At 56.8% G+C, this 41,552-nt stretch carries 26 protein-coding genes and 1 pseudogene; 15 read left to right on the forward strand and 12 right to left on the reverse strand.

Translation table 11 applies throughout. The features are described 5' to 3' along the window. Window positions 1-156: 156 nt before the first annotated feature. From V9K67_RS24890 to V9K67_RS24900, 3 genes are all read right to left on the reverse strand, one after another. Window positions 157-1,023: a transglutaminase family protein gene (locus tag V9K67_RS24890; RefSeq protein ID WP_336727466.1), complete on the reverse strand. Its 867-nt coding sequence runs from the start codon at window positions 1,021-1,023 to the stop codon at window positions 157-159. Window positions 1,024-1,212: 189 nt separating this feature from the next. After that, the gene (rbp, locus tag V9K67_RS24895; RefSeq protein ID WP_336727468.1) at window positions 1,213-1,500 is read right to left on the reverse strand and encodes an RNA-binding regulator; all 288 of its coding nucleotides are present in this window, start codon (window positions 1,498-1,500) and stop codon (window positions 1,213-1,215) included. 150 nt (window positions 1,501-1,650) lie between these two features. Further along, window positions 1,651-1,908, reverse strand: coding sequence for a hypothetical protein (locus tag V9K67_RS24900; protein ID WP_336727470.1), 258 nt, complete (start codon window positions 1,906-1,908; stop codon window positions 1,651-1,653). A gap of 423 nt (window positions 1,909-2,331) precedes the next feature. Between V9K67_RS24900 and V9K67_RS24905 the strand changes: the two genes are divergently transcribed. Next, the gene (locus V9K67_RS24905; protein WP_336727472.1) at window positions 2,332-2,616 is read left to right on the forward strand and encodes a hypothetical protein; all 285 of its coding nucleotides are present in this window, start codon (window positions 2,332-2,334) and stop codon (window positions 2,614-2,616) included. A 238-nt stretch (window positions 2,617-2,854) separates the two neighbouring features. On the opposite strand, the pseudogene V9K67_RS27230 reads toward V9K67_RS24905, so the two are convergent. Beyond that, window positions 2,855-2,914 (reverse strand): annotated as a pseudogene (locus V9K67_RS27230) (hypothetical protein); the annotation flags it as partial. Between the two features lie 274 nt (window positions 2,915-3,188). On the opposite strand from V9K67_RS27230, the gene rbp (V9K67_RS24910) reads away from it, so the two are divergent. The 5 genes from rbp (V9K67_RS24910) (at window position 3,189) to V9K67_RS24930 (ending at window position 8,806) form a co-directional block, all read left to right on the forward strand. Beyond that, window positions 3,189-3,503 (forward strand): RNA-binding regulator, encoded by a 315-nt coding sequence (gene rbp / locus V9K67_RS24910; RefSeq protein ID WP_336727474.1) that lies wholly within the window; start codon window positions 3,189-3,191, stop codon window positions 3,501-3,503. A gap of 143 nt (window positions 3,504-3,646) precedes the next feature. Beyond that, window positions 3,647-4,105, forward strand: coding sequence for a cold-shock protein (locus tag V9K67_RS24915; RefSeq protein ID WP_336727476.1), 459 nt, complete (start codon window positions 3,647-3,649; stop codon window positions 4,103-4,105). Between the two features lie 110 nt (window positions 4,106-4,215). Next, entirely contained in the window at window positions 4,216-5,289 is a 1,074-nt protein-coding gene (locus V9K67_RS24920; RefSeq protein ID WP_336727478.1) for a fatty acid desaturase family protein, read from the forward strand. A gap of 45 nt (window positions 5,290-5,334) precedes the next feature. Next, window positions 5,335-5,907 (forward strand): chemotaxis protein CheB, encoded by a 573-nt coding sequence (locus V9K67_RS24925; RefSeq protein ID WP_336727481.1) that lies wholly within the window; start codon window positions 5,335-5,337, stop codon window positions 5,905-5,907. A gap of 1,273 nt (window positions 5,908-7,180) precedes the next feature. Further along, window positions 7,181-8,806 carry a pectate lyase family protein gene (locus tag V9K67_RS24930; RefSeq protein ID WP_336727483.1) on the forward strand — a complete coding sequence of 542 codons (1,626 nt, stop codon included), beginning with the start codon at window positions 7,181-7,183 and terminating at the stop codon, window positions 8,804-8,806. 119 nt (window positions 8,807-8,925) lie between these two features. On the opposite strand, the gene V9K67_RS24935 is transcribed toward V9K67_RS24930, so the two are convergent. The 4 genes from V9K67_RS24935 to V9K67_RS24950 form a co-directional block, all read right to left on the reverse strand. Further along, complete coding sequence (locus V9K67_RS24935) at window positions 8,926-10,722, reverse strand: rhamnogalacturonan lyase (protein WP_336727485.1); 1,797 nt, start codon at window positions 10,720-10,722, stop codon at window positions 8,926-8,928. Between the two features lie 316 nt (window positions 10,723-11,038). After that, entirely contained in the window at window positions 11,039-11,287 is a 249-nt protein-coding gene (locus V9K67_RS24940; protein WP_336727487.1) for a hypothetical protein, read from the reverse strand. A 297-nt stretch (window positions 11,288-11,584) separates the two neighbouring features. Next, on the reverse strand, window positions 11,585-11,920 hold the full coding sequence (locus V9K67_RS24945; protein ID WP_336727490.1) for a hypothetical protein: 336 nt from the start codon (window positions 11,918-11,920) through the stop codon (window positions 11,585-11,587). Window positions 11,921-11,940: 20 nt separating this feature from the next. Beyond that, window positions 11,941-12,282 (reverse strand): HNH endonuclease, encoded by a 342-nt coding sequence (locus tag V9K67_RS24950; protein WP_336727492.1) that lies wholly within the window; start codon window positions 12,280-12,282, stop codon window positions 11,941-11,943. A gap of 342 nt (window positions 12,283-12,624) precedes the next feature. Here V9K67_RS24950 and V9K67_RS24955 point away from each other — a divergent pair, with 342 nt between their 5' ends. The 5 genes from V9K67_RS24955 to V9K67_RS24975 all read left to right on the forward strand — a co-directional run bounded on the left by V9K67_RS24955 (window position 12,625) and on the right by V9K67_RS24975 (window position 20,651). Beyond that, window positions 12,625-13,215 (forward strand): RNA polymerase sigma-70 factor, encoded by a 591-nt coding sequence (locus V9K67_RS24955; RefSeq protein WP_336727494.1) that lies wholly within the window; start codon window positions 12,625-12,627, stop codon window positions 13,213-13,215. A 76-nt stretch (window positions 13,216-13,291) separates the two neighbouring features. Further along, window positions 13,292-14,416, forward strand: a complete 1,125-nt coding sequence (locus V9K67_RS24960; protein WP_336727497.1) for a FecR family protein — start codon at window positions 13,292-13,294, stop codon at window positions 14,414-14,416. A gap of 92 nt (window positions 14,417-14,508) precedes the next feature. Then, complete coding sequence (locus tag V9K67_RS24965) at window positions 14,509-17,556, forward strand: SusC/RagA family TonB-linked outer membrane protein (protein WP_336727500.1); 3,048 nt, start codon at window positions 14,509-14,511, stop codon at window positions 17,554-17,556. Between the two features lie 17 nt (window positions 17,557-17,573). Beyond that, window positions 17,574-19,151: a RagB/SusD family nutrient uptake outer membrane protein gene (locus V9K67_RS24970; protein ID WP_336727501.1), complete on the forward strand. Its 1,578-nt coding sequence runs from the start codon at window positions 17,574-17,576 to the stop codon at window positions 19,149-19,151. A 132-nt stretch (window positions 19,152-19,283) separates the two neighbouring features. Further along, entirely contained in the window at window positions 19,284-20,651 is a 1,368-nt protein-coding gene (locus V9K67_RS24975; RefSeq protein WP_336727503.1) for an alpha-L-fucosidase, read from the forward strand. A 118-nt stretch (window positions 20,652-20,769) separates the two neighbouring features. Here V9K67_RS24975 and V9K67_RS24980 read toward each other — a convergent pair whose 3' ends face one another. From V9K67_RS24980 to V9K67_RS24995, 4 genes are all read right to left on the reverse strand, one after another. Further along, window positions 20,770-27,714, reverse strand: coding sequence for a right-handed parallel beta-helix repeat-containing protein (locus V9K67_RS24980; RefSeq protein ID WP_336727506.1), 6,945 nt, complete (start codon window positions 27,712-27,714; stop codon window positions 20,770-20,772). A gap of 91 nt (window positions 27,715-27,805) precedes the next feature. Beyond that, on the reverse strand, window positions 27,806-29,209 hold the full coding sequence (locus V9K67_RS24985; protein ID WP_336727508.1) for an MFS transporter: 1,404 nt from the start codon (window positions 29,207-29,209) through the stop codon (window positions 27,806-27,808). 13 nt (window positions 29,210-29,222) lie between these two features. Then, a complete protein-coding gene (locus V9K67_RS24990; protein ID WP_336727510.1) occupies window positions 29,223-29,954 on the reverse strand; it encodes an SDR family oxidoreductase in 732 nt (243 codons plus the stop codon). A gap of 147 nt (window positions 29,955-30,101) precedes the next feature. Then, the gene (locus tag V9K67_RS24995; RefSeq protein WP_336727512.1) at window positions 30,102-30,680 is read right to left on the reverse strand and encodes a TetR/AcrR family transcriptional regulator; all 579 of its coding nucleotides are present in this window, start codon (window positions 30,678-30,680) and stop codon (window positions 30,102-30,104) included. Window positions 30,681-30,903: 223 nt separating this feature from the next. Between V9K67_RS24995 and V9K67_RS25000 the strand changes: the two genes are divergently transcribed. From V9K67_RS25000 to V9K67_RS25015, 4 genes are all read left to right on the forward strand, one after another. Continuing rightward, window positions 30,904-31,281, forward strand: a complete 378-nt coding sequence (locus V9K67_RS25000; protein WP_336727513.1) for a hypothetical protein — start codon at window positions 30,904-30,906, stop codon at window positions 31,279-31,281. A 93-nt stretch (window positions 31,282-31,374) separates the two neighbouring features. Continuing rightward, on the forward strand, window positions 31,375-35,739 hold the full coding sequence (locus V9K67_RS25005) for a CusA/CzcA family heavy metal efflux RND transporter (RefSeq protein ID WP_336727515.1): 4,365 nt from the start codon (window positions 31,375-31,377) through the stop codon (window positions 35,737-35,739). Between the two features lie 15 nt (window positions 35,740-35,754). Then, window positions 35,755-36,903, forward strand: coding sequence for an efflux RND transporter periplasmic adaptor subunit (locus V9K67_RS25010; RefSeq protein WP_336727516.1), 1,149 nt, complete (start codon window positions 35,755-35,757; stop codon window positions 36,901-36,903). Between the two features lie 128 nt (window positions 36,904-37,031). After that, entirely contained in the window at window positions 37,032-41,426 is a 4,395-nt protein-coding gene (locus V9K67_RS25015; RefSeq protein WP_336727518.1) for a hybrid sensor histidine kinase/response regulator transcription factor, read from the forward strand. Window positions 41,427-41,552 lie beyond the last annotated feature (126 nt).

Consider the following 41,552-nt stretch of genomic DNA (forward strand, 5'->3'; position numbering starts at 1 on the left):
AAGCTTTGCCGTTGGCATCCCTTCCGGTGACTTTTATTACCCAATTCCCCACACGCACATCTTTCGGATCTAACATAGCTTTCCTTTTAATTTTTTTGTAAGCCCATTATTATGCACCGCCCCTTCCGTCCCTGCCGCTTCTGCGGGCAGTGGCTGTTAAAGCCGCAGGACCGTATGCTCAAAAGTAAAACTGGTCCGGCACTGCTCGCTGGTGCCGGTGATGGGAGCCGCTCCTTCCGGGGTAGGTGTACAGGCAAGTGGCAGGTGTCCTTCACCCGCCAGCAGGCCGGAGGTGGGGTCCAGACCGATCCAGCCGCCACCGGGAAGGAAGACCTCTGCCCAGGCATGCAACGCTGCCGAATCCGATTGCACGCTTCCGGGCTCTTCTCCAGCGCCGGCCAGTTGCACCAGGTAGCCGGAAACGAAACGGGCGGCAAGGCCCAGGTGCCTCAGTACCTGCACCAGCAGCCAGGCGCTGTCCCTGCAGGAGCCCGAGCCTTTTTCTAGCGTCTCTTCGCAGTTTTGAACCCCTTCCTCCAAACGGACCGTATAAGAAACAGCGCGGTGAACCCGGGTATTGATCAGTAACAGGAAATCAATGATTCCCTGAACCGGACGGTCTGTTTCCTGGAGCCATTGTTCCAAAAGGGGGCCCTTGTCGACGATTTCAAGGTAGGGACCCAGGTCTTTTTTCAGTGAGGCCTCGTAGGCAAAGGGGAAACTTCCGGCATATTCCTCCAGGAAAAAATCGAACGGATTCACCGGCGCCAGGTCGCCAACGATCTTTACGTCAACAGCTAATTCTGTTGTTGGTCCGGTAAAATCCACGCGGGCCAGGAAGTTGCCAAAAGGATCCTGCTGCCAGTGCAGGCGGTGGTTCGCTGGCCTTACCGCCAGCGAATAAATCGCAACGGGCATGCGGCAGTGGGCAACCGGCTTCAGCCGGAAGTAATGGGTGGTAAGATATACGGGACGCTCGTATTGGTAATGGGTCTGGTGCCGGATCAGTATTCTGTTGGCCATATTTTTTATTTCGGCTTGCCTTGTTTTGCGGAAGGCTGCCCCCGAAGCTAATCAAACTTCCGGCCCCACTTCCCGTGCACCGGTTTTTCTCCCTGGTATTTAGGGAACCGATCGTTTAAACCGGCACCATACCCGGAACAAAAAAGCCCTGGCATACCAGGGCTTTGTATTCAATTGGAAGAAGTTGTTTTACCACCTGCTTTTGCTGAAACCGCCGCTGCGTGCAGGCTGATTCTCTTTGGGTTTGGCTTCCACGACTTTTATGGTTCGGCCATCCACGCTGCCGCCATCCAGTTCTGCTATGGCCTTTTGAGCGGCTGCTTTATCGGACATTTCTACAAACCCGAAGCCACGGCTGCGGCCGGTTTCCCGGTCCGTAATTACTTTGGCAGAAGTTACTTCGCCATAATCGGCAAAAAATTCTCTTAAATCTTCATCCTGAATGTTAAAGCTTAAATTGGAAACGTAAATGTTCATTTGTTTTCTTTTGAAAAAATGGAATAATGTGAGACGAGGCAAAAGTGTAAAGAAAACTAACGAGGAAGAAAATTTACCAGATTAATTACTTACTAAATGCGAGGCTCAGATTGACCCCTCAAAGATGGGACAAAAATTGCTGCCTTACTGTTAAGGGTTTAATAATCCTATAATTCCGGAAATATTGATGCCTGCCAGGTAGGGATCCAGCAGGTCGGTGGAGGTAAACGACCGGATGCGGGTGATGTCGTACTGTTCCTTATCACGGTACACCTCGACGTAAAACCCATCGATCTGGAATAATAATACCAGCTCACGATCATCCTCCCGGTGGGCTAGCCGCACGGCTTCGGCAAGTAAGCGGGCCTTTTCCTCCTCGCGCAACGCGTTAAACTCAAACAGGGTCATGCTTTCCTCCGGGATTTAGTGAATAGCGAAAGGTCTTTTGGTCCTTACCTCGCTGTAGGGCGACTGGCCGGGAGCCGGGCCCGGCATCCTTTCTCCCGAAAGACTGTGCCAATATGCTTTTTGCCGGGTGCCGGAAGCCCGATTGGAACCTGGTTTACGACATTATCGTCCGGCTATTGAAAAAAAGCCTACATTACAGCCCTCCAAAAGCCTTTTGTAATCATTCCTTTAGTTAGTTACCTGTCCCTATAACGCCTGAAGTGCTGGCAGGATACGGTTTTGCTTTTCATGATTACTTCAGGATCTGCCAGAAAAATAAACCGGTGCGGAACCTGTATTTCCTATTGAAAGGAAGGTACTGAAGATCATAGAATAAAAGATTTCTTGTTTTGGTGCGGCATGGGCTGCAATTAAATTTCATTTATGGCAAAAATTTTTACGGTTGAATTCCTTTATCAAGGTACTCCTACCTCTGCATTGGTAAGCGTAGGGGAGAAAGGGCAGGACCCCTGGTTTCATATAAGATTCCATGACGAGGCGTTGGACAGGCTGCTGCAAACAGGTCATCTCAGGTATGCAGGCATTAACGGCTACAGGAACACCGGGGCTTATAACAGAGCAGGCGCAAAAGAGTTGTTGGAATCCTTGGGAATGGAGATAGAAAGCTATCTGATCCGGGAAAAAACCATTGATGCTTCTACCAGATGACGCAACCATCCGAAGGACTTTCCTTGTTGTTGGTGACGAGAAACGCACGGGTACACCCGGTCGCAAGCGGCCGGTACCAGCGACAGGAAATAGCCATAATCCTGTACGATGGTGGTGCCGTCCGAGTGCTTTACCGTCCATAGCCCGGCGGTACCGTCATCTGGGCACCGGGCAGCACAATGCCGGTGATCCGGTTGAGCACCTGCGGCAACAGGCCGCGGACTACCGGCGACATATGCCACACAATAAAGATGGGCGTGCTGCAATCAGCCGGCAGTCCGGCTATTATTTTCCGCAACGCTTCAAAACCACCGGCCGATCGGGATGCGTAGCTGCAGGGGGGCGGTTCGTGGCGGCCTGCAGCGCATACGTACTTCTGTTCCGGTGTTCCTCAGCACCTGCGATAAAACACTTTATCTATTCGTTGGCAAATATCCGCTGGTTATTGCCTACCTTCATTGCATCAATTTGAGCCTCGCATCAGTAACTCGTTAATTATTCTGCTCCCTGCACCTTAGTTAGTCTCTTACTCTTTGCCTTCCTCAGACCTATTTACTTCTTAAACAGAAAGCATGAACATTTATGTATCGAACTTAAGCTTCAACGTACAGGATGAAGACTTAAGAAAACTCTTTACTTCCTTTGGTGAAGTTGCCTCCGCGAAGGTCATTACGGACAAGCTCAGCGGGCAATCCAGGGGATTCGGGTTTGTGGAAATGGCAGAGGCCACCGCCGGCCAGGAAGCCATTGCCGAACTGAATAACGGCCTCATGGACGGCCGCAACATTAAAGTGGCCGAGGCCCGCCCGAAAGAAGACAGGCCTGCCCGCACCAACAGCCCTTTCCGCAGCGATTCCGGTGGCGACTACAAGAAAAGCAGGTGGTAGTATCCTTTTGAGCAAAGTCCTCCGGCAACGGGGGGCTTTTTATTTGCAGCTACAGGTACCGCCCCGGGCCCTGCAGTGGGTATCCAAAGAAAATTCTGCCCCCAATTTTTATGGGCAGAACTATCCATAATTAAAAAGAAAGAATGGCCAAATCAAAAGCAACCTATTCCAAGAAGGAAAAAGAGAGAAAACGCCAAAAGCAGCGCGAAGATAAAAAAGAGAAGATGCTGCAGCGCAAAGCGAATGCGTCAAAGGGAAAGTCGCTGGACGACATGCTGGCTTACATTGATGAGAACGGAAACCTCAGCGCTACACCTCCCGATGGCACCAAAAAAAGAATCTTTAATGCGGAAGATATCCAGATCAGCGTTCCCAAATACGAAGCGCCCGAAGAGGCGGACCTGACACGCAAAGGCGTGGTCAGCTATTTTAATGAAAGCAAGGGCTTTGGATTTATCAGCGACGTGCAATCCGGGGACCGCATATTCGTACACGTCAACCAGCTCCAGGAACGGATCTCGGAAAACGACAGGGTCACTTTCGAAACAGAAAAGGGCCCCCGTGGCCTGAATGCCGTCAATGTGAAGAAACGGGCGGCATAGCCACCGGAGGCATAAAGCCGGGCAAACATCAATTTCTTCACCATCCTTCACGCCCTGTACGGCATCATCGATACCGGTCAGTAAATATGGCCGGCTGCAACAAATTTAATATGGCAAAAGTCACCTTTAATAATTCCAACAGCCAGTTCTTCCTGTCGCTGAAGCAATCCGTTGAACGCTATTTTAAGGCCAACGGCTTAAAAAAGACCGGGAACTGGCGCCTGTATGCCAAGACCCTTATTTTAATACCCCTGGCCATGGGCCTTTATATCACTTTATTGGCAGCGTCCCTCCCTGCGGCAGTCAGCCTTCCGCTCTGCGCTTTGCTGGGCTTCGTCCTGGCCTGCATCGGGTTCAATGTCATGCATGATGCCTGCCATGGGAGCTATTCGGGCCGCAAATGGATGAACCAATTACTGGGTCTCAGCCTGAACGCCATTGGCGGCAATGCCTTTTTCTGGAAACAGAAACACAATATCCTGCACCACACCTATACCAATATCGAAGGCGCAGATGATGATATTGCCCAAAGCAAGCTGTTGCGCCAGAGCCCTACCCAGCCCTGGAGGCCGGTACACCGTTACCAGCACCTGTACCTTCCCCTGGCGTATTCATTCACCCTTTTTATGTGGGTGAGCGTGCGGGACTTTAAAAAATATTTTACCCGCAGGATCCACAATACGCCGCTGCAGCCCATGGATCGGAACGAACATATAACCTTCTGGGCCAGCAAGGTGCTGTACGTGGTTTTTTACATCCTCCTCCCCGTGCTTTGCGTGGGCCCCCTGGCCTGGCTTAACGGCTACCTGATCATGGGCATTACAACGGGCATTGTCACCTCGTATGTTTTCCAGTTGGCACATGCGGTGGAAGGGCCGGAGTTTGACTCGGTAGGAATGGATGACAAAACGATCCAGACCGAATGGGCCATACACCAGATAAAGACCACGGCCAACTTTGCACCCAAAAATAAACTCATTACCTGGCTGGCCGGGGGATTGAACTTCCAGGTGGAACACCACTTGTTTCCCCGCATCAGCCATATACATTACCCGGCTTTAAGTACCATCGTACAGGAACACTGCCGGAAGTTCCACCTGCCTTACCATTGTTTTCCCGACCTCGCAACGGCCCTTGCCTCCCATGTTCGTACCATGAAGCTACTGGGTCGAAATAGCGGGTAGCGGCACGGTTCCTTGTTCCTCTTTTTCATCCCTCATCCTTATAAAATGAACCACTACATCATCGCTATAGGCGGATCGGCGGGCTGCCTGGAAGCCTTAACGGCTTTTTTTGAGCAAAGCGTTTCCGGCCCTGCATCCTACGTGATCTTGCGGCATCTGCCCCAAAACTACCAGAGCCAGCTCAAGTCGATCCTGGAACGGTATACAGGGCTGCCCATCGTGGAGGTGGACCGGGCCATGCCGTTGCAGGCGGGCACCATATACATCGGTCCCTGCCATAAGGACCTGGTCATCTTTGAAGGGGCGCTGCAACTGGTAGCGAAAGAGGGCACAGACCGGGGCTTCCCGTCCTCCATTGACCTTTTCTTCCAGTCGCTGGCCGCTATGGACATCGACAAAAGGGCCATTGCCATTGTGCTTTCCGGGGCGGGGTGGGATGGCACCAAGGGAACCGGGTGGATTAAACAAGCCGGCGGATTGGTGATCGCCCAGGCGCCCTCCTCCTGTATCCACCGCTCCATGCCGGAGCATGCCATAGAAGGCGGCCATGTGGACCATATAGAAGTTCCCGGCGAAATACCTTGGGTTATCCGGGATTATATGCGGCGAACGGGGTAGATAGAGAATTTTGCCACCCCAAGGCCGGGGTTCCCTTCACCACCTGAGCGTGCATTACGGATCAAAGGCGGGAAAAACGGCATTCCGTACCTCAAGCCGCCACTTGTGTAATTCCGGCTACCTGGATCAGGTTGCGACGGGGCACTTTGCCTGTTGAAAGAAGGACCTTGGAAAGCCCCCCTTTAAAGGGTAAATTGAACCTTTTAATGAAAAAAGCATGGAGTTACTCATGTATTTAGAGGGAAGGCAGGTGGATTCGGTTTCCTTTCCGATGAAGAAAGGCTGCAGTATCAGTGGTGCTATATCCGTGCTGGAGGGCCGCAACAGGGGGATAGGGGAAGCTGTAGGCTTCCCGCAATTTAGGTCCACTTTCGGGCACCGATTCTTGGTTGGTTTCCAGGGATATCCTCATCCCTTTATCCGCTGCTGCAGCTTTTGTGAGCCGCACACCTGCCCTGTAGGGGCCTGCCGGCCGGGGTGTTTGGCTTCCTATCCTTCTTGTTTTTTTATCGGCTTATTATTTGGTTGATAATCAGTTGTTTATTTGTTGATGAATTTTGAACCTAAAATAGGTCAAATAAAGAACCTGTTTTTTTGTGACTTCGGTAGGTTTGTTCCGCTGACTATAAGAAAATAGTACAGGAATCTAATGAAATATTACATTTTTCCGCAACCTCAGGCTTTATAATTTTATTGACTCAATCAGGGGGGAATAATCGGCGCATCAATAGCTGTAAGGGATTCTCTCCGGCTGTTTCCTCTTCCGGTACCCTGTTTTCAACTGCCGGATACCAGAACCCACTTCAAGCAAAGATCGCTTGCCGCGCTCCCATGCTGACATCCCGGAAGGTTTTCCGCAGTAAGTGGAAAAGCCCTGAAGGGAGTTTATAATTGTTTCTGCGGAAAGCTCTGCTATTATACCGAAGAAGGGGAAATGTCCTGGTTGCCGTGATGGAATTGAACGCTTTAGTTGCTTTTTGCTTAGCGATTACTTTTAGGCTTATGCGAACACGCCATACTGATAAAAAACCTGCCGCAAAGATCCTGGATCCGGCCCGCCGCCCCCTCACCCCTGAGGCGGTGGAAAGGCCGTCCGTCCATCTGTGGCATGTATACTTCCAGCCCGGAGGCAACCGGCATCCCCGTTATCATACATCTTTTTCGACCGCCTGCCCGCCGAAGCGGTCGGCCTGTACCTTGTATTCCGGAATGAATGAGGCACACACTTATCCGACGCTACCTACAGCAGTTATAAACCCACTACATTAGATAAATGAAAAAAAAAGAACGTGTAACACTGGCTACCGCACCAGTAGATGGCGATAGCCTCGTTATGATGAAAATGACGGCTCCGCCTGAATCTCAAAAAATACGAACGAAAATGAAAAGACCTTTTCAGAATGCCACAGCAAGCTTGCTGCTGCTTGCTTTTTTAAGCCCCGGTATAGGTGCCAAAGCACAAAGTGCCGCGCAACCGGAACCCGGGCAAATACCGCCGCACCCACCCCGGCTGCCGGAAGCCGTTATTCCTGCGTTTCCCGGTGCATGGGGAGGCGGAATGTTTACCACCGGAGGACGTGGAGGCAAAGTCATTGCGGTAACAAATCTCAACGATAGTGGTCCCGGAAGTCTTCGTGCTGCTTTGGAAGCAAAAGGTCCCCGTATTGTCGTATTTCGTGTGGCAGGCACCCTAAAGGTGAGTGAGGATCTTAATATCAGCAATCCCGACATTACCATTGCAGGTCAATCCGCACCCGGCGATGGTATTTGTATTGCCGGCACACTTAATATCAACACGTATAATGTAATCATCCGCCACTTACGTGTGCGCCGTGGCGTTCCTTCCGGGGGACAAGGCGATGATAACATAGGCGGATATCCGCAACATCACGTCATCATCGACCATTGTTCTACCAGCTGGGGTATGGATGAAAATATGTCGATTTACCGGACCATGCGCCCCTCACTGGATGGGAAAACACAGATAAAAGATCCCGTAGAGCATGTAACCGTTCAATGGTCTATTTCCAGCGAAGCTCTGGATGCCAAAGGGCATGCTTTCGGTGGCACCTGGGGCGGAAACCCTTCAACCTTCCATCACAACCTTTTCGCCAGCAATACGGCCAGGAATCCTTCCATAGGCATGTCGGGCCCCTTTGATTTCCGCAACAATGTGGTTTTCAACTGGCGGCACCGTTCTGTAGATGGCGGCGATGAAACTTCTGAAATCAATTTCATCAACAATTATTTCAAACCCGGGCCCGCAACCAATGAAAACATGCGGTACGTTTTTGCCCGCATTGAAGAGCGCAGCATGTACTCACCCGGCAGTGCCTGGAAGGAAGGCGAGTGGTACCCTAAAGCCGCCAATCGTCCCGGCAAATGGTATGTTGCCGGAAACATCCTGCATGGCAATGAAGAGGTGACCAAGAACAACTGGGCGGGTATGCGCGGACCGGAGAACCTTGCCCGTGTGAATACTGCATTCGTAGGATGGCCGGTGTCGCCCCACCAAACTGCCAGCGCCGCTTACGAGTCGGTACTGGCAAAGGCCGGTGCTACCTTACCCAAGCGTGATGCGGTGGACAGCCGGGTGACAGAAATGGTACGCACCGGGAAACCTATGACGGCTACTGGTATCATTAAAGACATAACGGAAGTGGGCGGTTATCCCAACCTTACCTTCAATCCTGCCCAGGTACCTGTCGATAGCGACGGGGATGGCATGCCGGACCAATGGGAGACCAAGCATAAACTGAATCCTAAAGATGCCTCAGATGGCGCCAAGGATACCGACGGCGACGGCTATACAAACATTGAAGAATTCCTGAATGGCACCAATCCCCAGGAAAATGTCAATTACCGTAACCTCGGCAACAACATCGATTCGATCAGTTGAGCAGGTTGTAGGGAAAAATACAGGTCAAATAACAAGCTTTGAGGCACCCGCTTCATTCTGATAAAAAGCCAGAGTCTGAAAGACTCTGGCTTTTTACGATAGATGCAACAAGGTTTTCCCTACTTCACTAACCGGATATTTGGGCGTGGCGCTTTCTTCATATCCTCGCCGAGATAAAAGCTTAAATGGGGCGGCTGGTTATAAGCAACATTCTGCCAGGCAATGCTCAATCGGTATTGCGGGTCGTGCATCAGCGTATACAAACGGCGAGTAGTAGGAATAACGGTCGTATAAACGCGGAGTTCGTTCGGGCCGGCGCTCAGAACGATCTCTTCCCGCCAGTCGCCGAAAAGATCGGCCGTCAGGTTCGGATTGCCCCTGCCGTTGCCCCTTTCTCCGCCGGGCGGGCTCCAGATAGTGCCGCTTTTGTATTTATGGACCCGGTTGCCGCCCATCAGCTCCCGGGTCAAATCACCATCCCACCAAATTAACCAGGAACCGCCTGTCGGCGCAGGACCGATTTTTTCTCCTTTCATCGAATATAATCCCCCGGAGCCCGACCACCACATCTCGGCGCCCGGATTTTTCGGGTCTATATTTTCCGCCGTTCCCCCTCCCACATCGGTGTCTATCGAACCCTTAAAATAGACTTCTCCTGTGCGGGCACTGTAAACCGTCACCCCGGGGCCGGCACCGGCAACATAGCCGGAGTCGCTTTTGGAATGGTCTTCTATTTCATGGGGACCAAATACTTCGAGCCCGGGTTTCGCCGGATCGAGGTCGCTTACATGCAACGCATCCCCATGCCGGAAGCCGGTGGAAAACAATCCCTTGCCATTGTCATCGACGACCATCGAGCCGTATACAATTTCGTCTTTCCCGTCGTTGTCCACGTCGGTAACCGTCAGGTTGTGGTTGCCCTGGCCCGAGAAGGGGTTTTTGCCGTCTTTCGTATCAAACACCCAACGGGAGGTGAGCTTGCCCCCCCGGTAGTCCCAGGCGGCCAGGACGGTTCTGCCGTAATAGCCCCGGCACATGACGACACTGGGTAATTTGCCGTCGAGGAACGCCGCACAGGCAAGAAAGCGGTCTACCCGGTTCCCAGTGTTATCGTTGCCCCCGTTGCCCCCGGGGCCGCCCCAGCCATCGGTAGGATAGCGGGAAGGAATATAATTCGTAGTGGCCATGGCCGCACCGGTCTCGCCGTTGAAGATGGTAAAATACTCCGGTCCGTCCAGCACCTTGCCCAGTGTCCGGGCTTCCTTGCTTCGGTAGTCTTTGGTCGAATCGCCCATCACTTTTCCTTTACCGTCTATGGTGCCGTCTGCAGTTTTCATGGCTACTTCGGCCTTGCCGTCGCCATCCAGGTCCATCACAATGAACTGGGTATAGTGTTCGCCCTCCCGGATGTTCCGGCCCAGGTTAATGGTCCACAGCAGGGTTCCATCCATCTTATAGGCCTGGACCACCGGTTGGTCCGTGACGCCGTTAAAGGAGTTGTCCAGGCCTTTACCTACCTGGTGCAGCACCAGCTCGTACGCGCCGTCGCCATCCAGGTCTCCCGCAGAAGCATCATGAGGCCGGTAACCGGTTGGTGTCTGCAGTGGAATGGAAAGGTATTGGCGAACGGGTGCATTCGCCGGAAGCATAAACGGCTTGGTACCGCCGGTTTCCCGGCCCTTCTCGATAGGGGTTACGGTATACGCGGTCGTTTGGGTCAGGTCTGCCTTGGTGTCGATGAAGTTCGTTCCTGCCGTTAGGGGCTGCGCATTTAATTTGACCGGCTTCCCACCACCGCTTGTCCGGTATATATTGAAGCCCAGGTTTTCGGGCTCGGTACCCAACAAGCGCCAACTGACAAAAACGGAATCCGCGGCCTGGCGAACCGCTACCACCCCGCGGTCGAGGTTTTCCATAAGGCGCTGGGCCTGCACCGATGTGGTTAGTAAAGGGAAGAGTAAAGAAAGGAATAGTAACCTTGAGTGATTGAAAGCGGCAAGCATCATTTGAAGCGTATTATAGGGAAAGATAAATGGGTCCGTTAGCGTTTCCATCCTGTAGTGTCCTGATAATCAGACGCTACCAAACTGGTGTAGGTTACGTGCATTCAGATGGTTTGAATTCGTAACGTTTCTTCTTTTGGAATATGTGGTTCCGCGTATGTCTGCATACGTGAAGCATCCTAAACGTTACTTTTTCCCGTCCGGGAGCGACACTGCGGAAAGGGAAAAATCAAAGGCCCGCCATGCCGGAAATATTGATGCCTTCCAGGTAGGGTTCCAGCAGGTCTGTCGAGGAAAAAGGATGGATGCGGGTAATTTCGTACTGTTCTTTTTCGCGGTACGCCTCCACATAGAAAGCCTCCACCTGGAACAATAAGATCAAATGCCGGTCGTCCTCACGATGGGCCAGCTTTACGGACCCTGCAAGAATATCGGCCTTTTCCTCCTCGCTGAATGCACTGAATTCATATAGGGTCATGCTTACCTCCGTGTTTTCGTCTCCAGGCGGCTGCCGCTGCGGGTAATGCCCTGCCGGGGTATGGCAGCCGGCGGGCGCTTCCCCGAACAGGCAATTGCCAGCTCATCAGGCGCTTCAGGTGCAGCCACCTGGTTTCTTTGCCAAAAAAGACCATGCCATTTTACTTTACCAAAGGCAAATGATAAGAGGCATTTTTGTATCGGAAGGTATTCCTTTCCCTGTCTCCGGGAGCTGGATAGAGGAACGGGGGAAATTGCTGCCTGCTGTCCCGGAAGGCAGGAGCAGCATCAGCGGGTATTACAGCACGGTGATTTTGGTGGGGTGGCTCAGCTTGTAGTCCGTCGTTTTCTGGTCTATGCCGATGCGCCTGTTGACATAGCCCTTGGTGTAGGCTTTCACCCGGGCTTCAAATTCCACTACCACGCCAGCTGTCAGCGTGCAGGCCTGAAACCCCTGGGTGTAGGCAAACCATACGTGGTCGGTCACCAGCTTCCCGGTATCGGCCTCTGCAACTTTGGTGAGCAAGAGCGTGGGCTCCGAATGGCCTTTGTAGTTGACCTTTGATCCAAAGCGGCTGAACACCGCCCGGAACCGCCTGCGTTCCCCCTCACTATTGGAAAGCTCCTTTCTCATGCCCTAAATAAACGGTTTTTTCAGGTGTGGCCCTGACTTGGTTTTCCCCATTTGTCATAAATTGTTTCCGGAAGTAAATATGGAGGAAGAATGATCGTCATTATTCCTGCTGCCAGACGGATCTGCTCCACGGTCAGAATACATTTTTCAGCGTCCCAGTGGTGCCGGGAGCATAGCGTGGCGCCATTGTCCAGGTAGTAACCGCCATCCGCAAACAGCTTCCGGTCTAAAATATGGTGAGCGTCCACGCCGGGTTCCCCGCAGATCACGCATTTATGGTGGTCCCGTTGAAAGACTGCCTCCCGGAACTGATCCCTTGTCAGCAATACCGGCTGTTTATTTTTTTTCCACCTGGCGTTCATGTACCAAAGTTCCTGATTCCCGGCTTACTTCCTGGCAGGAGGTATATCTTTAAGCCCCGTTTTATACTATCAGTTTCATTGCTGTTATTATGAAAGAAAAGCGTTTCCTTTTAACGGCCGGCTTACCGGCAAAGCTGCCCTGTGTTTTATTTGCTTCCTGCTGCCCGGGCGCAGCGAAGTGTTCCGGATTTTGACAAAGGCTGGCGGTTTTCCCGGGCGATGCTTCCGTAGCTATAGCGGCGGTTCCGGCCGGAGCCCGGGTGCAATAAATAAACCCCGGAACGAAATAAAACCCCGGAACGGGGTTTCTGGCTATTTTTGTCCCTTATGACGCAATAAGACATGGATTACGCTGCTCTGGACGATAAACGGTTACTTGAATTGCTGCAGGAAGAAAACGAACGGGCCTATGGGGAACTGTACCGGCGGTACTGGGAAAAAATCTATTCCCAGGCCCTGGCCTGGCTGAAATCGCCGGAGGCGGCACAGGATATCGTCCAGGATGTTTTTTTGAAAATATGGACCCATAAAGAAACCCTGCTCCAGGTCCGCGAGTTCCGCCCCTACCTGCTGGTGTCCGCCCGGAACCTTATTATCAGCAGCCTGCGCACAAACGTTTTTCATGCCTATCTGGACCCCGAAGCGCCCCTGGAAGAAGAGGTGCTGCTGCCCGAAAAACAGCTTTCCTTCAAGGAATCGGTACAACTGCTGCACCAGGCTATCGAACAGCTGCCTCCCCAGCAGCAACGGGCTTACCAGCTCAGCCGCCAGCAGGGCATGCGCTATGAAGACATTGCCCGGGAAATGCAGATTTCCAAGCTGACCGTCCGGGTGCACATATCGAAAGCCATAAACTTTATACGTAAATACCTGGAAAAAAATTATGTTTCCCTTTTGGCAATAGAACTTCTGCTGCTTTCAAAAAAATCTTGAAAATATTTTTTCCCCGACTAGTACTCTTGATGAGCTGCTGCGTCCTTAATAAAGACGCCCTTCTTAACCGGAATGTATGGACCCCAAATTTAAAGAACTCGTTGCCCGGCACCTGAATGCTACGCTCCTGGAAGAGGAGCAGCAGGAGTTCGCCCAGCTGTTGCGGGATCCTGAAAACCTGTTGTACCTGGCTGCTGAACTGGATGCACGGTTTCAGGAGGAAGGAGGGCTGGACCGGGCAGAAGCGGAGACCGGGGCGTTGATCTATCAAAAGATACAGCAACAGTTGCAGGCCGGCCGGCAGCCGGCACCGGAAACCGAAGCGCCCCTGGCAGTGCCCCTGGAAGGAGGGCACCGAAGCCGGTTCCTGTGGGTGGCGGTTGCTGCCGCTGTGCTCCTGCTGGTGGCTGCGGCCCTGCTGTGGCAGCGCAACGAACCGGTACAGCCGCCAATGGCCGTACAAAAGGAACAAAAGGCTTCCGGCGGCGCCCTGGCGGTTATCCGGCACGAGCGGAATACCTCGGGAGCAGCAAAAAAGATCCAACTGCCGGATGGCTCGGTGGTGGTGCTGGAAGATAAAGGCGAACTGACGTATGGGGATCCCTGGGGCGCTACCCGGGATATCACCTTAAGCGGGAAAGCCCGCTTTACCGTGACGAAAGATCCCGGCCGGCCGTTTACGGTCACCAGCGGCGCGGTTGCGACCACCGCCCTGGGTACTGAATTTTCCGTAACGGCATTCAAACACGTCCCCGGGACCGTAGTGGTGCGGTTGTACGAAGGCCGTGTAGTGGTGAGAGCGGTGAACCGGGCCAACAAAAAGATGAGAAAGGAGGTGTACCTGCTGCCGGGCCAGGAGTTTGTTTACGGAGCGGTCCTACAGGTAAAGGCATTCGAGGAGCGCCGGGAGGCGGCGGAAGAGAGTACCAGCGAAGCGCTTTCCCCGGAAAGTCCTTCCCTGCCGCAAAATGCGGAAGGTTCCTGGTACATGTTCAACAATCAGTCGCTGGAAGATGTTTTCCATCAACTGGCCGCCCTGTACAATGCAAAGATCATTTTTACCAAAAAGGATGTAACGAATATTTATTTCACGGGCAGGTACAGCAAGTCGGATTCCCTGGAAACGATCCTGAAACGAATAGGTATCCTGCACGATCTGAAGATTACCAAACAAGATACTGCATTCCTTATCAGTAAGTAAGAGCTGATAGATGCCTGCGCCTCCTCCGGGGGTGACTCATCAGATATACTGATAGGGACTGCCGATGATTTGTCAACACAATTGTAAGCCATATGAAATGTACGCAATCCCAAACCAGGGCGGCCTTTCTTGCCCTGTTCTCACTTGCGCTGGTCCATCAGCCCTTTACTTCCCGGGCCCAGCAAAACCTCAGTGTCGTAAAAGGCATTGTGCACGGCGACAGCCGGCAAAACCTGCCCGGCGTGTCGGTCATCATCCGCAACAGCCAAAACAATTTTACCACCGGAACAAAAACGGATAGCGCCGGTGTGTTTACGGTGCAGGTTCCGGCGGGAGGCCCCTACAGGTTTTCCTTTTCCAGCGTGGGCTATGAGGCGCAGACCTTATCGGGTTATAACCTCAAAGGCGGCACCACCTTTTCCCTGGATGTAGGGCTGAAGACCCTTGCCGGTTCCCTGGACCAGGTGGTCGTGGTGGGTTATGGCACGCAACGCAAAAGCGACCTGACCGGCTCCGTTACCCAGCTGAAAAGCAAGGAGATCAATTCGGTGGCTACTTCCAACGTTGCCGATGCCCTGCAGGGACGGGCGGCCGGTGTTTCCATTATGACCAATAACGCCCCGGGCAGCCGGCCTAAAATACGGGTCCGGGGTACGGGTTCCATTAATGCCTCCAACGATCCGCTGATCGTGGTGGATGGATTCCCGCTGGAGAACGCCTCCCTGAATGATTTCAATTCCGGTGATATCGCCTCCATTGAAGTATTGAAGGATGCTTCTTCCACGGCCATTTATGGTTCCAGGGGCGCCAATGGCGTCATCATGATCACGACGAAGTCCGGGGCCGCCAATCGCAATAACGTTTCCGTTTCCTCTTATTACGGGGTGCAAACGCCTTCCCGCCTGGTGAAACTGCCCAACCGGGAGGCGTTCATCGACTTCATCAATGCGGCCTATACCAATACGGTGAACAAGCCGGTGTATACCACCGCCAACCCGGCCCCGGCGTACAACGAAGACTGGCAGGAGGCTCTGATCAAAGACAAGGCTCCCATTCAAAACCATACGGTCAGCTTCAGCGGCGGTACATCGAAAACAAAGTACCTGTTATCCGGCGGTATCTTTTCGCAGGATGGATTATTGCTGGAATCGGGCTTTAAACGATACACGGTACGAACAAACCTCGAACACAGTGCCGCTTCGTGGCTGACGATCGGCACCCACCTGCAGGTAAACCGGTCGGTCCAGGAGACCTTTGATCCCGGTATCGAAAATATCTTCCGGTACGGATGGCCCACCATGCCCGTACGGAAGGCGGATGGTTCGTTTTATTATGCGGCCGATGATGCGGTACACCGTCCGTATGTGGAAGGCCGGTGGAACCCGGTGGCGGATGCCGGCCAGATCAGCAATGAGACCGGCACCAACCGGGTGATCGGGGACGTGTACGCCAACTTCAAACTGGGAAAGCACCTGAGCTTTAAAACCAATTTCGGGACGGATTTCAGTGATGCCAAGCAATATTATTTTGCCACTTCCAAATCCACCACCGGCTGGAACAATAAAGGCAGCGGCCGGCAAACCTATGCCCAACAGCGGCAGATCCTGAACGAGAATATTTTCACTTATGACAATCGCTGGAAGCAACACAAGCTCACCGCAACGGCCGTATACTCTTTTCAAAAGTACCTGTATGAGTCCCTGTCCGTAAGCGGAACCGGCTTTCCTTCGGATATTACCGGCTATAATGATGTGTCGCTGGCCAGCGTCTCCAATAAGCCGGTTTCGGATAAATACTCCAACAAGCTGGTTTCCGGTACCGGTCGGGCCGCTTACGTTTATGATGATCGTTACCTGTTAACCGTTACGGGCCGTTACGATGGCTCTTCGAGGTTTGGCGCCAACAGCAAATGGGGCTTTTTCCCTTCCGTGGGCCTGGGCTGGAACCTGGGCAACGAAGCGTTTATGCAGCCGTTTAAGGCCGTCGTTTCGGATGTGAAGGTCCGGGGAAGCTATGGCTTTATCGGCAACCAGGAGATCGGCAATTACCGGTCCTTGTCCCTGCTTTCCCCCACCAACTATGTTACGGGCAGCACGCAGTTGCTGTTAGGCCTGAATGAAGGAATCGGCAACCCCGACTTAAAATGGGAAAGCACGAGGCAGATGGACCTGGGCGTTGATGCCGCCCTGTTGAAAAACCGGGTGAACCTTACGGTGGATTACTACCACCGGAAAAGCAATGACCTGATTTACCTCGTTCCGATCCCGACCACCTCCGGCTTCAGCAGCGCCTATAAGAATATCGGCGATGTGGAAAACAAGGGGATCGAAGCCAGTCTGAACGTGAAGGTAGTGAACACGAACGCCGTGAAATGGAGCGTCGGCGGAAATGTGACGCGGAATAAAAACAAAATCCTGTCCCTGTATGATGATGTACGATCCGTCATGCTGAGTGACGACCAGGGTGTGGCCCGGATGCTGAAAGTAGGCCAGCCGATCAATGCCGTCTATACCCGTGAGTCGGCCGGCATCATCCGCACCCAGGAAGAACTGGACGCTGCCAGAAAATTACAGCCGGCGAATAACTTCCTGGAGCTGGGAGCGGAATGGTATGTGGACCAGGACGGGGATGGAAAAGTAACTTCTGCCGATTATGTGAATATCGGAACCACCGAACCCAACTTCTATTACGGTATCAACACCAGCCTGTCGTATAAGAACCTGACACTGGACGTATTTGGCCAGGGTGCCACCAATATTGCCACCACGTATACGGGCTATGCGCTGATTGGTGACTACCAGATCCAGGGCCGCAACTATACGCCCTCCCAATATGTGCTGGACCGGATGTGGTCGCCTTCCAATCCCGGGGGTACCTTCTCCAAGGCAGGGACCAGGCAGGGGCAGTTCTCCGACAGGTCCAATGGCGGCCGGAACTTTTTCATCCTGCGCAACGTGCGGCTGGGGTATGACCTCAACCCGGGCCTTTTCAAAAAGATCCCGGTGCAAAGCGCAACGGTCTATGTAAACGCGCAAAACTTCTTTACAAAGACCAACTTCCGCGGGTACAACCCGGAAAACGGCGACATTGCCAACCCCTTTGCAAAGATGATCCTGTTCGGCTTCAACCTTAATTTCTAATCTACAAGTCTGCTCAAATGAAAAAGCTCATATATTCCTTACTGGCATTGACGGTGGTTTCTTCCTGTACCAAGCTGGATGAGGAAGTGTATAAAAACATTGCATCCAAGGATTTTTACCAATCGGAAGAAGACCTGAAAACTGCTATGGTGTCCGGCTATAAATACTTCCAGACCGCCTTTGGCGGCGGTGATGTGTACAACTACTTCATGATCATCGAGGCCGCTTCCGAAACCGGCGCCCCCACCCGTACCAAATCGAACCCTCACATTTACAATAGCTGGGGCTATGCCAACGATCCCGATAACACTATCAACAAATGGGGGGATGCGTATAAGATCATCAACCAGGTGAATGCGGTCCTCGGGCGGGGCGCAGGAGTAGAGATGGATGCCGTACGCAAGGAGCAGATCCTGGGCGAAGCGCATTTTATGCGGGGGCTTACCTACTTCCACCTGCTGCGGTTATACGGCGGGGTGCCCATTCCGGAAAGCTATACATCCGACCTGAATAACCTGGAAATCCCGCGTAAAACTCCGGACGAAGTATATGATTACATCATTGCCGATTTGAAGTATGCCGCAGAAAAGCTGCCGAAGAAAGCCGAACGGGCTGCCGGTGAAAAATGGCGGGCCACCCGGGGTGCTGCCCTGGCTTTGCTGGGGAAAGTATTCCTGTACCGGGGCAGCATGACGGAAAGCGCCCATAAGTCTGCTTATTTCCAGGAAAGCAAAAAATATTCCCTGGAAGTGATCAACTCCGGCGAATACCAGTTGGAAGAGGACTTTAAAAACCTGTGGATGTGGTACAATACCGCCAACAAACATGGCAAAGAGTCCATTTTTGAAGTCGAATTCGGTTACGTGGGTGTTCCCGGCGACGTTCCCAATGCCTCCCGTTTTCATATTGATGGAGGGCTGAATATCCAGGATAAGAACTTCGGTTCGTACATGTATTACCGGTATGGGCCTTCCTTGCGCACCTATAATTCCTTCAGCGACCAGGATGCACGAAAACAGGCGACTTTTTTAACGTCCATCACCTTGTCTACCGGGCAAGGCATCAGCTGGGTAGCCGCCGATAAGGGCAACCACCCGGGTACGCAGGGCTGGCCCAGCGCTACTCCCGGTAACCTCAAATATTACGACCGCAGCGAACAATCGTATACCACCGGGAGCCCGGCTACGAACTACTATGTTACCCGTTTTTCGGAAGTGCTGTTGAACTATGCCGAGGCCGAAAACGAACTGAACGGGCCAGGCTCGGAGGCATACAATAAGATCAACCAGGTACGCAAAAGGGCGAAGCTGCCCGAGCTTAAAGACGGGCTCAGCAAAGAGCAGTTTGCGGATTCCCTGTATACGGAACGGGTGCATGAGTTGATAGGGGAAGGCCAGTTGTATTACGATGCCCTGCGTACCGGCAGGCTGGGCAAAGAGGTAAAGGCGGAAGTGGAGTACGGCGTGGGGAACGGCCTGTGGTTGTATTCGCCCCTGACCTTCCGGCCCAAAAAGACTTTTTTGTGGAAGATCCCCACCTATGACCTGAACTCCAGCAAGGCGCTGGTTCAGAACCCGGATAACCAGTCGGAATAAGACGGGCCGGGGCCGATCAAAAGATATCAGTAGCAAGCAAGCATCAGGCGCGCTGTTTCCACAGCGTGCATTTTCTTTAAATAGTATCTTGTAACCTGTTTTATAACCCAAACTAAAAATCAACAAACGACCATGAGACGGCGGGCTCCCTTCAAAGCAACGGCATTCCTTCTTTCTTTATTAGGACTTTCCCTGGCTGCCAGCAGCCAGGAGATGGGCGAGGCCGAAAAAAAATCCATGCAAAAAGGCCAGATCATGTACCCGGGCCTGAAGAACCAGGGCGCTGGTGTTTCCGGCCCCGGCTCCAACCTTCCCCCGGAGAAGATGAAATGGTGGGAAGACCAGAAGTTCGGGATGTTTGTGCACTGGGGACTTTATTCCATCCCGGCAACCGGGGAATGGACGATGTTCAACCAAAAAATCCCGGCAGAAGCGTATGCAAAACTGGCCGGCCAGTTCCGTCCCCGGCATTTTGACGCGGATGCCTGGGCCAAAGTGGCCAAAGAGGCCGGGATGAAGTACATGGTGATGGTCAGCCGGCACCATGATGGTTTTGCTTTATGGAACAGCCCCGGAAGCTATAATAAGTTCAATAGTTGGGAAACCGCCGCGCACCGCGACTTTGTAAAGGAATATACGGAAGCCTGCCGCCGGGCCGGCCTGCGTGTGGGCCTGTACTACTCGCCCCTGGACTGGCGGTTCCCCGGGTATTTTGATCCGAAAGGACTTCCCCAGAACGCTGCGTTATTGAAAAAGCAAACCTATGACCAGGTGGAAGAGCTGGTGAAAAACTATGGGAAGATCGATATTATGTGGTATGATGGTTCCTGGCTGGCACACAAAGGCCACGACGCGGATGCCGCCTGGTTTTGGGAACCCCTGAAGCTGAATGGGATGGTCAGGCGCTATAATCCCGACATCGTCATCAACCCCCGGTCGGGTATGGCTGGAGATTTTCAGACAAACGAGGGGAGCGCCCCGGTCAAAGGGCCGATCATTCCTTTTCCCTGGGAAAAATGCCTGAACCTGACCGGCCATTTCAGCTGGGGCTACTTTAAGACGGACCAGCTGATGTCGCTGAAAGAAGTCGTGGACATGCTGGTCAACACGGTGGACCGGGGCGGCAATATGCTGCTGAACGTGGGGCCGGACCCCGACGGCGTTATCCCTGCCCGCCATGTGGAACGCCTGAAAGAGGTGGGCCGCTGGCTGGCCGTCAACGGCGAAAGCATTTACGGCACCCGCCCGGGCCCGTTTGCACCCATCGATGATTATTACGGGTCCACCCATAAAGGAAACAAGGTCTTCGTGCACCTGGTGAAGCTGCCCCAAAACGCCACCGAGATCAAACTGCCGGCGCTGGATAAAAAAGTCGTTTCGTGCAAGATCCTCGGCGGTAAAAAAGTAAGGTTTACCCAGGGCCAGGAGGGGATTACGCTTTCCGTAACCCCCGAAATGGTGAACGCGGTGGTTCCCACCTTTTGCCTGGAAACAAAATAATCCGTTGAGCAATCGCTGAACCGGAAAAGACAGGAATAGCAGTGCCCCTCCTCAATAAAAACGTCCATCTTCCCCAACGGGAGATGGACGTTTTTATTGAGGAGGGGCCGGGCGCTTTCTATTTGATCAGCAAAATTTTCTCCACGAACAGGTTCCGCCCGATAGCCATTTTCAGGAAATAGAGTCCCCCGGGCTGGTCGCGCAGGTCAATGGTCTTCGTCGTCGTGCCCCGGGCGGCCGTCAGGGTGCTGGAATACACCACGTTGCCGGAGGCATTCACCACGGTGAAGGTGACCGTTTCGGCCTGCGGCAGGCGCAGCCGCACCGTCAGCAGACCGTCGGAGGGGTTGGGCCCGACGGAAAGCGCCGGAAGGGAATCGATAGGAGGCGCCGGCGGAGCGATGCAGTCGATCCGTACCGGGTTGGAAGTAGCCAGTTGCGGAGAGGCGCAGGCCAGGTCCGGGATCATCCGGGCGAAAACCGATACGCCGTTGGCGGCAGTTTTCAGGGTAAAGTCCGCTCCATTGGCGGCCTGCCGCACCTCGTCCACATACCACTGGTATTGCGGGTGGTTCCCGCCGTTCACCGGCCAGGCGGAAAACCGCAGCTCGCTGCCGGGGCAGCCGCTGTAGGAAACGCTGACCTGGGGTGTCGCCCAGGCAACCAGGCGGACGCTGGCCGTAGCGGTGGCGCTGCATCCGTTGGGCGAGGTGCCGGTAACCGTATATACGGCAGATGCCGGCGGCACGAAGCTGACGGTGGGCATGGTGGTGGCGATCAGGCCGGGACCTGCGGTCCAGCTGAACATCCCGGCGCCGCTGGCGTCCAGGGTGATCGGGGTGCCGGTGCAAAGGGAGGTATCGGCGGGCGATACAGTCACGCGGGGAAGCGGGTGAATGGTGATGCCGACCGTTTTGGTGGCGGTGCAGCCATTGCTGGTGCCGGTAACCGTGTAGGTATAGCTGCCGGCTGCCGGCGGCGTGGCGGAAACCGTGCTGCCCGTAGCGGCCTCCAGGCCGCTGCCGCTCCAGGAATAGCTGGCGGCGCCCGTGGCCGACAGGGTCACCGTTTTGCCCGCGCAAACCGCCGCGGCGGATGCGCTGACCGTAACGGCAGGGAGGGGGTGGAGGATGACCGCCTGGCTGCCGGTAGCCGTGCCGCAGGCATTGGTGACGGTGACGGTATACGTGCCGGAAGCCGTTGCCTGCAGGCTGGGGCCCGTGGCAAAGGTGTTCCACCGGTAGCTGCAATTGGTGCAGCCGGCGCTGGCGGCAGTAAGCGCCACCGGGGTGCCCGCGCAGGCGGTGGCCGCAGGCGTGGCGGTGATCACCGGTACGGCAGGCGCCGCGTTGCCGCTGATGGTCAGCGTTAGGGACGAGCGGTTGTTGTTTTCATCCGATTCGCTGACGGCATTGCCGCCATCGGCTACCAGGAACAGGGTATAGGTCCCCGCCGCGGTGGAACAGGGGATGACCAGCTGTTGGGTCAGCGCCACGGCGCCGGCAGCGGCATAAAGCGGGGGGCGGTCCAGGGTTCCCAGCAGTACGTCGCCATTCAGGCCGGGGGTCAGCACCGGGTCGGCCGACAGGTAGAACTGTACCTGGTGGCCGGCTGCGGGGGCCGCTCCCCGGTTGGTTTCCGTAAAGGAAATCGTGAGCGTGGCGCCGGCCTCGGGGGCTGCCGGCGTCGCCGAAGGGCTGCCGGTCACCAGGTCGGGAAGGCCCAGGGTGGCATGGGTGCCGCCACCGCTGCCGCCAAAGCTGCTGACATAGTATTCGGCCACGTGCAGGGTGTCCATCCGGGCATAGGTCCAGGTGCGCAGCGAAGGCGCGGCGCCCGGGGCGTACCAGGAAACGGCCGTTGCCGGCACCGCGGGGTGCAGCGGGTTGGCGGCGCCGGATGCGGTAAAAAATTCGAGGTCCGCCGGCCGGCCCAGCTGGGGATTGCTGCCTTGTACATCGCCCAGGTCGGCCGTGGTAAAGGGAAAGCGGACCAGCAGGCTGTCGGTCAGGACGGCCGTTGCTTTCAGGGTCCAGTACCGGTTCAGGGCGTACCACGCCCCGCCGCCGGTATTGTAGGCGGCGAAGGTCAGGTCGGTGCCGGAGCCGGTGCCGTATCGGGGGGTGGTGGCCACCTTCACCACCAGGGAGCCGTCGTTGACGGAGCCGATGTTTTTGCCCTTCTTTTTCACGGACAGCAGGTAGGTGCAGTTGCTGTAGTAGTGGGTCCAGCCGGCGGTGTCGGTGAGCTCCCGGTTGGCGGCCAGGGAATCGGCGGCCCGGGTCAGCAGCTGGTTGGAGGCCCAGGGGCTGCTGCCGGATTGTTCGTAGGCGCCCAGGTCCGCCGCCGTCCCGGCGATGCGGTTGTTGCCGGCCAGGTCTTTGGGCGTGGTTACCACGCTGTTCTCGCCTTTGTCGATGCCGTCGGAGCAGGGGGCCAGCTGCAGGCCGTCGTCGGCGGTGAACCATTTGCCGTCGGGGCCTATGGGGTTGCCGCTGTTGCGATACGTGATCGCATGGGGCGGCAGCAGGCCGCCGCCATACCAGTACCGGGGCGGCGTGCTGACCGCACTGTTGCGGATGGGCCATTCCACCTCGTATTGGCCCGGTGGGTTGCCGCTTTTACGGTAATAGAGGTCGTCGAAGGGGTTTTGTACGCTTCCGGGCGTGGCACCGTTGCCGGTAAAGAGGCAGTTGGCAATCGAGGGCATAGCTCTTCCACTGGAATAAATGCCGCCGCCCCCAAGGCCGGGCGACAGGATGCGGTTGTTGGCAAAGGTGCAGTTGGTGAGGGCAACGCCCTCGTTATCAAGCAGGCACAGGCCGGCTCCCAGTACGGCCTCGTTGGCCGAGAACAGGCAGTTGGCGATCTGGCCGCCCGTTCCTTCCCACCAGATGGCGCCGCCGGAGCTGGCCTTGTTGCGTTCAAAGACGCAGCCGGTAAGGGAGCGCCGGGGACCGCACTGGCTCAAATAGAGGCCGGCGCCCGCGGAGGCCTGGTTGCCGGAAAATACCGATTGGCGCAGGTCCAGGTTTTTGATCCGCCGCAGCATGAGGGTGCCGTTGCCGAGGCTGTAGTTGTTCACAAACCGGCAGTTGTACAGGCGCAGGTGTTCGATATAGTCGGCATTCAGGGCAAAGGGGAGGCGGGCGGGGAAGGTGTCGTAGCGGGCCTCTTTCAGCACCAGTCCGTCGAGCTGCAGCGTGTCGATGTAAAAAGCGTTCAGGAGGCCGAAGCTGTTGTCGGTGGAATCCTGCGCCCGGCCGATGTCGCCGGACAGGATGGTGGGGTGGGCGTCCACGTCGCGCAGGCCGGTGGCAGGATCGTAGCTGCCCAGCACCACCAGCCGCCGGTCGATGGTGAAGGAGCTGTCGCGGTCGGCGACGGCCGGGCGGTAAACGCCGGCGGCCAGCTTCAGGGTATCGGCGCAGGGGTTTTGCAGCGCCTGGTGCAGGCTGCCGTAGGCCCGGGCCCAGCTGCTGCCGTCGGCGGCGCCGGAGGCGCCGGCCTGCACGTAAACGGTGGCCGGAACGGCAGGCAAAGGCATGGATTGCCGTTCGTAGGCGCCTCGGTCCACCTGGCCGCCATACATGCGGGGCTGCCCGCTGAGGTCGGTGGGGGTGGAGACGTAGGCATTGTCGCCGGTATTGACCGCCGGGCTGCAATCACAGAGCTGCAGGCCGTCGTCGGCCGTAAACCAGCGGCCGTCCTCGCCGGCCGGCCGGATATAGTTCGCCAGCCGCGGGTCCTTGCCCGTCGTGTTGGTGCTGCCGGCAGCCGTGTAAAACTCGAACATCGAATTCCGGATAAAGGGCTGCGCCTGGGTGGCGCTGGCGTTCACGATCTCGGTGCGGGCCTTGAGCGCCGCTGAATCGTAGACCCCGATCTGGAAGTTGCGCCAGAAAATGCTGTTGTAGATCCGCGGCGACGACTGGGCGTCATTGCGGATCAGGCCGGCTTCCGGGGTTTTACTGTTCACCACCACGCAGTTGCTGATCACGGGGTTGCTGCGGTAATTCTGCATGAAGGCCGGCGCATAGCCGGAGCCCTCGCTGCCCGTGGCGATGCAGTTGGTCAGCCGGATATGGCTGCTGTTGGTATTGTAAAAGGCATTGTTGCAATTGCTGAAGACGCAGTTGGTAAAAACCGGCAGGGAGCTGTCGCTGTAGGCCACGCCTCCATAGTAGTCTACCCGGCCGTTCTCAAACCGGCAGTCGGTAAAGGTAGGGTTGCTCTGGTAGTTGAAGCAAATGCCGCCCCGTTGGGAAAGGAAAACCGTCCCGGTGGAGTCCCGGAACCGGCAGTTGCGAAATACCGGGTTGGACTGGAAGTTACTGATGTCCGTAGGCTGGGCGCCGGCAATATTGCCCAGGAACAGGGAAGCGGTCACTACCGGGTTGCTGGCTTGGTTGGCCAGTACCTGGGCGTGGTTTTGTAAAAAGGAGCAGCTGTCGATCTGCGCCGATGCCTGCCGCAGCACCAGTATCCGGCCATATCCCATATCCGGGGTGGTCGCTCTTTGTACGGTGTTGTTGCGGAACACGCATTGCTGCAGGCTGGCCTTCGGGTGGTTGCGGAGAGCTACCAGTTCATCCAGATTATCCAGGGTAATGAGGGTATTGTGCTCAAAGCTGCAGCGGCGCAGCAGCAGGTCCTGGTTGTCCCGGGCCAACAGGAGGCGGCCGTTGTTGCCGGTAAACCGGCAGTTGCTGATCACGGGGTTCTGGCACTGGCTGTAGAGCAGCAGGCCTTCTTCGTAGTTGGATTTTCCATTCCCGCCCTGGGTTACCGTAAACCCGTCCAGCACCGAGCTGCTGTCCAGCCCGAGGCCGCGAACCAGGAGGTTTTCCTGGCCGCCGGCGTTCTGTCCATTGATATAGGTCGGGTAGCGGTCATAGTCACGGGCGGCATCGGCGGGGTTTCCCGTGGGCGGGTAGCAGCCCCAGATAATGCGTTTGTTCTCGAGCCAGTAGGGCGCTTTCGGCCCATTCTGGTAGGGGGCATAAGTACCGGCGGCCACCTTGATGGTATCGCTGCAGGCTTGCAGGGCCTGGTGCAGGTCGGTAAAGGCGTCGTCCCAGCTGCTGCCGTTGCCGGCGCCGGTAGCCGCGGCGTTCACATACAGCACCTTCGGAGGAGCAGTTGCCGCCTGCTGCGCTTCATAGGCACCGAGGTCGACGGTGCCGTCAAATACCCGGCGGTTGCCCAGGATATCCTGGAAAATGCCGTCGGCCAGGGCGTTGCCGCCGGCATTCAGGGCCGGGGAACACGGGTGTTGCAGCGCAAAGCCGTCGTCGGCGGTAAAATAGCGCCCGTCGGCTCCTTCGACGCTGGCGGTGTCGCGGAACCGGGGCCGCACGCCCCGCAGCAGGTGGGTACCCCATTGCTGCACCTGCAGCAGCGCGTAGTCGGAGGTGCAGGTGGAGGCCTCGAGCTGTACCTCGGGCAGGTCGAAGGCCTGGCTGTTCCAGTTTACCGCGGAAAGGGTATTAAAATAAGCGATGGTATTGGAAAGGCTCACGGTGCTGTGGCGCCGGGCCGCCACCAGGCTGCCCGAGCAGGCATTGACCGCCAGCGTGCTGTTCTTCAGGGTCACCTGCCCGCTGTCCACCAGCAGCAGTTCGGCGCCGGCGTTGCGGGCCGCCAGTAAGTTTACAAAAACCGGCGCGGCGTTGTGCTGAACGGTTATGGGGCTGCTGTAGTTGCCTGTCACGATGCAGTTGAAAAAAGAAGGGCGGGCATGATGTACGGCAATGGCCGAACCGCTCTCGTAGGAGGCGTTGTTGCGGAACACGCACCGGCGCACCGTTATGTTGGCGCCGTTTTCGATGCTGATGCCGCCGCCCCGGTTCTGGGCATCCGTGCCATTGCCCGACCCGCCGTTTTGCACGATAAAGCCGTCCACCAGGCAGGCATTCATGGGGCCGCTGGCATACAGCACGTGGTAGTCGGCACCGGCGCGGGCGGCGTTTTCGTAGCCGCTCAGGATGGTAGGGTAGTGGCCGGGATGGCGGTCGGCATCCAGGGGATTGCCGGTGGCGGGATAGCCGCCCAGCACCACGATCGAGTCGGTCAGTTCCAGGCCGTTGGTCCGGCTGGCGCCGGCGTAATAGGTGCCCGCCGCCACTTTGATGGTGTCGCCCGGCGCGGCGTTGCTGATCGCCGTCCGCACGCTGGTCAGGGCATCGGCCCAGCTGGCGCCGGAACCGTTGGAGCCGGGGGCGGAGGGTTTTACATGAAGGGCGAAGCCGGTGGCGGTGGAAGTGGCCGGCAGGATCTCCACGGCGTAGTCCTCCGTTTCGCCGGCATAGGAGGTAGCGCAGGCGGAGTGGGCGGCATCGGCATTATAGGCGATCCGCATGCGGGTAACGCCCAGCTTTGCACCAAAGGGTACCCGGATATAGCCGGTATACAGCCCGGCGGCGGTGGGGGCGGACAGCCGGGTGTATTCCCGGGCGCCGAAGTCGCCGTCCTGGTTGAAATCCACGTAGCAGTGCACATACCGGGCTGTGGCGCTGCCGGTAGCCACCGCCAGGGATTGAAACGTTCCCCGGGCAATGCGGGCCGGCGCCAGGGTGGCGGTGTAGTCGGAAAAATTCCCGCTGCCGCAGTCGCTGCTGTTGCGGAGGCCTCCGAACTGTACCTGCGTAATGGTATACGCGCCGGAGCACAAAGCGGAGAAAGGCTGGCAATAGCATTGGTGGAACGCCCGCAGCGGCACCAGCAGGCTGTCGGAATAAGCCGTAGCGCCCCCGCTGCAGGCCGTTTTGCGGCGGTACCAGGTGGTAGCCTTCTGCATAGTGCCCAGGCTGGCGTCGGAAGCCCCGGGCAGGTCGGTCCAGGTGGTGCCGTCGGGCGAGGACTGCCACAGGTAGGTCAGGCCCGTGCCGGTGGAACTGCCCGCCACGCTGATGGTGAAATAATAGGAAGCGCAAACAGTAGGGGCGTTGGCGGAAAGGGTGCCGCCGTTCAGGGCGGGGGGACACCCCTGCGCCTGGGAGCGTTGTGCCAGGAGCAGCAGGGAAAAGAGCAGCGCCAGGAAGGCGCCTGGAAGTTTTCTCATAGCATTGTTTTGGGTACGGGTAAACCGGGCATTAAAATTAGTTATAAAATGTAAGCTGTACAATTCTATTTAATTGCCCGGATGCTTCTGTTCAGGAAGGCTTTTCCGGTTGGGGTTTCAGGTCCTCCATAAAATACAGCAGGATAAACCCGGCCACGAGGCAAAGGATCTCCGCATATAAGCTATAGTGAAAGGCTTTTACAAAATCACCCGAGGTGCCCGCAACGCTGAAGAACAACCCGCCGATAAAACAGATGCCCAATGAAGAGGCGGTTTGCTGCACGGTGGAATACGTGCCCGAAGCGATGCCGGCAAACTGGGGCGGCACCTTCTTCAGTGCCAGGTTGATCAGCGAAGGCAGCACCAGCCCGCCGCTGAAGCCCAGCAACGGCAAATTGAACAACAGGGTCTGTTCGCTTAGCTGGTCATCGAAATAGAGCAACTGGTGCTGGAACACCAGGATCATCAGCGCTATCCCTGCCTGTACGGGCTTTTTGCCAAAGGCATTCACCAGGCGGATGGAAAGAAAAGACGAAAGGGTAAAACACGTGCCCCAGACCGTGAAGTACAGGCCCGTTTGAAACGGTGTGCAGTGCAACCCGTTTTGAAAATACAGGGTGGACACCAGCAGGTAAGCGGTATGCATGATGAAGTAAAAGATCAGCAGGAGCAACCCCAGGTTAAAATCCTTTATGCGGAACAGCCGGATATCCACCAGCGGGTGTTGCCTTTTCAGCAGTTTCGTCTTCTGGTTGCGGATAAAAATGTAAAACAATACCAGCGAGGAGGCAATCATCCCAAAGCTCCACAAAGGATAGCCTTTTTCCCTTCCTTCCGTCAGCGGGTAGATCAGGCTGCCCAGGGCCAGGGTGAACAGCACCACGCCGGAATAGTCAAACCTTTGTTTTGTATTCTGCCCTGTATTGATTAAAAACTTTTTAGCCAGCCAGAAGGCGGCCAGGCCGATGGGCAGGTTGATGAAAAAAATGAACCGCCAGCCTTCGGTGAAGGTATCCAGGCCGGCAAGGAAACCGCCCAGGAACTGGCCCAGCACGGAGGCGGCACCCAGGGTGATCCCTACATAGCCGATGGCCCTCGTCCGCTCTTTGGGTTCGGGAAAAAGCACCTGTACATAGGCCAGCGCCTGCGGCATCATAAAGGCACCGCTCACCCCCTGGAAAAATCGTGCGGCGATCAGCATCGCTGCACTGTTCGCCAGTCCGCACACGCAGGAGCTGAGCACAAAGAACAGCATGCCCCATAAAAAGACTTTTTTCCGTCCCCGGATGTCACCGGCCCTGCTGCCGGTGACCTGGAAGGAGGCATAGCCGAGGAGGTAGGAGGCAATGATCAGTTCAGCCGCACTGTCGGAGGCCCGGAGGCTTTCTTTGATCGAGGGGAGCGCAATATTGACAATAAAGACATCGATGACGGTCAGCAGCGGGGCCGTGAGCAGGATGCCATGCTGCAGCCATTTGTTGGCGCTATGATTCATAGAGAAAGAAATTTTACGATTGGAATTGAGCAAACGCTTCTTCGAGCACGGTGTGTACGGCCTTGGTTTTTCCTACCGGGATCTCGAAGCGGTTGTCTTCCAGGCCGGCCAGGAGTTCCTCCGCCACTTCTTCGGGGGGAATGCCATTCGTTGCACCGCCGATGCCTGCGGAAAACTCCGTATTCACCATAGGCGGTATCAGCTCGTATACGCCCACATTTGTTTCGGACAGGGATTTCCGCAGGGATAAGGTGTAGAAATGCAATGCGGCTTTACTGGCCGAATAGGTGGGAATAACGGCGGCCGGCCGCAGGGAAGCGATGGAGGTGACGTTCACCACCGCCGCCCGGCTTTTTTCTTTCAGCAGGGGCAGCAGCAGTTCGGTAAAATGGATGACGGCGAGGTAATTTGTCGTGATCTCTTTGGTAGCATGTGCATAGGCACTGTCTTCTCCATTACCGTCTAAAGAGTAAATATACGCTTCGGCGGCATTGTTGATGATCACATTGACCTGCGGGTGGTGTTGCTTCAATTCTTCGGCTACCCGTATGCGCTCGCTTTCTACGGACAGGTCGCCCTGGATGGCTACGGCATTCTTTAATTGCCGCAATGCTTTATCCAGGCGTTCCCGGTTCCTTCCGTTGATAATGACCTTATTGCCTTTTTCGGAAAACAGCTTTGCGATTTCCAGGCCGATGCCGGCGGAGCCGCCGGAAATGAAAATGGTGTTGCCTTTTGTGTTCATGTTTTTAGATTTATAATGTGGGGAATATGTAGGTGTAGGAAATAATGGGTGTAAGATGCCCGGAGCAAGCGGAACGCTTCCTCAGAGGGCTATGGGTAGGATAAGTGGAGGGGAATATGAAATTCAGTGGTCAGCCGGGGTGAGGTTTTACGCCATTGCCCCTTCTACCAGCTTTTCGGCGATGGCTTTGGCATTCGTCATGGCAGCCTTCGTTTTTTGAAAGCCGGCCGTTACCGTAGCCCCTTCGATCAATAAATACAGGGTGTCCGCCAGTTCTTCCTTCGTCAACGCGCCTTTTTTAAAAGCGGCCGGTTGCAGGAGCTCCAGGATCAGGTCGCGGAACTTCATCTTGTTCTGGTTAATGAGCTCAAAGGCCCGCTGGTCTTCGGGCGCCACCTCCGCGCTGGCCTTGATGAAGGGGCAACCCCCGTAATTGCTCACGACCTGCCGGTTCATGCGAAAGTCGAACAGGCCCAGGATCTTTTCCTTCGGGTCGTTCAGCGGATCAATATGGCTGTGGAGCTGGACAAACCAGCGGTCGCTGAACTCTTCCAGGTACGCATACAGCAGGTCCGACTTGGATTTGAAGTGGTGGTACAGGGATGCTTTGGCAATATTCGATTCGTCAATGATCTGGTTGATGCCGGTAGAATTGTACCCCTGCGTATAAAACAGGTGGGTGGCGGTCTCCAGTATTTTGGATCTTATAGCGGTCGTTGACTTCATAACCAATGTTTCTACTGCAAACTTAGGATATTTTTCGATAGGTAGACAAGTCTGTCTATTTATTTTTTTCCCCCGGCTGCTGGCCAGAAAACAGGACGGGGTACTTCCGGGCAGTTGCGGTAACCGCCTTTGCAGTCCGTTATGAATGAAGGTAACTGGTGGTGGGAGCGGTAATTTTAGACCGTCTTGTCCAGATTTTTTTATTCAACCTTATCTTTGACGCGTGAAAAAGGGCTGCTGCTCCATATTGTTTTTCATCCTGTTGTGCACGACCACCTCGTTCAACCAGGTGTTCCGGCTGCCGGCCCTGGTGTCGCACTACTGCGAGCACCACCAGCTGGATCCCAATGTCGGTTTTCTGGATTTCCTGTCCATGCACTACTGGGGCCAGGACCTGAATGACAACGACCAGGACCGCGATAACCAGCTGCCCTTTAAAAACCTGTACAGCCCCACGGTTTCCCTGCTGGCCCTGCCGGTAAGCAAGCCCGCCGTACCCGCCACCTGCGTGGTGCTGCTGCAGCGGCCCCAGCCCGGTTACCGCGCCCCCGACCTGTCGCCGCCGGCCCTGGCCGCCCTCTTCCGCCCGCCCCGGGTGTAGGATTCTTTTTCCCTATTACCGTTTATGTTCTGGCCTTCCCGGGAGGTCCGGGATGCCTTTTCGTGCTCATTTCTGAAAAGAATCCAACTCGTTATGCTCAATAAGATCATTGGCTTTTCCGTCCGGAACAAGCTGGTGGTGGGCCTGTTGATCCTGGCCCTCATCGGCTGGGGTTCCTACGAGGTCAGCCGCCTGCCCATCGACGCCGTACCGGACATTACCGACAACCAGGTACAGGTGCTCACCGTTTCGCCCTCCCTGGGGGCACCCGATATCGAACGCCTCATTACCTTTCCCATCGAGCAGGCCTGCAGCAATATCTCCGGCCTGAAGCAGATCCGGAGCTTTTCGCGCTTCGGCCTTTCGCTGGTGACCATCGTGTTTACCGACGAAACCGATGTGTACTGGGCCCGCCAGCAGATCAGCGAACGCCTGCAACAAGTGTCTAAAGACATCCCGGACGGGGTGGGGGCGCCGGAGATGGCGCCGGTCTCCACGGGCCTGGGCGAGATCTACCAGTACGTGGTGCGGCCCAAAAAAGGCTTTGAAGGCAAATACAGCCCCATGGACCTGCGCACCCTGCAGGACTGGATCGTGCGCCGCCAGCTGCTGGGGACTCCCGGCGTGGCGGAGGTCTCCTCCTTCGGGGGCCAGCTCAAACAATACGAGATCGCCGTGCGCCAGGAGCAGCTCAAGGCCCACGGCCTTACCATCGCCGACGTCTTCGACGCCCTGGAAAAAAACAACCAGAATACCGGTGGCGCCTATATCGAAAAAGGGCCCACGGTGCTGTACATCCGCAGCGAGGGCCTGACCGCCACCGTGGCCGACATCGAAAAGATCGTGGTCAAGAGCCTGGGCGACGGCACCCCCCTGCTGCTGCGCGACGTGGCCCGGGTGCAATATGGGTCGGCCATCCGCTACGGGGCCATGACCTTTAACGATAAAGGCGAGGTGGCCGGGGCCGTGGTGATGATGCTGAAGGGCGAGAACTCCTCCGAAGTGATCAAACGCGTAAAAGCCCGCATCGCCGACATCCAGAAGATGCTGCCGGAAGGCGTCATCATAGAACCCTTCCTGGACCGGACGAAGATGGTGAACAACGCCATCAAAACGGTGGAGACCAACCTGCTGGAGGGGGCCCTGATCGTCATCTTCGTGCTGGTGCTCTTTCTGGGCAACCTGCGGGCGGGCCTCATCGTGTCGTCGGTGATCCCGCTGTCCATGCTGTTTGCCATTATCCTGATGAACCATTTTGGCGTGGGCGGCAACCTGATGTCGCTGGGCGCCATCGATTTCGGCCTGATCGTGGACGGCTCGGTGATCGTGGTGGAGGCGATCCTGCACCGCTTTGCCCATTCGCGCCACTTCCGCGGCCTTTCCCGCATCAGCCAGCAACAGATGGACCAGGAGGTGGCCACCTCCACCGGCTCCATGATCCAATCCGCCGTCTTCAGCCAGGTGATCATCCTGATCGTGTACCTGCCCATCCTGTCGCTGGAAGGTATTGAAGGAAAGATGTTCAAGCCCATGGCGCTGACCATCGCCTTTGCCATTTTCGGGGCCTTTCTGCTGTCGGTGACCTATGTGCCGATGCTGTCGGCCCTGCTGCTCTCCAAAAAGCTGTCGCATACGCCCACCTTTACCGACCGGATGATGGCCTGGCTGGAGCGCCGCTACCAGCCCCTGCTGCAGCGGGTGCTGCGTTTTCCCAAAGCCGCCATCGGCGGCGCCCTGGGGCTGTTTGCCGTGGCGGTGGTGGTCCTGGGCGGCATGGGCGGCGAATTCATTCCCCAGCTCGAAGAAGGGGATTTTGCCGTGGAAACAAGGCTGCTGACCGGCAGCAACCTGAATAATACCATACGTTCCACCCAGCAGGCGTCCAAAATTTTGCTGGAACGCTTTCCCGAAGTGCAGAAGGTAGTAACGAAGATCGGCAGCGCCGAGATCCCTACCGACCCCATGCCCTTCGAGGCCGGCGACATGATGGTGATCCTGAAGGACAAGCAGGATTGGACCTCGGCCCGCAACTTTCCCGAGCTGAGTGCCAAGATGACCCGGGCGCTGGAAGAAGTGCCGGGGATCACCGTGGGCTTCCAGTTTCCGGTGCAGATGCGGTTCAATGAGCTCATGACCGGCGCCCGCCAGGACGTGGTGTGCAAGATCTATGGCGAAAGCCTGGATTCCCTTTCCGCCTATGCCCACCGCCTGACGGAGATCATCCAGACGGTGAAGGGCGCCGTGAACATTTATGAAGAACGTGTGACCGGCATGCCGCAGGTGGTGGTGCGCTACAACCGCGACGGCATGGCCAAATACGGCCTGCACGTGGCCGACATCAACCGGGTGGTCAATACCGCCTTTGCCGGCCAGGTGGCCGGGCAGGTGTATGAAGGCGAGAAGCGCTTCGATATGGTGGTGCGGCTGGCGGGCGAGCAACGGCAAACCCTGGCCGATGTGGAAAACTTGATGGTGCCCACCCGGCAGGGCACGCAGATCCCGCTGTCGCTGGTGGCCGGCGTGGAGGAAGTGGAAGGCGTGAACCAGATCCAGCGCGAGAACACCCGGCGCCGCATTATCGTAGGCTTCAACGTCAGCGGCCGCGACGTGCAGTCCATCGTCGAGGAGCTGCAGCAAAAGGTGGGGCAGCGGCTGGGCCTTTCCCGGGAGTATTCCATCGTGTATGGCGGCTCGTTTGAGAACATGACGGCGGCCAAGGAGCGTTTGAGCCTGGTGGTGCCGGTGGCCCTGGGGCTGATCTTTTTGCTGCTGTATTTTGCCTTCGGCTCGGTCAAGCAGGGCCTGCTCATTTACACCGCCATCCCGCTTTCCGCCACGGGCGGTATCCTGGCCCTCTGGGCCCGCGACCTGCCGTTCAGCATTTCGGCGGGGGTGGGCTTTATCGCCCTGTTCGGCGTGGCGGTGCTCAACGGGATATTGCTGGTCTCCGAGTTCAACCGCCTCCAAAAAGAAGGCTGGCACGACCTGCGGCGCATTGTGATCCATGCCACTAAATCCAAGCTGCGGGCGGTGCTGATGACCGCGCTGGTGCCTTCCCTGGGCTTTATTCCCATGGCCATCAGCACGGGGGCAGGAGGGGAGGTGCAAAAGCCCCTGGCCACCGTGGTGATCGGCGGCCTGCTGGTGTCCACCCTGCTGACGTTATTTGTATTACCGGTTTTGTATATCGTTTTTGAAAAAGGTTTTCAATATACCCGTCCCATGAAAAAAATAACGGCTGCCCTGGCCGTGCTGCTCCTTTTCGGCAGCGGCCTGCAGGCGCAGTCGCCCATTACCCTGTCCGCCGCCCTGGACAGCGCCGTAAAGAACAATGCCGCCCTGCAGGCTTCCCGCACGCAGGTGGCCTACTACCAGGCGCTGCGCAAAAGTTCGTTGGAGATTGAGCAGGCCGGCCTGCTGGTGGATTACGGCCAGTTGAACAGCCTGGCCCGCGACAACCGGTTTTCCCTGACCCAGGGCATCCAGTTTCCCACCGTGTACAAGCACCAGGGAACCATCAACCGCCTCCAGGCCGGCCTCAGTGAAACGGATTTTTTGCAAAGCGAGCTGGAGGTAAGAACGAGGGTAAAGCAATTGTTTTACCGCTTGCTGGTGCTGCGGGAGCAGCGCCGGCTGTTGACCGAAGCCGACAGCCTCTATGCCGGTTACCTGCAAAAAGTGGAGCAGCGCTTCAAGGCCGGGGACGTGGACGTTTTGGAGCGGGCTACGGCCGAAAACCAGCGGCAGCAGATCGCCCGGCAGCTGCAGGCCCTGGCCACGGACGAGGCCGTGCAGCGCCACCAGCTGCAGGTTTTATTGAACACTTCCCGGCTGCCCGAGCCGGCAGCGGATTCGGTGGTCTATGCCCTGGCGGAAGTACCGCAGTTGCCCGCCATCGACCGGCACCCTTTGATACAAGGGAAGCAGCAGCAGGTGCTCCTGGGCGAGGCCCAGCAAAAGCTGGAAAAAAGCAGGCTGCTGCCTGCGCTTTCCGCGGGCTACAGCAGCGCCACCTTCATCGGCTGGCAGACCGCCCCGGACAACACCGAAAAGTATTTCGGTTCCGGCAAGCGCTTTTCCGCCGTCACCCTGGGCATCGGGCTGCCCCTGTTTGCTTCGGCCCAGCGCTCCCGCATCCAGGCGGCGGGTCTCCAGGCCCGCCAGCGGCAGCAGGAGCTGGCGGCCACCCGCCAGCAGCTCCTGGCCGGTTTGGAGGATGCCCTCCAAATTCAACGCCGGCAGGCAACCCAGGTGCAGGCCTACCACCGGTCGCTGCTGCCCAATGCCGCCCTCATCCTGCGCAGCGCCACGGCGAAGCTGAATGCCGGCGAGATCAGCTACCTCGACTGGGTCGTGCTCGTCAACGGTGCCCTGCAAACCCGCAGTGACTACTTTGATGCCGTACAGCAGCTGAACGAAGCCGTTATTGAAATCGAACGACTCAGCGCCCTTCACTAACACAAAAAAACAAACATGAAAAAAACTATATGGTTCGCAGTGGTGTTGCCGGTCCTCTTCTCGGCCTGCAGCCTTTCTGGAAAAAACGCCCAGGCCGATACGCCCAAAGAAGAAGCGCGGATCGCCGTGGAAAACGACGTAGTGGAATTGTCCCCCGCTCAAATGAAAAATGCCGGCATTGTGACCGGCTTGCCCGAAGAAAAGGAGTTGCACAGCACCCTGAACGTTACGGGGGTGGTGGACGTGCCGCCGCAGCATATCGTTTCGGTGAGCATGCCCCTGGGCGGCTACCTGAAGCGCACGGCCCTTATCCCGGGGGCCAGGGTGAGCCGGGGCAGCGTGCTGGCCACGCTGGAAGACCCCGCCTACATCCAGCTGCAGCAGGAGTACCTGACCGCCAAAAGCCGGCTGCGCTACCTGGAAGCCGACCTCAGTCGCCAGAAAGGGCTGAACGAAACGAAAGTAGCCAGCGACAAAACGCTGCAGCAGGTGCAAAGCGAGTACGAAGGGCAGCGGATCCTTTTGCGCTCGTTGGCGGAGAAGCTGCGGCTGATCGGCCTGCGGCCCGAAGGGCTCACGGAAAACAGCATTTCCCGCAGCGTTCCGCTCTATGCCCCGATTAGCGGGTATGTCAGCAAGGTAAACGTCAATATCGGAAAATACGTGGCGCCCACCGACGTGCTGTTTGAATTGATCAATCCCGACGACCTGCACCTGGAGCTGACCGTCTTTGAAAACGATGCCGCCCGCCTGGCGCCTGGCCAGCCGGTGGTCTTTACCGCCAATAACCGCCCGGAAGCCAGCTACACCGCCCGGGTACAGCTGGTCACCCCCAGCATCGGCGAAGACCGCAGCACGCAGGTGCACTGCCACCTGGAACAGCAGGGACGGCAGTTGCTGCCCGGCACCTTCGTCAACGCCACCATCCGGCTGAGCGGCGCCCGGGTGACGGCGGTGCCCCGGGAGGCCGTGGTGAAATGGGAAAGTAAAAACTACCTGTTCCTGCAGCAAGGGGCCGCCGCCTTCCGCATGGTGCCGGTGGAGACGGGGACGTCGGAAGAAGGATTTACCGAAATCCGTTCCGCTTTACCTGCGGGCCGTATCGTTACGCAAAACGCCTATACGCTGCTGATGAAGATGAAAAATAGCGGTGAGGAAGAATAGAACAGGGCGCCCCTGCCCGGAATGAATGTTTTTCCGGGCGGGGCGCTCCGTTTTTATTACGTATCTACTATTTGTGTCCCACCAACTTTTTTGACTGCCGGCCTGTAAAAAGCATTATTTTTCCTTCCATGATGGCCGGGAGGGAAATATTACGAACGATCTTGTGGTGGGTGTTGCTGTTTGGGTGGGTTTCGCTTCAGGCACAGGTAAAAAGCAAAACAGAGCATTATTCCACCGAGGATGGCCTGTCGCACGACGGCGTCATGGCCATCACCAAATGCCGGGAAGGCTTTATGTGGTTCGGTACCTGGGACGGCCTGAACCGCTACGACGGGCATACGTTTACCACCTACAAGTCCCGCCCCGGCGACAGCTCGCACCTGAAAAGCAACCGCATCGAAAGCATCGTCGAAGACAAAGCAGGCTATTTATGGCTGCGGGCCTATGACAACCAGGTCTACCGCTTCGATAAAAAGACGGCCACCTTCTGGCCGCTGGCCAGCCTCCTTCCCAAAGGGCAGGAAAACAACACCTTCAACCGGGTCTTTCCCCAAAGCAACGGGCAGGTATGGTGCACCACGGCCGCTAACGGCATCTATTGTATCCGGGCGGCCCGGCCCGGAGTTCCGGTGGTCCTGCATTACGGCAAGGATGAAAAGGAACGCCCATTGCCGTCCAACCATGTCAATTTTTTGTTTGAGGACCAGCAGCACACGCTCTGGATCGGGACGGAGAAAGGACTTTGCCGGTTGCCGGAAGGGGTTGTTATCGCTAACCTGCTCCAGGGGCAGAACGTTACGGCTATTGCAGAAGACAAAAACAAAATATGGCTGGGCACGGCTTCGGGCTTGCTGGCGGTATTTGAAAAAGCATCCCGTCAGCTCACCACAAAACAACTATCCGCTTTCCGGCTGAACGCCCTTCACGTTTCAAAAAACGGAGCGGCCGTGTACGCCGCCACGGCGGGAGGGGAAGTGATCACCGTAGACGCTGCCTCCCTGACCTTCCGCCAACAGGCATTGCCACAGGCGGAGCCGCTCCATTCGATCTATGAAGACCGGTCCGGGCAGCTCTGGATCGAGCCCCAGCGCCAGGGCGTCATAAAATACCATCCGCAGCAAAACACCTTCCAGCGCTTCCTTCAAAAGACGGATGCGTTTATGAGCTATACCATCCGCGAATACAGTGTATTTGAAGACCGGGAGTCCCGCCTGTGGGTGGCTATGAAAGGGGGCGGGTTTGGCTGGTACGACCCTTCCACCAACGAAGTCAAACCGTTTACCCCTCCTCCCGGGGCCTCGCCCTTCTCCAACGCAGTGACCGTTAAGTATTACGACCCGGCGGGTGTATTGTGGCTCAGTACCGGCAGCCGGGGCGTGGAAAAGATCATTTTTCAAAGCAATGAATTTGCCACCCGGCCCGCCGATCCTTCGGCGGCCGCCAAAACCGATAACGATATCCGCGGCATCTTTTGCGATGACCACCACCGGCTATGGCTGGCCGCCAAGTCGGGGCGCCTGTACCTCCGCGAAGCGGATGGCCGGCCCCTCACCCACTTTTTCCTGAATGAACCGCCCGGCGGCCTCGGCCTGGTGTACACCCTGCTGCAGGACCGGTCGGGCACCATGTGGCTGGGCACGAAGGGCAACGGCCTGTTCCGGGCCGACCTCGTCAGCAGCCAGCCCCTGAAATACCGGCTGACCCATTACGCGGCCGACCCCAACGATCCCTACAGCCTGAGCAGCAACCTGGTCTACTCCCTGCTGGAAGACCGGCAGGGCCGCATCTGGATCGGCACCTTTGAAAAAGGCCTTAACCTGCTGGTCCGCCCCAACGGGAAAGAAACCTTCCTCCATGCCCGGAATGCTTTTGCAAATTATCCCCCCGGCCTGGCCCAAAAGATCCGGCACCTCCAGCTGGACGGACAGGGGCGGGTATGGGCCGCCACCACCGACGGACTGCTCCTGGCCGACGGACAGGCGGGGGCCGAAAAGCAGACCCGCTTTGTCCTGTATCAAAAGATCCCCGGCGACAAGGAAAGCCTGGGCACCAACGACCTGCAGTTTATCCACCGCGATGCCAAAAACCGGATGTGGATCGCCACCGCCGGGGGCGGGCTGAACGAGGCGATTGCCGAAAGGGGCAAACCGCTCCGGTTCCGGGTGTTTACCCGGGAGCAGGGGCTGCCCAGCGACTACCTCCTGAGCATAGCCGAAGACCGGGCAGGCAACCTGTGGCTGGCCACCGAAAACGGCTTGTCCCGTTTTACACCCCAAACCGGCCGTTTTCGCAACTACGATTCCTACGACGGTCTTCCCCGGAACGGCTTTTCGGAAGCCTCCGCCCTGGGGCTACCGGACGGAAACCTCCTGTTCGGCACCCTGAACGGCTACCTGCTGTTCCAGCCTTCGGCTCTTAAAGCGTCGAAGGCTCCTGCGCCCATCGCCTTTACCCGGTTCCAGGTAAACAATCAGGATATTGTGCCCGGCCGGGAGGATGCGCCCCTGTCCACCGACATCAACAGCGCCCCTTCCGTGCACCTGGCAGCGGATGAAAACACCGTCAGCATCGACTTCGCGGTGCTGGACTACCGCTCCGGCCAAAAGCAGGCCTGCGCCTTCCGCCTGGTGGGCTGGGACAAGCACTGGAACCCGGCGACCGGTCCGCACCGGGCAACTTATTCCAACCTGCCCCCGGGCCATTATGTCTTCGAGGTCAAAATCATGGGCGACCACCCGCAGGGAACGCCCCGGTCCTTCGCCCTGGTGATCGCGCCTCCGTGGTGGCGCACTACCTGGGCCTATCTTGTTTATTTTGCCCTGGCCATCGCCCTGCTGGAAGCTGCCCGCCGCATCGCCCTGACCCTGATCCGGCTGCGGAACCGCATCACCGTGGAAAAAAAACTGACCGACCTCAAAATCCGTTTTTTTACCAACATCTCCCATGAACTGCGTACCCCCTTAACCCTCATCCTCAACCCCCTGGAGCAGGTGCTTGATAAGGAAAATCTTTCACCCAAAAACCGGGAATACCTTTCGGTAGCCCGGAAGAATACCCTGAGGATGGTGCGGTTCATGAACCAGCTGCTGGATTTTCAGAAAATGCAAAGCGGGAAAATGCGCCTGCGGCCGGCCCTGACGGAAATGGTTTCCTTTGTGCACGGGATCACGGAATATTTTTCCGCAGCCGCCCGGGAAAAGGGGGTAACCCTCTCCGTCAGTACCAACGTCCGCGAGCTGCATGCCTGGATCGACGCGGAAAAGATCGACATCGTGTTGTATAACCTCCTGTCCAACGCCCTGAAGTTCGCCCCCAAAGGAACGGCGATCGACCTCCGCCTCCGCGAAGAGGCGGGCCGCCGCTTTACCATCAGTGTCAGCGACGAGGGCAGGGGTGTGCCTGCCGATCAACTCGCAGCTATTTTCGAATTGTACTACGAAGTGGACCAGCCGCAAGGCGCCCCCGTGGCCGGAACGGGCATCGGCCTGGCCCTTTCCAAAGAAATAATCCAGCTACACAAAGGTTCGATCAAAGCCCGCAATAACCCCCAGGCCGGTTTGACAGTCACGGTGGAACTGGGGCAGGGGCAGCCCCCGCCGGAAGGGCAGGAGGGACCGCTTTCGGTGCGGGGCCCACATGGAGCCGAATTTCCGGCCTCCCCGGCACCCTCGGTCCCTGCCCCTGCCGAAGCCCCGGTAGTGTTGCTGGTAGAAGATAATACGGAATTACGGCTGTTCCTGTCCGACCAGCTGCAGCCTTATTACCACGTGCTGGAAGCCCGGAACGGCCGGGAGGGATGGGAAAAAGCCAAGCAATTCCTGCCCGACCTGGTGATCAGCGATGTGATGATGCCCGAGATGGATGGCATTGCCCTGTTGGACCAACTGAAAAACGACCCGGCGACCAGCCACATCCCCGTCATCCTGCTCACGGCCAAATCGTCCGTGGAGAGCCAGGTGGAAGGCCTGGGCTACGGGGCCGACTACTACCTCACCAAACCCTTTCATGTGTCCATGGTGGTGGCGCTGGTCGGAAACCTAGTACGGCAGCGCAAGAAGCGGACGGCTGCGCTTTTGGGCTTTTCGGAAACAGTGCCCGTGGCACCACCGGCAACCGTGGCAGCGCCCGGACCGGCCGAACCCGAAACAACAGCGGAGCCGGTGGTGATTACCGCCAGGGACGAGGAGTTTTTAAAAGAAGTGTCCCGGATCGTGGAAGCCAACCTGGCCAACCCGCAGTTTACCATTGATATGGTGGCGGAAGCCCTGCTCCTAGGACGCACCACCTTTTACCGCAAGCTGAAAAGCCTCACGAACCTGGCGCCGGTGGAATTTGTCAAGGAAGTGCGGCTCCGGCGCAGCCGGGAGCTGCTGGACGAAGGGCAGGACGACCTTTCGGCCATTGCCTACGAAGTGGGCTTCAGCAGCCTCAAATATTTCAGTACCTGCTTTAAGGAAAAGTACAATATGTCCCCGAGTGACTACCTCAAGGCCCGGCAGGAGGGAAAACCGCCAGGGGCGTAAAACCTCTCCCCCGCCACGCCGGGGGCGCGGCACCCCCTCCCCACATAGGGCTACCGTTAGGACACATCTTTTGCTGAGGACGGTACCGGGAAGCCCGCAGGGCTTCAACAAAAGTAGCCCCGGGTG

The sequence above is a fragment of the Huijunlia imazamoxiresistens genome (assembly GCF_037132455.1).
GTDB lineage: Bacteria > Bacteroidota > Bacteroidia > Chitinophagales > Chitinophagaceae > Flavisolibacter > Flavisolibacter imazamoxiresistens.

Bases quoted from the DNA above. Each gene is read 5' to 3' on its own strand.
- V9K67_RS25010 (WP_336727516.1), top strand. From the start codon at position 35,755: ATGAAAAAAACTATATGGTTCGCAGTGGTGTTGCCGGTCCTCTTCTCG.
- V9K67_RS24930 (WP_336727483.1), top strand. From the start codon at position 7,181: ATGAAAAAAAAAGAACGTGTAACACTGGCTACCGCACCAGTAGATGGC.
- V9K67_RS24920 (WP_336727478.1), top strand. From the start codon at position 4,216: ATGGCAAAAGTCACCTTTAATAATTCCAACAGCCAGTTCTTCCTGTCG.
- V9K67_RS24985 (WP_336727508.1), bottom strand. From the start codon at position 29,209: ATGAATCATAGCGCCAACAAATGGCTGCAGCATGGCATCCTGCTCACG.
- V9K67_RS24970 (WP_336727501.1), top strand. From the start codon at position 17,574: ATGAAAAAGCTCATATATTCCTTACTGGCATTGACGGTGGTTTCTTCC.
- V9K67_RS24940 (WP_336727487.1), bottom strand. From the start codon at position 11,287: ATGACCCTATATGAATTCAGTGCATTCAGCGAGGAGGAAAAGGCCGAT.
- V9K67_RS24945 (WP_336727490.1), bottom strand. From the start codon at position 11,920: ATGAGAAAGGAGCTTTCCAATAGTGAGGGGGAACGCAGGCGGTTCCGG.
- V9K67_RS24900 (WP_336727470.1), bottom strand. From the start codon at position 1,908: ATGACCCTGTTTGAGTTTAACGCGTTGCGCGAGGAGGAAAAGGCCCGC.
- V9K67_RS24990 (WP_336727510.1), bottom strand. From the start codon at position 29,954: ATGAACACAAAAGGCAACACCATTTTCATTTCCGGCGGCTCCGCCGGC.
- V9K67_RS25015 (WP_336727518.1), top strand. From the start codon at position 37,032: ATGATGGCCGGGAGGGAAATATTACGAACGATCTTGTGGTGGGTGTTG.
- V9K67_RS24905 (WP_336727472.1), top strand. From the start codon at position 2,332: ATGGCAAAAATTTTTACGGTTGAATTCCTTTATCAAGGTACTCCTACC.
- V9K67_RS25005 (WP_336727515.1), top strand. From the start codon at position 31,375: ATGCTCAATAAGATCATTGGCTTTTCCGTCCGGAACAAGCTGGTGGTG.
- V9K67_RS24950 (WP_336727492.1), bottom strand. From the start codon at position 12,282: ATGAACGCCAGGTGGAAAAAAAATAAACAGCCGGTATTGCTGACAAGG.
- rbp (WP_336727474.1), top strand. From the start codon at position 3,189: ATGAACATTTATGTATCGAACTTAAGCTTCAACGTACAGGATGAAGAC.
- V9K67_RS24995 (WP_336727512.1), bottom strand. From the start codon at position 30,680: ATGAAGTCAACGACCGCTATAAGATCCAAAATACTGGAGACCGCCACC.
- rbp (WP_336727468.1), bottom strand. From the start codon at position 1,500: ATGAACATTTACGTTTCCAATTTAAGCTTTAACATTCAGGATGAAGAT.
- V9K67_RS24890 (WP_336727466.1), bottom strand. From the start codon at position 1,023: ATGGCCAACAGAATACTGATCCGGCACCAGACCCATTACCAATACGAG.
- V9K67_RS24925 (WP_336727481.1), top strand. From the start codon at position 5,335: ATGAACCACTACATCATCGCTATAGGCGGATCGGCGGGCTGCCTGGAA.
- V9K67_RS24915 (WP_336727476.1), top strand. From the start codon at position 3,647: ATGGCCAAATCAAAAGCAACCTATTCCAAGAAGGAAAAAGAGAGAAAA.
- V9K67_RS24955 (WP_336727494.1), top strand. From the start codon at position 12,625: ATGGATTACGCTGCTCTGGACGATAAACGGTTACTTGAATTGCTGCAG.
- V9K67_RS24960 (WP_336727497.1), top strand. From the start codon at position 13,292: ATGGACCCCAAATTTAAAGAACTCGTTGCCCGGCACCTGAATGCTACG.
- V9K67_RS24935 (WP_336727485.1), bottom strand. From the start codon at position 10,722: ATGGAAAACCTCGACCGCGGGGTGGTAGCGGTTCGCCAGGCCGCGGAT.
- V9K67_RS24965 (WP_336727500.1), top strand. From the start codon at position 14,509: ATGAAATGTACGCAATCCCAAACCAGGGCGGCCTTTCTTGCCCTGTTC.
- V9K67_RS24980 (WP_336727506.1), bottom strand. From the start codon at position 27,714: ATGAGAAAACTTCCAGGCGCCTTCCTGGCGCTGCTCTTTTCCCTGCTG.
- V9K67_RS24975 (WP_336727503.1), top strand. From the start codon at position 19,284: ATGAGACGGCGGGCTCCCTTCAAAGCAACGGCATTCCTTCTTTCTTTA.